This is a genomic window from Gillisella vitis, from assembly GCF_021559775.1.
In the GTDB taxonomy this organism is placed as follows: Bacteria; Pseudomonadota; Alphaproteobacteria; order Rhizobiales; family Rhizobiaceae; genus Allorhizobium; species Allorhizobium ampelinum.
This window is the reverse complement of sequence record NZ_CP056047.1, coordinates 2804252-2861922: the sequence shown is the minus strand read 5'-3', so window position 1 is coordinate 2861922 and position 57671 is coordinate 2804252. Positions and strand designations below refer to the sequence as shown.

Sequence of the window (57671 nt, the reverse complement as noted above, 5' to 3'; positions counted from 1 at the left end):
CCAAAGGGCTTGGTTTTGGCAGCGTCGATTACCTCCCAGACATCGATGCCCATGGCGTCATAGACCAGCTTCAATTCATTGACCAAGGCGATATTGACAGCGCGGAAGATGTTTTCGGTCAGCTTGACGGCTTCCGCCGTCGCGGTGGAAGAGACCGGCACCACGGTTTTGACCACGGCGCCATAAAAGGCCGCCATCAAGGCCGAAGCGTCGGGGCCATCGCCGGCGATGACCTTCGGGATGGTCGAGGTTTCAAACTCGCGGTTACCCGGATCTTCTCGTTCAGGGGAAAAACCGAGGAAGAAATGCTCTCCGGCCCGCAATTCCGAATGTTCGAGGATCGGCTTTACTACTTCTTGCGTGGTGCCGGGATAGGTGGTGGATTCCAGCACGATCAGCTGACCGGGCCTCAGCGACTTGGCAATCTGGCGGCAGGTGTTTTCCACATAGGATAGATCTGGATCGCGGTTCTTGGTCAGTGGCGTTGGTACGCAGATGGCGATCACGTCATAATCGGCCAGTGCCAGGAAATCCGAGGTGGCGGAAAAACGGCCCGCCGCGCATTCTTCGCGCAGAATATGCTCCGGCACGGCCTCGATATAGCTTGTCCCGGCCTCGATGGCATCGATCTTGGCGGCGTCGATATCAAAGCCCATCACTGTGAATCCGGCCTTGGCAATACTGATGGCCAATGGCAGGCCGACATAGCCGAGTCCGATCACCGCTGCCTTGGCATGGCGGGACTGGATGGCGGACAGCAATTCGGCGGCAACGGGATGATGGGACATGGTGGGATAAAGCTCCGCAGGCGATTTCAATACCGGCTTCAGTTGCGGTTCGCATGATGGGATGTCAAGGGTGTGCGATGATCTTGTCGGGCAATGTTGATCGGCTGTGATGCGTGGCGAGAAATCTGCATCTGCCTCTTGCAACAGCCTGCGGACTGCGCACATGTCCCTGCATGACGATGAGGCTGCCCATGAAAATCGGCTTTTACGCGCCGTTGAAATCCCCCGATCATCCGATCCCCTCCGGCGACCGGCTGATGGCGCGCCTCCTGCTGCGCGCTTTGCGGATGGCGGGTCATGATGTCAGCGTGGCCTCCGATCTGCGCAGTTTCCACGCGACGCCGGAGACGGTTCTGCCGGATCTGGCCGAGGCGGCGCAGGAGGAGATTGAGCGGCTGGCCGGGCTTTATCAGCGCCAGGGCAAACCGGATCTGTGGTTTTGCTATCACCCGTATTACAAAGCACCGGACCTGATCGGCCCACCGCTCTGCCACCGGTTCGCGATCCCCTATGTCACCGCCGAGGCCTCCTATTCGCAGCGGCGCAATCTGGGCGTCTGGGCTGGTTTTCAGGATATGTTGCTGGATACGATCAGGACCGCCGCTGTCAATCTCTGCCTGACGGCGCGGGATATGCAGGGTTTGCAGGCCGTCGCTCCACAAGCCCGGCTGGCTAGGCTAACCCCTTTTATCGATGCGCAGGCCTTTCTTGTCCGCCCGCGGCAGCCAGAGCAACATCTGCTGGCAACCGTTGCAATGATGCGCCCCGGCGATAAGATCAGCAGCTATGGCGCGCTGGCCAAGGCGCTGGCACTGCTGCCCGATCTTGCCTGGCGGCTGAAGGTGGTGGGTGATGGACCTTGTGGGGCCGAGGTACGGGCGCTGTTTTCCGGCTTTCCGCCGGATCGAGTCGAATTCCTGGGCGAGCAACCGCCGCAAGTCGTCGCCGAGATCTTATCGACCGCATCGGTCTATGTCTGGCCGGGCCATGGCGAAGCCTATGGCCTTGCCTATCTGGAAGCCCAGGCGGCAGGCCTGCCGGTCGTGGCCGAGGCCGTGGCGGGCGTGCCGGAAGTGGTTGCGCCCGGTGTCACGGGATTTTTAACGCCGCCCGGCGACGCGTCTGCCTATGCGCAAGCCATCGCGACCCTGCTGACCGATGCGTCCCAACGCCAGACAATGGCGCAGGCGGCGCGCAAGATGGTCGAGCAGGATCGCTCGATTGAGGCGGCCAGCGCCCGGCTTTCCACTGTTCTGGAACAGTGTCTGGGCGATAACGCTAAACTGGAATCGGAAGGCGGGAATCATAATGTCTGAAATTCTCTTGAGACAGTGCCTCGATGATCTCGCCACCCAGGGAAAGGCGGTCAAATTCTGGCTACGGGATGACGATGCGGTTGAGCCGAGCGGTCCCTTGGAGACCCTGCTGGCGCTTGCCCGCCGCTTCCAGATACCGCTAACGCTGGCGGTCATTCCCGAGCCGACGGGTGTGACGCTGGCCGGATTGCTGCGGGCAGAATCCCTGGCCACCATTGCCGTGCATGGTTGGAACCACCAGAGCCATGCTGGTCCGGGCGAAAAGAAGCAGGAACTGGGTGGGCATCGCCCGGCAGCAATCGTCCTGGAGGAGCTGCGCCATGGATTGGCCAAGCTGCGCGGACTTTACGGTGAACAGTTGCTGCCGATGCTGGTGCCGCCCTGGAACCGGATCGACAAGGCTTTGCTGCCAGCGCTGCCCGGTCTCGGCTTTACTGCGCTGTCGGTGTTTGGCCGGGAGAAGCGAGGGGCGGTCTTGGCTCTCCTCAACACCCATGTGGATGTAATGGACTGGCGCGGGACGCGGGGTGGGCGTGATGCCGATATCCTGTTTGCGGAACTGGCTGCCTATCTCGCCCCAGAATCTGAGCCTTTACAGGCCATCGGCATCCTCACCCATCATCTGGTTCATGACCAAACGGTCTGGGATTTCCTGACGCGGCTGTTCGCCCTGACCGCCACCCATCCGGCCTGCCGCTGGGAAAGTGCGCGGACATTGCTTCAGCGGCAAGCATAAGCACCTACCAGGATTTCCAACCGATCAGTAATCCGCCATCCGTGGCCAGGGCCGCATCCCGCGCCGTCTCCACCTCGGCAAACGGCGCGCCGCGCTCCAGATTGGCGGCAATGAGGCTCGCGTCGGGAACGGTAAAGCTGGTGCCGCGAAACACCACGGTCATCAGCAGCGGCCCGGTGGACCACCAGGCGGGGGCATCCGGCAGCAGCGCCATGGCTTGCGGCATGGTCTCGATAATCCGCGCAAAGACCGGATGGCCGGGCGGGCTGGCGACCAAGGAATTGGTTAGCAGCAAGCTACCAAGGCCGGTCTGACGCGGCGTGTCCTCGGCAAGGGCGGCAAGCCCGGTCAGAGGCAGGCAATCGGCAAAGCCGATATCGTCGCGGGCCGGATACCAGTCGCAGTCGAGGTAAATCCCGCCGAATTGCTCAAGGATCAGATAGCGCGCCACATCCACGGCACCGGGATAGTCGCTACGCGCCAGCATGGCTTTAAAGCTTGGATGCTGGTCAAACCCCTGTGCTTCAAGGTCGGCCTCGCGCCACAGCCGATAGGCAAAGCCATGGCGGGCGCAGTGGTTGGCCCAGGCCTGGCAGGCGGGTGGTAGGGCGAGTGTTCCGAGCCAGATCTGGTGCAGCACTCTTGGGACTGGCACGCGGTTCAGCACCGCCATATCTCGCCGCTCATCGCTGCTGAAGCGCGAAAACGGCAAAAGCAGGTCCGGCGGTGGCGCAAGTGTATATTGCAGCCCGGTGACCCGCAGCCGGTCGCCCGCGATCTTGGCCAGCTTCAGATAGGCTGAATGCAGTTTGCGCGGCAAGCCAAGGGCGGTGTCCGGCCCCAATTCGGCCTGCGCCAGCAAGCCATGGTCGCCAGCCAGGCCATCCAGTATGGCTTTTGCCGCCTCAGGCTCCCGCTTACGGGCAAGCTCCAGGCTTTGGGCAATTATGGCGCGACTTTTCTGTCGGGGTGGAAGGTCATGACTCACGATTACAGGTCCATTTTATCAGTCTTCAGTCCTACCGATAAAAAACTGACATGTGCAAGCCGTAAAGCCATGTCCGGGTCGCGATTAAAGCATGTGTGTCAGCGATAGACATCAATGATTTGCTAAGATACGGTACCTACAAAGTCATAAGACGGGTTGGGAAAAGTGACGCATGGCAGAATGCGCAGATCTGCTTTATGTGGATAATATCAGTGTGTCTTTTCCCCTGTTGGGCGCAAGCATCCAGGCGGTCAAGTCTTTCAGCATGGTGCTGCGGCCCGGCAAGGTCACGGCGCTGGTCGGTGAATCCGGGTCGGGTAAATCCGTGCTTGGACGCTCGATCATGGGGATCGAGTCCAACCTGGCACAGATCAATGGCCGGGTTGTTTTTAATGATCCGCAAAAGGCAGCCCAGGTCGATCTGCTGTCCTTGCCCTATGATGGTCGTCAGATCCGCCAGATTCGCGGCAACCGGATCGGCATGATCTTCCAGGAGCCGATGACCTCGTTCTCGCCGGTCCATACCGTCGGCAATCAGATCGAGGAAGTGTTGCGGGTCCACACCACGCTTTCGCCGCGCGAACGCCAGGAGCGGCTGGAGGAAATGCTGGGTCTGGTCGGGTTCAACGACCCGGCCCGTGTGGCGACCATGTATCCGTTCGAACTGTCCGGCGGCATGCGCCAGCGGGCGATGATTGCCATGGCGCTGATCTGCAATCCGGCACTGCTGATTGCCGATGAACCAACCACGGCGCTTGATGTCACCATCCAGGCGCAGATCCTCAAGCTTTTGAAGGAATTGCAGGAAAAGCTTGGCATGGCGATCCTGCTGATCACCCATGATCTGGGTGTTGTCGCCAGTCTGGCTGATGAAGTCGTGGTGATCTATCGCGGCGAGGTGATGGAATCCGGCCCGGTTGAGGCAATTTTTAGCGCGCCGCAACATGCCTATACCAAGGGCCTGATGCAGGCCGTGCCGCATTTCGACATGGACCGCAACGAGCGCCTGAAGCCGCTTCGGGAAATCCGCGTCGATACCGGCCGGTTGATGGACAAATGTCGCGTGCCGTCCGGCGGCGATGGCGTGTTGCTCTCGGTGCGCAATATTTCCAAATCTTTCCAGTCCAAGGGCTCGAACGGGTTTTTCTCGCGCCCATCTTCGCCGACTTTGGCCGTCAACGATGTCTCCTTCGATATTTTTCGCGGTGAAACCTTAGGCTTGGTGGGCGAAAGCGGTTGCGGCAAGACCACGCTCAGCAAGATTTTGATGCGCGGCGTCACGGCTGATCACGGTACGGCTGTCTATCATGGTGCCGATGGCCCGCTGGATATGCTGAAGGCTGAAGGCTCAAAGCTGCAAGACCTGCGTACCCGCATCCAGATGGTGTTTCAGGACCCTGTCTCTTCGCTGTCGCCGCGCATGACGGTGCGCGGCATCATCAGTGAACCCTTGGAAATTCATGAGCGTGGCAACCGGGCCGCTCGGCTGGATCTGGTCAACCGGCTGATCCATGCGATTGGTCTCCCTGAGACGGCATTAGGCCGCTATCCGCATAGTTTTTCCGGTGGTCAGCGGCAGCGGATCGGCATTGCCCGGTCGCTGGCGCTGGGGCCGGATCTTGTGATCTGCGATGAGCCGGTCTCGGCACTGGATGTCTCGGTGCAGGCACAAATCCTCAACCTGATGAAGGATTTGAAGAGTGAGCTTGGCCTGACCTATCTGTTCATTTCCCACAATCTGGCCGTGGTGAATTACATGGCCGACCGGGTGGCGGTGATGTATGCGGGCCGTATTGTCGAGATTGCCCCTTGCGAGGTGATCATGCGCGATCCGGTCCATCCCTATACCAAGAAATTGCTGGCAGCGGTTCCGCTGCCCAACCTGGATCATCCGATGGATTTCAACCTGATCGGAGAACCGTCGCTGGCTGCCAAAAAGCGCTGGGCCAGGCATTTTCACGATGAAGGTGATCCGGCAACGCTTGCCCATGCCGATCTGGGTGGTGGCCATCTGGTTTTGGCCCGCCGTGAGGTGGATGCAAGGGAGTTGCGCTCGTGATCCCCCACCACCTTACCCGCCGTCGGGCGCTTGCGCTGATGTCAGCCGTCTTTCTACCGCGCTCGCTTCTGGCGGCGTCGCATCCAGGCGAACCGGAACTGCTGAAAGCCAAGGTCGAGGCGGGTCAACTGCCACCAATGGCTGAGCGCCTGCCGAAAGTGCCGCGTGTCGTGCCCCTTGAAGGGCCTGAGCGAGCGCCCGGACGCTATGGCGGGACGATCCGCATGTTGATCGGCGGCCAGCGCGATATCAGATATATGCCGATCAATTGTTACTGCCGGCTGATCGGCTATGATCTCGTCTTCAATTTCCAGCCGGATCTGCTGGAACGGTTCGAGGTAGTCGAGGAGCGGATCTTTACCTTCCACCTGCGCGACGGCCATCGCTGGTCGGACGGTTCGCCGTTTACGGCAGAGGATTTCCGCTATGTCTGGGAAGACATGTTCCATGACAAGAAGCTTCATAAGGGCGGAATTCCCACGGTCTTCCGGGTCAATGACAAGGAGCCGGTCTTCGAGGTGCTGGACGCGCTGACCGTTCGTTATACCTGGGAGGACCCTAATCCGGATTTCCTGGCCGAGCTTGCCGCCCCGACCGCAACGCGTCTGATGATGCCCGGCGCCTATCTCAAGCAGTTCCACCACAAATACCAGACCAAGGAAAAGCTGGAGGAGCTGGCCAAACGAAACGGCGTGCAGGACTGGGTGGCGCTGCATCAGAAAATGTCGCGCATCGTCCGCCCGGAAAATCCCGATCTGCCGACGCTGGATGCCTGGCTCCCCCGGACCGCGCCGCCATCGGGCCAGTTCATCTTCGAGCGCAATCCCTTCTATCACCGGGTGGACGAGAACGGCTTGCAACTGCCCTATATCGACAAGGTTGTGATGGGCGTTGGTTCCGGCGACCTGATTTCGGCCAAGACCGGCACGGGCGAAAGCGATCTGCAATTCACCAATCTGGATTTTGCCGATTACACCTTCCTCAAAAACGCCGAGAAACGCTATCCGATCAAGGTCGATCTGTGGAAGCGCACCCAAGGAGCGCGCATCGCGCTGATGCCGAACCTGAATTGCAAGGATCTGGTCTGGCGTCAGGTGCTGCTCGATGTCCGGGTGCGCCGGGCGCTGTCTCTGGCCATCAACCGCGAAGAAGTCAACAAAGCAGTGTTTTTCGGCCTGGCTCAGGCTTCCGCCAATGCCATCCTGCCCGAAAGTCCGCTGTTCAAGCCGGAATATCGCGATGCCTGGGCCGGGTTCGACCCCGATCAGGCCAATGCGCTGTTGGATGAGGCGGGCCTTGAGCGCCCTGACCGGCATGGCCTTCGCCTGTTGCCGGATGGGCGCGAGGCGGTGCTGATTGTCGAGAGCACCGGGGAAAGCTCCTTCGATTCCGACGTGCTGGAGCTGATTACCGATCACTTCCGCAAGATCGGCTTCCGGCTGTTCGTGCATATCTCACATCGCGAGCTGTTTCGCCGCCGCATCACCAATGGCGAGACGGTGATGGCCGTCTGGCAGGGATTGGACAATGGCGTGCCGACCGCCGATATGTCGCCACGCGAATTGGCGCCGACCAGTGACGATCAGCTACAATGGCCGCTCTGGGGCCTGCATACGCTGTCGGGCGGCGGCGATGGCCGGGCGCCGGAAATTGCCGAGGCGCGGGCCTTGCTCGACCTGTTTCGGGCCTGGCGGCAGTCCGATCTGCTGGAGGAGCGCACGGCGATCTGGCATGACATGCTGCGGCTCTATACCGATCAGGTCTTTACCATCGGCATCGTCAATTCCGCCTTGCAGCCGGTGGTGAAATCGCGAAAGCTCAGGAACCTGCCGGAAAAAGGCCTGTTTGGCTTCGTCCCGACCTCCCAACTCGGCGTCTATATGCCGGATACATTCTGGTATGATGAGGATGCGACATGATCCGCTATATTCTCTGGCGCATTGCCGTGATGATCCCGACGCTGATCATGATTTCCATGCTGGTCTTCACCATTATCGAGCTGCCGCCCGGCGATTACTTTGAAAGCTATGTCGAGGAAATGCGGGCTATCGGTGAAAAAGCCGATTTGCAGGAAATCGAGGATTTGAAGGCGCGCTACGGTTTCGATCAGCCTGCGCCGATCCGCTATTTCAACTGGGTGACTGGCTTCGTGCAGGGCGATTTCGGCTATTCCTTCGAATATCGCATGCCGGTGGCCGATGTGGTGGGAGACCGGGTCTGGCTGACCATCCTGGTTTCCACCGTCACCATCGCGGTCACCTGGCTGCTGGCCTTTCCGATCGGCATCTATTCCGCCACCCATCAGTATAGCTGGGGCGATTACGGGCTGACCCTGCTGGGCCTGATCGGCATCGCCGTGCCAAATTTCATCCTGGCGCTTGTCATGATGTATTTCGCCAATATCTGGTTCGGCATCTCTATCGGCCATCTGATGGACCAGCGCTTTCTGGGTCAGGCGATGAGCTGGGACAAGTTCAAATCCATCCTCGAGCATTTGTGGATTCCGGTGATCATCATCGGCACGGCTGGCACCGCCGGCATGGTGCGCCGTGTCAGGGCCAATCTGCTGGACGAGCTGCACAAGCAATATGTGATGACGGCGCGCGCCAAGGGGCTGCATCCGTTTCGGGTGCTGATCAAATATCCGCTGCGCATGTCGTTGAATTTCTTCATTTCCGATATCGGCTCCATCTTGCCGACAATCATTTCCGGGGCGGAAATCACCGCTGTCGTGCTGTCGCTGGAAACCACCGGCCCGATGCTGATCCGGGCGCTCCAGGACCAGGACATGTATCTGGCCGGATCGTTTCTGATGTTCCTGGCGGTGCTAACGGTCATCGGCGTGCTGATCTCGGACATCGCGTTGGCGCTGCTTGATCCGCGTATCCGTTTGCAGGGAGGGCGCAGCAAATGAGCGACACACACGCTGGCCCCTCCACTGGTGGCGCGATACCGCATTACGTCTCGCCTTTGCCTTTCGATCCCTATGCGGCGGAGGACGAGGTCACATCCCGACGCTCACCGGTCGATCAGGCCTCGCAATTTCGCCTGACCTGGTGGCGGTTCAAGCGGCACAAACTGGCCTATTATTCCGGCATGCTGCTGCTGGCGGCCTATCTGATGATTGTCATCATCGAATTCTTGGCTCCCTACAATGTCCATACCCGTAATGTCGATCAGATCTATGCGCCGCCGCAGGCCGTGCATCTGTTCGATGAAAACGGGTTTGTCGGGCCTTTCGTCTATGGGCGGACGATGTCGCTGGATATGGATACGCTGAAACGGGTTTATACCGAAGATCCGCAACAGGTGCAGAAGCTGCGGTTTTTCTGCCGGGGCGATAGCTATCGTTTCTGGGGTCTGGTGGACAGTGATCTGCATCTGGTCTGTCCGGCGCAAGGTGGCACTTTCTTCCTGCTCGGCACCGACCGGCTGGGCCGTGATGTGATGTCGCGTATTCTCTACGGCGCCCGGATTTCGCTGACCATCGGCCTTTTGGGCGTGATGACCAGTTTCGTGCTTGGTATCGTCATCGGCGGGCTGGCGGGCTATTGGGGCGGCTGGTTCGACATGGTCGTGCAGCGCGTTACCGAAGTGCTGCATTCCATTCCCAGCATTCCGCTGTGGCTGGCGCTGGCGGCGATCATGCCGCCGGACTGGAGCCCGCTGCTGGTCTATCTCGGTATCACCTTCATTCTCGGCCTGTTGGACTGGACGGGGCTGGCGCGGGCGGTGCGCTCCAAGCTGCTGGCGCTGCGCGAGGAAGATTACGTGCTGGCCGCCCAGATGATGGGATCGGGAAGCGCCCGTATCATCGGCCGTCATCTCATTCCCGGCTTCATGTCACATCTGATTGCCAGCGCGACGCTGACCATTCCCGGCATGATCCTGGGCGAAACAACCCTGAGTTTTCTAGGGCTTGGCCTTCGTCCACCAATTACCAGCTGGGGTGTGTTGCTGACAGAGGCGCGCTCGGTCAATGTGATTGCACTTTATCCTTGGCTGCTGTTCCCGGTCGTTCCCGTCATCGTGATCATTCTTGCCTTCAATTTTCTAGGGGATGGTCTTAGGGATGCCGCAGATCCATATAAGTGATCGCTATAAACAGGAACGGCGACCCTTATCCATTTCCATGGCTGTTGCTCAATCCGTCCGGATTGACGGTTCCATGCAGTGACACTTCTCGGAGAGACTGACCACATGTCGAGACGACTGGGGCAAGCCCGCATCCTCATGTACAGCCATGACACGTTCGGTCTCGGCCATTTGCGCCGCTGCCGCACCATTGCCCATTCGCTGGTGGAGGATTATCGCGGCCTGCAAGTGCTGATCATTTCCGGTGCGACGATTGCCGGTGCGTTCGATTATCGCGCCCGGGTCGATTTCGTCAAAATTCCCAGCGTCATCAAGCTGCGCAATGGCGAATATACCTCGATGGATCGCCATATCGATCTGCATGAGACGTTGAAAATGCGCCAGTCGATCATCCGCCATACGGCGGAAAGTTTCGAGCCTGATATGTTCATCATCGACAAGGAACCGCTTGGCCTGCGCGGCGAAGTGGAGGACACGCTGACCTATCTGAAAACCCGCGGCACGAAACTGGTGCTCGGCCTGCGCGACGTGATGGATGCGCCGCATCTTCTGGAAGCGGAATGGAAGCGCAATGATGTTCTGGCCAAGATCGCCCGGCTCTATGATGACGTCTGGGTCTATGGGCCGCCCGATTTCTACGATCCGCTGACCGGTATCGACGCGCCGCAGGCCTTGCGCTCCAAAATGCGTTTCGTCGGCTTCCTGCAACGCAATGCCCTGACGGGAACCCGGTCCGACCACTCGCCCCAGGAAGATTATCTGCTGGTGACCACCGGTGGCGGTGGCGATGGCGGCGATCTGGTGCGTGATGTGATTGCCGCCTATCAGGCCGATCCGACGCTGGATCAGCCGGCTTTGGTGGTGCTTGGGCCTTATATGCCCGCCGACTTGCGGCAGAAATTTATGGAGGCGGGATCGCGCCATCCCAAGCTGACGATGATCGAATTCGACAACCGCATGGAAGATCTGATCGCCGGTGCCAAGGCGGTGGTGGCGATGGGCGGCTATAATACCTATTGCGAAATTCTGTCCTTCGATAAACCGGCCCTGATTGTGCCGCGCACCGAGCCGCGCGAGGAACAGCTGATCCGTGCCACCCGCGCTTGCGAACTGGGTCTGGTCAGCATGGTCCTGCCCGACCAATCCAGCGATGCCATGGCGTTTGCCCAGGCGATCAAGGCCGTATTGAAGCGCGATCCGCCCTCGATCAGTGCGCCGGGCATGCATCTCGAGGGCTTGCCGACCATTTCCCGCATCGTTGCCGATTGTCTGGAGGAGCGCGGTGCCGGACGTCTCTCGGTGGTGCAAGGGTAGTATCGTGCCGAAGCCAACAAAGATCGTTGTTTTACTGAAAGGCTACCCGCGCCTGTCGGAAACCTTTATCGCCCAGGAATTGCTGGGCCTGGAGCAGGCTGGCTTTGCGCTGGAACTGGTGGCCATGCGCCGCCCGACTGACAAAAAGCGTCATCCCGTCCATGATGAGATCCAGGCGCCGGTGCATTACCTGCCGGAATATCTGCATGAAGAACCGGCGCGCGTGCTGAAAGCCCTGTGGGCCGTGCGGCGTCTGCCCGGTTTTCGCCCGGTTCTCACGCAGTTTTTCAAGGATTTAAGGCGCGATTTCTCCCGCAACCGGTTTCGCCGTCTGGGTCAGGCCATGGTGCTGGTGGCCGAATGGCCTGTAAAGGCGGATTGGCTGCATGCGCATTTCATCCACACGCCCGCCTCGGTCGCCTTTTATGCCAGCCTGCTTGGCAGCAGGGGGTTCAGCGTTTCGGCCCATGCCAAGGATATCTGGACATCGGAAAGTTGGGATCTGGCCGACAAGCTGGCCCATGCCGCCTGGGTGGTGACCTGCACGAAAGTCGGTTTCGACCGGTTGAGCGCTCTGGCCGATGGACGTGGCAGTGTCCACTTAAGCTACCACGGGCTCGATCTTGATCGGTTTCCGCATTTCGAGGGCGTGCGTCCGGCCCGCGACGGTTCTGCCTCCGCCGATCCGCTGCTGTTGCTGTCGGTGGGCCGGGCGGTGAAAAAAAAGGGCTATGATGTGCTGCTGAGCGCGCTCGCAGCGCTTCCCGCCGATCTCAACTGGCATTTTACCCATATCGGGGGCGGTGACGAACTGGTTCGGTTGCAGGCCTTGGCGGATCAGCTTGGCATTGCCAGTCGCATCACCTGGAAAGGCGCGATGGACCAGCGCGATGTGCTGACCCATTACCGTGACAGCGATCTTTTCGCACTTGCCTGCCGGATTACCGCCGATGGCGACCGCGATGGCCTGCCGAATGTGCTGGTGGAGGCTGCAAGCCAAGGGCTGATGCCGGTCAGCACCAAGGTCTCGGGGATATCCGAACTGTTTGTCGATGGCGAAAATGGACTGCTGGTGGAGCCTGATGATGCGCAGGCGCTGGCTTTGGCACTGGAGAAGTCCATGCGTGATCCGGCCTTGCGCGCCCGGCTCGGGTCCGCCGCCGAGGGCAAGGTGCGGCGTGATTTCGATTACCGCAACAGCATCCGTGACCTGACGGACTTGTTTTCTGGCCGTCAATAAGCGCTTGCATAGGGGCTGATTTCAGGAAATATGCCTTTGACGGCGCGTGATATGGCATTCTTTGCGTCTCGCCATTCTGTGAAAAGCAGAAACTCCCCAGGAGCAAACGTACATGACTCTTCGCCCGAAACGGGTATTCTTTTATGTGCAGCATTTGCTGGGTATTGGCCATCTGGCCCGCGCCAGCCGATTGGCCGAGGCCATGGCAGAATCTGGACTGTCGGTCACGCTGGTGACGGGCGGAACATCGGTCAAGGGCTTTCCGGGACCGGGGATCGAGCATGTGCAATTGCCCGCCGTTGTCTCAGCCACCGGCTTTGCCGGTCTGGTCGATAGTGAAGGCAAGCCGGTTGATGCGAGTTTCGAGACAAGCCGGTCGGCCCTGCTGTTGGCGGCTTTCGAGGCGGTGCGGCCTGATGTGGTCATCATCGAGGCTTTTCCGTTCGGTCGCCGGCAGGTGCGCTTCGAGCTTTTGCCGCTGCTGGACGCGATCAAGGCCACGCATCCCAAGCCGTTGCTGCTGAGTTCGGTGCGCGACATCTTGCAGGAAAACCGCAAGCCCGGCCGCGACAAGGAAACGGTCAAGCTGGTACAGGACCATTTCGATGGCGTTCTGGTGCATGGCGATCCGCAATTCGTCGAGCTGGAAGAGACGTTTCCGCTGGCAAAGACCATTCGCGACAAGCTGCATTATACCGGCCTGGTTGCTGCGCCTGAGCCGGATCCGGCAGAAGAGGTCTTCGACATCGTCATCTCGGCGGGAGGAGGGGCGGTCGGTGCCGCCTTGATCGAAGCGGCGCTGGATGCCCGCGATAATCTCGGCGGTGATCTCGGTGAACAGCTGCGCTGGTGCCTGATTACTGGACCCAATCTGCCTGAGGCCGATTACGAGCGCTTTACCCAGCGCGCGCCCGGCACTGTCGCACTCCATCGCTTTCGCCCGGATTTTCCGGCCTTGTTGCCCAAGGCCAAACTGTCGATTTCACAGGCGGGATATAACACCGTCTGCGATCTGTTGCGGGCCAGATGCCCGGCGCTGCTGGTGCCATTTGCGGCAGGCGGCGAAACCGAGCAGACGGTGCGGGCGGAAAAATTGGAGGCGCTGGGCCTGGCCGTGGTCATCGGCGAGGACGGCCTTGATGGTGAGGCCATGGCAAAGGCCATCACCAAGGCGCTGAAATTGAAGGTTCCTAAAAAACTGTCTGTTTCGCTGAACGGTGCCGCAGAAACGGCGCGGCTGGTCAAGGAGTTGGTGGAGCAACGGCAGGCGGGGTGAGGGGCTTTATGCCTCACATCTCTGATGGATGTGAGGTATTTGCACGCTCTTTAAGTCAAGCATGACTGCCCCGCTCATCACAGCCCAAGCTGGCGATAATGCTCCAAATACCAGTCCATGGTGGCCTTGACGCCGACATCCAGGGTGGTCGTCGGTTTCTGGCCGGTGAGCGCCACCAGAAGGTCGGGGCTGGCGAAGGTGCGAGGCACGTCGCCCTGCTGCATCGGCAGCATTTTGCGCTTGGTCGGGCGGCCCATGATGGTCTCGATGGTCTCGATGAAATCCATCAGCGCAATCGGCTGGCCACCGCCGATATTGATGACGCGGAATGGCGCGTTATGGGAGAGCGTATCCAGGTTTTCCGGGGTGCGTACCCGGTTTTCCTCGCCAGGGGGAATGGCTGACAGCGCGATTACACTGTCGATCAGGTCGTCGATATAGGTGAAATCGCGGCTCATCTTGCCTTCGCCATAGATCTCGATGGCTTCATCGGCCAGCATGGCCTTCATGAACTTGAACAGCGCCATGTCCGGGCGACCCCAGGGGCCATAGACGGTGAAGAACCGGAAGGCCGTGGTCGGCACTTTGTAGAGATGCGCGTAGCTATGGGCCATCAGCTCCATGCCCTTCTTGCTGGCGGCATAGAAGGTCATCGGCTCGTCGGCGCGGTCGGTTTCGCGGAACGGCACTTGCGGATTGGCACCGTAAATCGATGAGGTGGAGGCCAGCATCAAATGGCCGATTTGCAATTGCCTGGCGATTTCGACAATGTTCCAGGAGCCGATCAGGTTGGAATCCAGATAGGCTTTCGGGTTCTCAAGACTGTAGCGCACGCCTGCCTGGGCAGCGAGATGGATGATGACGTCGGGCTTGGCCTGATCCACGGCCTGCTCAAGCGCTGCGCGGTCCTCCAACATGCCGATCACGCCGGTGAAGCTTGGAAACTGGGCAAGAGCGGCGTTGCGGGCTTCTTTGAGTTTCAGATTGTAATAGGCGGTCATGCCGTCATAGCCGGTGACGGTATGGCCATCCTGAAGCAGGCGGCGGGCCAGATGAAAACCGATAAAGCCAGCAGTGCCGGTGATGAAGTAGCGCACGAGAGAACTCACTTTCCAGATGGACGAAGCCGCTGTGTTTAAGAAGCGGCTCCACCTTCAAGTCAAGCAAGTTCTGGTCAAAGCCTGGAAACAAGGCCTTAAAATGCGTGAACCGGCGGGTTTCCCCACCGGCTCGATTTGTTGAAAGCCTTGATTTTGTTCAGGCGGCTCTGGTTTGTGCCCGGTCTCTTGGATCGGCACCAAGCTTGAACTGATCGACCAGACCCATCAGCGTATCGGCTTCGTCGGCCAATTGGCGGGTGGCGGCATTGGTTTCCTCGACCATGGCGGCATTGCGCTGGGTCATCTGGTCCATGCCGTTGACGGCGGAATTGACCTCGCCCAAGGCTGTTGACTGGTCGCGGCTGGCCAGAGCAATCGCTTCGACGCGCTGCGAGACATTGACGATTTTCGTTGAGATCTCTGCCAAAACCTCACCGGTGCGCTGTACCAGCTTTGCACCGGCGGCGACTTCCGTGCTCGACGTGTTGATCAGCGCCTTGATATCCTTGGCGGCATTGGCCGAGCGTTGCGCCAGTTCGCGTACTTCCTGGGCAACAACCGCAAAGCCCTTGCCCGCTTCGCCAGCACGGGCGGCTTCGACGCCGGCGTTCAGGGCCAGAAGGTTGGTCTGGAAGGCGATTTCGTCGATGACGTCGATGATCTGGACAATCTGGCCGGAGGCATTTTCAATCCGGCCCATGGCATCGATGGCGCTGGCGACAACCTTGGAGGAGGTATCGGCAGCGGTTTTTGTCTCGGCAACGATGGTGTTGGCGGCTTGCGCCTGCTCGGTCGAGGATTTCACCGTGACGGTGATTTCATCGACGGCGGCGGCGGTCTGTTCCAACGATGCGGCCTGCTGTTCGGTGCGTTTGGCCAAGTCATCAGCGGCAGCGGTCATTTCGCCTGCATTGCGCTGGATCATATAGGTATTGGCGCGGATCTGGCGCATCGTGTCCTGAAGGTTTTGCAGCGACGTGTTAAAATCGACGCGCAATTGTTCCAGGCGGCCGGTAAAAGGCGTATCGATGGTGACGGAGATATCGCCGCTGGCCAGCCGCCCCAATCCACCTGCCAAAGCGTTAACGGCAAATTCGATCTGCCGGTCGACGGCCTGTTTTTCAGCGTCGTTACGGCGTCGTTCTTCCTCTGCTTCATTGCGCTCAGCCTCGCTGCGCTGCTCGATCTCGATTTTCGACAGTGCATTCTGCTTGAACACGCCGAGCGCGCGGGCCATTTCGCCAATTTCATCGACACGGGCTTCGCCGCTGATGCCGGTGTCCAGCTTGCCATCGGCCAGGCGACGCATAGCGGCGGTGATCTGGCCGATCGGTCCCTTGAAGGTGAGAACGAGGCCGATACCGGCAAACAGTGAAATCAGCAGGCCGAGGGTCATGGCGCCGATGGAAATCGAATTGGCGTCACGACGTTCTTCCCCGGCGCTGACTTTTTGCATTTCGGCAAAAGACGTCAACTGCTGCCAGATTCGGTCGAGATCGGTGCTGGCGGTCTGGAAATTGGTCTGACGATCCTGGCTGATCTTGACCAGTTCGGTGCTGGCCTTTTCCATCACGGCGATGGCGGGCGACAGCTTGGCTTCAAGCGGCGCATAGAGGCCAAACGAGCCGGATGTGCCCTTGAGTGCAGCGAGCGCTGTTTTTAACCCGGCGAATTCCCGACGCAGGCTGGTGAGATTTTGCTCTGTTGGCGCCAGCATGAAGCTGGCGGTGGTGATCTGGAACCTGTAGGCGGCATCGATCAGGCCGCGCCCGTCGGTCAAAAGCAGCTGCGCCTTTTCAAGCGGCACGTCCATTTCGCCGAAGCGGGCTGTGGCATCCTTCATTTTCTGTTGTGCGGCAAGGCCGAGATAGGCGGACAGCTGGGTAAAATTCCGCAACTTGGTTGCCATGGCTTCGGCCACTTCCGGCGATTTGTCGCCTGCTGTTACCATGTCGCCGAGATCCTTGATGATGGTCTCGATGGTCCGGGCAGCGGATTTGTTCTTTTCCGGCAGGGCAGCGGCCAGGGGTGGCTGGCGAGTCTTCATTTCGGCGAGATTGGCCGCGACGTAGTCGAATTTCTCTTCCGGGGTTGGAAGGCTGCCGAATTTGCGATTGATATCCGTCAGAAAACCGCTGGTCAGTGCAATTTTGTCGGCGTCGCGCAGCATTTGCTTGGCGGCGGTCTCGTCAGCCTGGATCGACAGGGTCACTTTCTTCATGGCCTCGGACAGATCATTCTGGGCTGCGACAATATTGGCGGTGCCCTGGTTCATATCCTTGATCAGGTTGGCTTCCGTTTCGTGCAGCGACCAAAGCGTGCCCATGTGGCTGACAACGCCATCGACGGCGGTCGAAGCCTTTTCCAACTCGCTTCGGCCATCGGCATTGGCATCGAGTTGATCCAGCGTGCGCTTGAGCACCCGCTGCTGTTCTTTCAGCTTCTCGGTGACCGCATTGCGGCTTTGCTCTGTGGCCTTGTCGAGAAATTCCGTCATCGCGATAGACACATCGCGAAAGCCGCTCAAGGATTGCAGCACGCTGTTGGAAATCTCCATTCGGCCTTGAAGCAGGCCGGAGGCATAGAGACCGGTGAAGCCGACCGCGCCGATGGTGACGACGAAGGGAAGGATGAAAATCAACACCTTGGTCTGAATGCGGAAACGCGACAGCAAGCGATCTATGAACATGGGTCCAGCTTCTCCAAAGCCATGTCGCCTGGCCGAATACGCGTCTTTGGCGCGTTTGGTTGAGCGATTGAGGCAGCAAATGCAAAGCGATTTCCGGATAAGGACGACATGTCTTGAGCGGCAAGTCTCTGCCATCGCTGTCCAGAAGCGTGTCAGACCTCTCACAGTCATTGTGCAGGCGCTGGCGGTCAACCGACATCATCGTCAATCAACGACATTAGGAGGTGTTTGTTAAGATCGACTTAAATTTGCCATTTCCCCCTTTTTATCGAGGGTATATGAGCTTGTAATATATAAGTTTAAATCAATGTTATTGAAGGAAAATGCCAACGCTGGCACTGCGGCCGCCGGCATCGATCACCGTTAGTGTGGAGTAACCATTGCCATCGGGTGTCCAGCGGGTGGTGCGGGTGCGGGCAAGATCCGGCAGGGCCTGTCCATTGGCCAGCCAGCGGAAGGGCGCGCGGCCCGCCTGAAGTTTCAGCACCAGCGGGAGCTGCGTGCCATCGGCGGTCCGGCCGAGTTCCACATGGGCGCCTTCCGGCGGATAGACAATCATCGGCGGTTTTTCGCGCGCATTGAGGGCGATCAAGCCGCTGGCGTCGCGTGAAAAGCGCCTGAGGCCGGGGGCCAGGTCGCTCTTGGCGATCCGCAAGGCGCCCTCCGGCGGCGGGGGCAGGGGGGCTTGCGGCAGTTTGGACCGGGCAAAAGCCTCAAACAAAACAGGGGCTGCGGTGCCATAACCGGTTAGACCGGGAATGGCACTGTTATCCGCCCTGCCGATCCACACTCCAATCACCGTGCGGCCATCATAACCGATCGACCAGCCATCGCGGTAGCCGTAGCTGGTGCCGGTCTTATAGGCGATTCGCCCGGTCAGCGCGCCAAGCGGCGGGGCGACGCCGGACAGGATATCGGTGACGTTCCAGGCCGCTGCCGGTTCCAGCAGGCGTCCGGGCTGAACATGAGCGCCACTGGGGATAGCGCAGTCGCGCAGCCGGATGGCGCTGCCTTGCCGGGCAAGGGCGGTATAAAGCCCGACGAGATCCTTCAGCGTCGTACCGGCACCGCCCAACGCGATGGCCAGTCCCGGCGCTTCCGCCTTGGGAAGATCGATCTTGATATCGGCTCGTTTCAGCCGGGCAAGCAATTGCGAGGGGCCGACGGCTTCCAGCAAGCGGACTGCCGGCACGTTCAGCGACAGTTGCAGGGCATCGCGAATGGTGACGTCGCCCTGATAATGCATGTCGAAATTTTTCGGCCTATAGCCCGCGAAATCGGCGGGACGATCCTCGATCACCGTATCCTGGGCAATCAGACCCTGTTCGAAAGCCAGGCCGTAGATCAACGGCTTCAGCGTCGAGCCCGGCGACCGCTTAATGCGCGTCATGTCGATCCAGCCGGAGCGGCTGGCATCGAGATAGGACGCGGAACCGACCCGGGCGAGGATCTCGCCGGTGCGGATGTCGGCGGCCAGGATTGCCACGGAAACTTTTGGCGGAAGTCTTTGGGCGGCTTGTCTCGCCACGGTTTCCAGGGCGGCCTGCACGTCTTTCCTGAGTGTGGTCGGATAGTTTAGGTTTTCTGGCCGCTTGCGTCGCTCGGCATCGCCGACATGGGCCGCGAGCATCGGCAATTCCAGCCTTGTCTGCGGGATCGGCACGGCGCTTGCCAATTGCCGGTCCTGGGTAGAAACAATGCCGGCTTTTTCCATGCGCGCCAGCACCCGGTCGCGGGCAGCAAGGGCGTTATCGGCAAAGCGGTCGGGCCGCCGCCGTTCCGGCAATTGTGGCAGGGCCACCAGCAGGGCTGCTTGCGCAGGCGTCAGATGTTTCGGCTCCTTGCCGAAATAGGCAAGCGAGGCGGCCCGCACCCCTTCGAGATTGCCGCCGTAGGGGGCATGGGTCAGGTAGAGATCGAGAATGGCGGCCTTGTCCAGCCGGTGCTCGATCTGGATGGCCCGCAGCGCTTGCTGGGCCTTGGCGAGGAAGGAGCGTGATTTTCGAGGTTCGATCAGCCTTGCCACCTGCATGGACAGCGTTGATGCACCTGACACGATCCGGCCATGGCGGATGAGCTGAAGGGCCGCCCGGCTAAGCGCCAGCCCATCGACGCCGGAATGCTGATAGAAACGCCGGTCCTCATAGGCAACCAGCATCCGCAGCAGCAAAGGGTCGACATCGGCGGCCACGGTTTTCAGCCGCCAGCGGCCTTCCTGCGTGGTGAAGGCCCGCAGCAATTGCCCATCGGCATCCAGAAGTTCAGCTGAATTCGGGCTGATCGCATCAAGCGGCGGCGGAAAGGCCGCATCCAGCCGGTTCAGCCCATGCCAAACCGCCCCGCCGACAAGCAGGCAGGCCAGCAGCACCAGACCGAATGTTGCACCGCGCCGGATCACTGTTCTGCCCTGACCTCCATGTGTCCCGTCGCGGTGCGGGCGTAGCGCTGCGGGCGATACATATCCTCAACGCTGGCGGCGGGGAGGTCGAACACACCAGGTGTCACGGCGCGCACCACATAGGCGAGAACCATGTCGCCACTGTTCTGACTGGCGCTGTCGAGGGCGGCGACAAAGCGGTCGTCGCGGAATTCCAGATGGGCGGCTTTGGTCTCGCCCAGCCAGTCGAAATTGGCGAGATCAGCACTGCCGACTAGGGCCGGATTGTCGATTTCCAGGCCAGCGGGGAGGAGGTCCGTCACCAGCAATTGGGTTGGCAGGCTCGGTTCTCCCATAGCAGTCTGGGCAACTTTCAGCACCACGACATAACGCTGGTTCTGCGCCGCCTCGCTGATATTCATCTTCTCGCCCGACAGTGTGTAATAGTTGCGCTCGATGGTGAAGCCTTCGCTGGCCGCAGGCAGCGGATATTTCGGCACGGCCACCGTGGTGACTGTTGCCGTCAGCGGATCGGCCCCGCTATTTTCCAGCGTCACCGGCTGATGCATCAGCTCCTCGCCCTCGATCCTCGCCCTATAGCCGCTGGTTTTCAGGCTGCCATTGACGGTCACGGCAAGGCCATCGTCGCTTTTGTCCAGCGCCCGGGCGGCCAGCAGCATCCAGCTTTCCTCCTGGGTGCTGGTATAGGACTTGCGCTTCCAGTCCTCGATCACCGACCTGCTGAGGGCCGGGATGATCGGCGGTACGGGCCGGGCCTCGGCGGCCAGCGCCAGGATGGCGGCACCATCGCGCAATTGCGAACCGTAATCTGACCGAGCCAGACTGACTGGCGTGATCGAGCCTTGCTGCGATTGCTCGCTTGCGGCCCGGAATATCGCCTCGGCCTTGACCGGATCGCCATAGAGCGACAGGGCCGCAGCCAGATGCGCCTTGGACAGTGGCGTCGGGAACCGGTCCAGCATCGTATCGGCGTAGTAGCGCAGGTCGCTGATCGCGGCGCGGCGATTGCGGGCCAGCACATAGAGCGCATAGGCTATTTCATTGCCCTGCGCTTCGACATCGGTGTCATAGGAGAGCTTGTTGGCCAGATTATCCAGCGCCTGCACCAGGGCGTTGTCGGGTACGTCGAAGCCCTTTTCGCGGGCGCGGGTCAGGAAATCACTGACATAGGCGTCCAGCCACAGATCTTCCGAACCGGGTGCCCAAAGGCCGAAACTGCCTTGCGCCGCCTGATAGGACAGCACCCGGTAGATGGCGTCCTGAATGCGCCGGTTGATATCGGCATCAGCGGGCAGACCGGCGACATTGGCGAGATCGTTGAGGTAGAGCAGCGGCAGCGCCCGGCTGGTGGTCTGCTCGGCGCAGCCATAGGGGTAGCGGTCAAGGCTGGTCAGCAGGGCGGCAATGTCGAAATTGGCGCCGCGTGACACCGAAAGGCTCAGCGACGCGCCTTGCAGCACGCTATCGGCCAGAAGATCGCCGTCCACGCTCAGGCTTTTGCCCGCCGCCAGCGGCAATTCGCGCCGCGTCGTCACTGGCAGTGCGGCTGGGCGCACCGGTAGATCCAGCGAACGGGTGAGCGACAGCCCAGTGTTCTTTGTCTCCCCGGTATTTGTCCCGGTGGTAGACGTTCCTGCACCATTGGTCTCTCCGGCAGAAGCCGTTCCGACAGAGGTAAGCGCCACGGAAACCGTGCCATCGCCGGGGGCAAGCCCCTTCAACCCGATCGACAGACTGGTGCGCGCGCCTGCCTTCAATGTGACCGGAATCTGCGCCTTGGCAGGGTCAATTTCCACCGATGGATTGCCCTTCAGCGACAAGAGGTAATCTCCGTCAGGCGCATCGGTGGCGGCCAGATCGAGCTGGAGCCGGGCCTGATCGCCGGGGGCGAGGAAGCGCGGCAGGGAGGCGGTGATGACGACGGGGTCGCGGACGATCACATCCGTTTGCGCATGGCCGATGCCGGTGCGGTTCCAGGCGACGGCCATCAGGCGCACGGTGCCGTTGAATTGCGGAATGTCAAACTCCACCTGCGCCTTGCCGGTATGGTCGAGATGAACAGGGCCGGAAAACAGCGCCACCAGTTTTTCCTTGGGCGGACTAGCCTGCAAGGCCATCATGCCGCCATCGCCGCCGGTGCGCAGCTTGCCCATGGCACCAAGCGATCCGTCGATCAACTGACCGTAGAGATCGCGCATTTCAATGCCCAGACGCCGCTGGCCAAAATACCAGCCATCCGGGTCAGGCGTCTCAAAGCGGGTGAGGTTGAGAATGCCGACATCCACAGCCGCCACCGTGACATAGGCATCATTGCCGCCACCGGTGACGCTGATTGGCACGGTCAGCTTGCGACGCGGCTCGATCTGCTGCGGCGGGCTGAGCTTGATGGCCAGCTTGCGGTTGGCCGGATCGACGCTGAGCCAGGTGACGCCGATGGCGCGCATCGGCGCGGGTTTCCTGACTTTCGCCCGGACGATAAAGGGTTGCGGTGATATAGGTACCCGCGCCGATATTGTCGGTGACGGGAATATCGATCTCACCACCGATGGCGGCAAGGCTGGCGGTCTGCGTCGCGATCAGGGTCTCGGAGCCGATGGTCACCAGAACCTCACCAGCATAGCGCGACGATACTTTCAGCTTGGCGGTTTCACCGATCTTGTAGACTGGTTTGTCGAGGCCGATTTCCAATGCGTCCGGGGTTTCGGTCGAGCCCGCCTCGACAAACCAGCCGGCATTGAATTCGATGCTGGAAGCCGCGCCATTCGGTGTTGGCGCATCGACTTCCAACCGGTAACGGCCCCAGCCCACCGGCATCGGCAGATCGGTTTTCTCCGCGCCGATATCGACCGTGCCGCTGGCGGCAAGCTTGGTGGTGGTGATCGGTTCGAAGCGCCAGGCGCTGCCGTCGCGATACCATTGGTAATCGCGCTCCAATTTCAACAATTTCCACTTTGCACCTGGAAGCGCCTGTGGCTTGCCATCAGCGTCGAGCGCGATCAGCTGGAAATGTCCGGTGCTGTTTTCGGAAAGTTCGCCGGAAAACTCCGGCTTGATGCCGATGGCGGGCTGGCCGGTCTCAACCGGCAGGGTCAATTGCCGCTCCACTGCCCGGCCGCCGCCTTCCTTCAGGCGCACGGACAATTGCGCCTGCAACAGCTGCGTGGTGGCGGGCAGATCATCAACCTGAAGATCGACGCTGCCATGGCCCTTGTCGTCCAGCGGCTGGAGGGCGTCCAGCGTCAGGTTGCTATTGTCTCCGGCCTCTTCATCGGCAAGGCCGAAGACGAAGCCGGGCAGATCGTCGCGGCTGCGGGTCGGCTTGATGACCATGTCGCCTTCCAGCGCAAGCCCAGCAGCCGGTGCGCCGTAGAGATAGCGGCCATCGACACCAACCGACAGCGGCATGCCGGGTTTCAGCACGTCCGCTGCCGGTTTCAGGTCGAATTCGATCCGGTCGGGCAGGAAATCATCGACCAGAAAGGTTTTTTCGGCAATGGCCGGTTTTTTCGGATCGACATGGATGCCAAGCGTCCAGGTGCCGCGCATCACCGAGGTATCCAGCGCCAGATCCACAACATGGCCGCCAAGTCCGGCGCCGGTGCTGACCATACGGCGATATTCCACGCCGTCGGGGCGTGTGAAAATGAAGGTCAGCGGCAGGCCGTCGATGGCTTCCGCGCCGATGTCGCGGGCCAGGGCTGCCACATGCACCATGTCGCCGGGGCGGTAGATGCCGCGTTCCGTCCAGGCGAAAATATCGATAGCGCCCGGTGCGGTGCGCCCGGTGACGCCCCGGTCCGACAGGTCGAAACCGGCCTTGGTCATGTCGAGGAACACGAAATCCTTGCCCGGTTGCTCGCCGGTCAGAACGGCAGGCGCTAGCGCCGCACCAGAGCGCATCAATCCGGCGGAAAAGGTGGCCCGGCCCTGTTCATCGGTGGTGGCAGTGCCGAGGATTTCGTTGTTGCGGGCCAGCAGCTTCAGCTCGACACCGGCGATTGGCTTGGCGGAGTTCAGCGAGCGGGCAAACACGTTCAACCCGTCAGTACCGGCAAAGGTGGAAAGGCCAATATCGGACACCAGGAACCATTGGGTGGCGCGGTCTTCCCATTCATCACTTTTCCCGGCAGCGGCGGCGGCTGTCAGCACATAGATGCCGGGCTTGCGTTCTGGCAGAGCCTCGTCCACCGGAAAACTGGTGGTGACCTCACGGTTCAGGCTGCTTTCAATGTCGATGGCACCTTGCCAGACCAGTTCGCCATTGTCCTTTTCGATCCGGTCAGCCCCGTAGCCACTGAGCTGCGAGAGAAATTGCGAATTGCTCATCAGCGGCGCAATCGCCCGCTCGCCGATCCGGTAAAGTTTCAGATTGGCCCGCTCGGTATTGACAGAGACCAGCGGAATGCCGCGCCGGGCTGCGGATGGCAGCACGAAATGGTCACCGGTAAAGCGCACGGTCGGGCTGCGGTCGCGGATATAGACGTCGATATCGGTCTTTGCCGCCAGCGGCTCATCGACGGAGGAGGGCAGGCCTTCCCGCAGTCCAATCGTATAGCGCTGGCCATAGTCCAGACCCTCGACGCAAAGCTGGCTGTCCTTGGCTTCCAGCACTTTTGGCGGCTTGCCATTGACGGTGACAAAGGCGGTATAATCCGTGCCGCGATTGATCAACGGGTCGGAAAATTGCACGCAGGCGCGAGGGCTGGCGGCATCGGCATCAACACTGTTGCCGGTGATGCGAAAACCCTTGGTGGCTTTCAGCGCCAGATAGGCGGCGCGAACGGACTTATCGGCGACAAGCTCAAGGCTCGCCTTATAGGCGTTCAGCGCCCCACGAAAATTCTCGTTTTTCTCCAGCGCCTTGGCCAGCACAGCCAGTGCATCGGCTCGCTCCTTGGCGCTGCGGGTCAGGTCATAGCCGAGAAGGGCAGCGTAAAGCCCCTGATTAGCAGTTGCGCGATCATCCTTGATGGTGTTGGCGGCACGAGCGGCGCTGATCCACAGGCTGGCATCCTCAGGGGAAAGCTGGGCGGCGGCCAGAAACCCGGCCAGGGCGTCCGCGCCTTTGCCCGCCGACAGGCTGGCATGGGCGCGACCGATCAATCCGTTCAGGCCAAGTTCGGGCTGTTCCGCCGTCTGTGCCAGCCGCGCTTTGAACGCGTTGGCTTGCGCGCGCAGACCATCGGAGATGAAGCCGAGCTTTGCGGGCGCGCCGATATCCGGCTCAGTGGCACTGGTGACAATCTTACCGGCAACAGCACCCGCAAAGGGGCTGATCTGGTTGAAATCCGATTTCAGGAAGCACCAGCGCGCCTTGAGATTATAGGTGAAAGCGCGGCAGGATTTGTCATCGATACAGCTTGCCTGGCATTGGTCCAGCGTGACGTTTTGCGCGGTGCGCAGGTCAAAGCCGCTGTAATCGCCATCCTGGGTCAGGGCGATGCTGCGGTTGGTTTCGGCAGCCATCGCTGATTGTATGGAGGCTGGCAGCATGAGACCCAGGAAGGCAAGCACCGTCCCGGCGAATATCCGTTGCAGACCCATGACAATTGCCCCTCTTTCCGTCGATCAACCGGCGCGCCGCGACGAGCCGCCCACGTCTCGTCCATTTCCTTATTCCAAGGCAAGACAATGCTCAAACATTCTCGTCTTGAAACCAGTGCGACGGCCCCACATCCATCCAAGACTTGAGAGTGTCGCGCATGGAATGCGCCTTGCCATTTTCCGTGGCAGGTCCTTTTACTCTTCCGATTTAACCATTTGGTGTCAATGAGGTTTTTTGTCGATCACCACATCGACCCGCAGATCGCGGCCTGCCCGCCAGCCATTCCAGGCCGCGCCAAGGCCGAGCGCGACAAACAGCAGCGCGGCCCAGGCGAAACTGCCTGTGAAGCCACGGATCAGCCCGACCAGCAGCGGGCCAATGGCGGCCAGGCAATAGCCGACGCATTGCGCCATGCCGGAGAGATGGGCGGCAATCTGCGGGCTGCCAGAGCGCAGCACGATGGCGGTCATGGCCAGTGCAATCAGGCCGCCCTGACCGATGCCTTGCAGAACGGCCCAGATCCACAGGCTGGAAAGCGGTGCAAACAACAGGCCGATCAGTGCGATGACCGCGAGAATGGCTACAGTGGCATTGACGAGGCTTTGGTTCCTGCCCCGAACGGCAAGCTGCGGCGCGACAATACAGGCCGCCGCCTGCACCATGACCGAGACCGAGACGACCGCGCCTGCCGTTACCCCATCCAGCCCGCGTTCCCGCAGGATCGGCACCAGCCAACCGAACACACAATAGGCCAGCGCCGATTGTAACCCGGTATAAAGCGTCACGTTCCAGGCCAGCCGGTCGCGCCACAGGCCTTTAACCTCGGCCTTGAACCCTGGCCTTGCAGCATGGGCGGAAAAGGCCTGCGGTAGAAACAGCAGGAACACCACGGCAGCCGGAAGCGCCCAGGCGGCTAGGCCGATAGCCAGCGAGCCGCCGCTGGCCGCCTCGATCGGCAGGGTTAGCCCGGCAGCCGCCGCCGCGCCGCCACAGAGCGCCATGGTGTAAAAGCCGGTCATCAACGCGGCCCGATCAGGGAAATCGCGCTTCACCAGACCCGGCAGCAGCACATTTCCGACCGCAATGCAGGCACCGGCAAGCGCTGTGCCGAAAAACAGGGCGGGAAGGCTGGAAAAGCCGCGCAAGGCGGTGCCGATGGCCAGAAACGCCATGACGGCCAACAGGGTCTTTTCCGCGCCGTAGCGGTCGCCAAGTCTGGGCGCCAGGGGTGAGAAGACCCCAAGGCAAACCACCGGCAAGGTGGTGAGCAGGCTGGCACCCAGCACGGAGAGACCCAATTGATCGCGTATTTCCGGCAGCAGTGTCGAGGCGCTGGAAAACAACGGGCGCAGGTTGAAGGCAATCAACACGAGGCTGATGCCCAGAACGATGCGCGACAGAGGCGACCGGCCTGATGCCTGCGGCGGGAGAGGGGCGTCTTCGGCCTGCGCATCAATCAGCAATTCGTCGCCAAGATCAAGCTTGGGATGGGCATTCGTCATCGGTTAAGGCTTTCAGTGGAGGCAATGTCATCGAGAAAGATAAGCACCGGCTGCATGAAGGCGCGCACCGCACTGTCTGCTTGGCCTGGATCGCCGCTGGCAATGGCATCGACAATGGCGCGGTGGGCGTCAAGGTCCGGTTCCGGCAGCAGGCCGCCGGTGGTCGCCTCAATGGTCTGGGTAATCGAGCGGGTGAAAAACTCGTAAAGCTCCAGCATGGCGGCGTTTTCCGATGCGGCGATCACCGCCCGGTGAAAGGCCAGATCGCGAGCGATAAAAGCGTTACGGTCGGGATCAGCACCGGAATGGCCACGCTGATCCAGCAGGGCGTGTAATTGCCTGATGGTGGCCGGTCTCGCCCTGATGGCGGCCAGCCTTGCCCCCTCGACATCCAGTGCCAGCCGGGCCTCCAGCCGGTCGCGCAGGCTGGTGCGGCGGGCAAGGTCCAGCGGTTCGGGGGTGATGCGGTCTTTGATCACATAGGTGCCGGAGCCCTGGCGGGTTTCCAGTAGGCCCTGCGCCACCAGCACCCGTACAGCTTCGCGGATCGTCCCGCGGCTGACATGCAGCGCTTCAGACAGGCTTTGCTCATTGGGCAATTTTTCGCCGATCCGCCACGTCCCACGGCCTAGGGCGGTTCGAATGCGTTCGGCGGCCCCATCGGCCAGATTGGTTTTTTGCACGGGTCTCATTTGATAATTGATAAAGTCATCCGATGACTTTATCAATTGTTGTCGCGTACTTATTTCAGCGGATCTGTATGGGCGGTTCGCTCCGCGCATGATAGGGACGGCTAATTCGCTCATTCTTTATCAAGGCCTACAGTCGTGATCCGTTCGCTCCTCGCCAATTTTCAAACCTCTCGTGCCACCGGTCCGGCCATCATGCTGGCGGGGATGCTGATGTTTGCGCTAAACGATGCCATGGCCAAGGCGCTTGTCGCCCATTACGGTCTAGGGCAGGTCGTGGTGCTGCGCAGCGTCGCGGCGCTGCTGATCCTGCTGCCTTTTATCGTTCGCGGCGGGCTTTCTCCGATCCTCAGCGTTGAGCGGCCCTGGATGCAGCTGGCGCGGGTGACGTGTTCGACGGTGGAAATCATCGGCTTCTACTACGCCGTCAGCTATCTGCCGCTCGCCGATGTGATGACCTATTGGTTGGCCGCGCCGATCTACGTGGCTGCCTGCGCGCCGTTTCTGCTGGGAGAAAAGCTTGGCTGGCGGCGTATCACCGCCATCGTGGTGGGTTTTATCGGTGTGATCATCACGCTGGAACCATCGCGGGCGATGTTTTCGGTACCGGCGCTGATTTCCATTATCGGCAGTGCTGCCTTTGCTTTCATGATGCTGTCAGGCCGTTCGCTACGGGCTACGCCGGATAAGCTGCTGGTGCTGTTCCAGGTGACGGCGGCGCTGGTTGGAGGACTGTTTTTCGCGCCCTTCGACTGGGTCGAGATCGGCTCCCTCACCGATATCGTCATGCTGGGCCTGCTCGGCATCGTTGCCATGGCGGCACATATGCTGGTCAACCGGGCGCTGAAAATATCCGATGCCGCAGCGGTGGCACCCTTGCAATATACGCTTTTGCTCTGGGCAGTGCTGTTCGGCTGGCTGTTTTTCGGGGATGTACCCCGCACCGGCATGGTGATCGGCGCAGCCCTGATTATCGGCTCCGGCTTGTTCATCTTCTTCCGTGAGCGACATTTGAACAAGACCGACTGCGTGCTGCCGGCGGTGCCGGAATAGAGGTTATTGTTTGGGCTCTGGCCGGCTGACGACGAAAGCTGCTGAGCAGATAAGGATGACCCCAGTACCAACCCGCACGAAAAGCGGCGCTGAGGAAAAGAACCACATCACAACAAAACTCAGGCCCATTGCCAGGACAGCGGCGATTTTAGCACGTGTCGAGATTGCGCCCTGGCGGCGCCAGTCCAGCAGCGGTTGGCCGAAACGCGGATGATCGAGTAGCCATTGCTCAAAGCGCGGCGAGGAGCGGGCAAACAGGGCTGCGGCGAGGATGATGAACGGTGTGGTTGGTAGCACCGGCAGGAAAATGCCGACAATGCCGAGCGCGACGAAAAACCAGCCCAAGCCCAGCAATATCAGCCGCATGTGTATTCCCTCAAACCAGATCCTATCCATGATACAGGATTTTTTGGGTATGTACTCCATGGGCGGATAGATCGATCTCTCTATCTGCCAGCGCATGGTGACGTCAACGCTGGCAGACAGCGGATAAAACCCTATGCCTTATGGGCAGCAACGGCGGCATCATAGGCAGCGACCAGCGTTGCGGCGCGCTCCTTGACCACATCGGCCTTGTCGCCGGGCTTGTAGAGGCTGGTACCGATGCCGAAGGCACGAACGCCCGCCTTCAGATAGTCGCCGAAATTGTTTTCGCCAACGCCGCCGACGGCACCGATTGGGAAATTGGCGGGCAAAATGGCCTTGATGGCATTGATGCCGCTTGGTCCCAGCACGCTGGCGGGGAAGAATTTGATCGCCGAGGCACCGGCCTTGATGGCGGCCAGCGCTTCTGTCGGGGTAAAGGCGCCGGGCATCGACACCATGCCCAGCCGGGCGGCCTGGCCAATGACTGCCGGGTCGGTGTTCGGTGTCACCAGAAGGTTGCCGCCAACACTATGCAATTGTTCGACCGAACCGGCATCCAGTACGGTTCCCGCGCCGATCAGCACACCATCAGGCGCACGCTTGCGGGCTTTTTCGATGGAAATGAACGGATCGGGCGAATTCAGCGGTACTTCGATGGCCTCGAAGCCCTGTTCCAGAAGCACATCGACAACGCTTTCGATGTCCTCGGGACCGATGCCGCGCAGGATGGCGACCAGTTCGCGCTTCAACTGCGGCCATGGGGTATGGGTGGTGGTCATGATCTGGTCCTAACGTCAGTTTTGAAGAATGGCCTTGGCGGCGGCAAACAGACCGTCGCGCACCAGGGCGCTGCCGTCAAGAATGCTGGCACTGCCGTCCGCCAGGGTGATCGCCTTGGCATAGAGCGCCGAGAGCGCTTTCGAGCCGACGATATGCACGGTCTTGCCGGAACGGACCCACTCGCGCATGCCCGCGATTTCCGCGCCGATCAGCAGGCCGGAGAGCCGGCTGGCCGCCTCGTTGGCTCCAGGCGATGAAAGCAGACCGGCGGCACGGATCGAAAACAGGCTGGTGGTCAGGGTGAAATTTTCGCCCAGTGCTTCGCTGACTGCATCGGCAAACACCGTCTGGTCGGTTTCTGCCGGGGCTTGCTGGATCGACAAGCGCAGGATCGATTGTTTGGCAATCAGGTCAAACAATTCGCCGGTCATGACGGTGCGAAATCGCTGCACCACGCCGTTTTCCAAATAAACCCATTTGCAATGGGTGCCGGGCATGCAGATCACGCCCGAAGCCATGCCGCCCGCCACAACGCCAGCGAGTTGGGTTTCTTCGCCACGCATCACATCGAAAGGGCCAGTCTTGATCTGGCAGAGGCCGGGCAGAATATAAACCGGGCGCGATGCTTTCGGGCTGACGCTATGGTGATGAAGACCGGACAGCGAAGCGGGGGTTTCGACATAGGGCGCTTCCAGCCAACCGGCGCGAGCGCCCGCCATGCCGGCGATCACCACCGGAAGATCCAGAGGCGCTGACAGCGCCTCCAGATGTTCTTCCAACACGGCTGCAAACCGGTTGTCCGCCGCGCAGGCCGACATGCCGTCGGCAGACTGGCGCTCGCCGAGCACATTGCCCGCGCCATCCACCAGCCAGAGGCGGAAATTGCTGGTGCCCCAATCGGCAAGCCCAACGAAGGGCTGGCCGATCTCTGCACCCGTTTCGGTTATGTCAGCCATGCTGTTCGTCCGCGCTTATTGCAGGTCTTCCGGCAGCAGGGCGACCGGAATGTTCTGATAGCTGACCGGACGCAGGAAGCGACGGATCGCCATCGTACCGACAGAGGTTGCGCCGAAATTGGTGGTGGCCGGATAAGGCCCGCCATGCACCATGGCATCGCAAACCTCGACACCAGTCGGGAAACCGTTGGCCAGCACGCGGCCAGACTTGCGTTCCAGGATTGGCAGCAGCTTGCGCGCGATCTGCGCGTCGGCGTCGTCCATTTGCAGTGTCGTGGTCAACTGGCCGACCAGGCTTTCTGCAATGCCAACCATTTCATCTTCGTCCTTGACAGTGACGAACACACCGAGCGGACCGAAGACTTCCTCGCTCAACACATGGTTTGCCAGCCAGTTTTCACCTGTCGTGGCAAACAGATAGGGCTTGGCATTGCGCAGGTCGCAGGTGGAGGTCAGCACGGACTGGACGCCCGAGGTTTCCTCGATGCGCTTGGCACCTTCGCGGTAGGCATTGGCAATGCCATCGGTCAGCATGGTCTGGGCATTGGCGGCAGCCAGCGCGGTCTTGGCGGCTTCCAGGAAGGCGTCGGCCTCAGGGCCTGCCTTGATGATGGCGATGCCGGGATTGGTGCAGAACTGGCCAGCGCCCATGGTGAGCGAACCCGCCCAACCCTTGGCAATGGCCTCGCCACGGGCCGAGACGGCGGCGGGCAGCAGGAACATCGGATTGACCGATCCCAATTCGCCGAAGAATGGAATGGGCTCATCACGGCGCACGCAGAGATCAAACAGCGCGCGGCCACCGCGCAGCGAGCCGGTAAAGCCGACGGCGCGGGTCAACGGATGCAGGCAGATGGCTTCGCCGGTTTCGCGGTTGCCGCCCTGGACCAGCGAGAAGGTGCCGGGATGGACGCCGGTGCTCTTGATGGCGGCGTGGATCGCCTGGGCGACGATTTCCGCAGTACCCGGATGGGCTTCATGACCCTTGACGACAACAGGGCAACCGGCGGCCAGCGCCGAGGCGGTGTCGCCGCCAGCGGTGGAGAAAGCCAGCGGGAAATTCGACGCGCCGAACACGCCCACCGGGCCGATGGGCCGCTGCATCAGGCGAATGTCGGGACGGGGCAGGGGCTGGCGTTCCGGCAGGGCGGCATCATGGCGGCGGTCGAGATAATCGCCCTTTCGGATATGGTCGGCAAACAACCGCAGCTGACCGGTGGTGCGGCCACGCTCGCCGATCAGGCGGGCTTCCGGCAGGCCGGTTTCCTGGGTGCCGATCTTGGTGATTTCATCGCCGCGTGCATCGATTTCCTCGGCGATGGCTTCCAGAAACTTGGCGCGCTCTTCACGGGAGGAATAGCCATAGCTGGCAAAGGCCTGTTCGGCGGCTTTCATGGCGCGGTCGACCAGAGCGGCGGAGCCCAGGAAGAATGTATGGCTCTCGCCCGAAGCAGGGCTGGAGGTGAAGGTTCCCGTACCTTCAACCCATTCGCCGGCAATCAGGTGTTTTCCGGTGAGGTTCAGCGTCATGGAGCAGTCCTTTCAAAAGTGTCGTTCGGCAGGCGGACGGCAATTAACCGGTCGTGCTGCTATTTGCCCTGGATGCGCCGACGTCGGAACTTTGTCGCATCGTTTGCTTGGGCATTCGGCTTGGAGGGCGGAATCGACTGACGTCGATCCCGTCCGATAAAACTGGTCTTACTCGACGAAGGCTTCCACTTCATGACGCTCCGCCGTCAGAAAGGCGTCGGCAACCAGCCGAAGTGGCTGGAAATCGACGTCGCTTTTGCGGCTGCGCACCAGTTCGGCAAAACGCGTGTAGATGCGGGCATATTCCCGGTCGGGGCCTTCGACGGTCAGTGTCTCATTTATATAGAGTTCCGCGCCGCCTTTTGCGAGCCTCAGCGTGCCCTGATCCGTCTCGACGACGATATCCCAGGTCTGCGGACCTTCCTGGCGCCAGTCGAACTCGGCCTTGATCGGCGCACCGGCTGCGCTGCGCATCGCAAGGCTTGCGGCAATCGGCTGCTGGCGATTGGCGGGGAAGGACAAGGCGGCTTTTTCAACGATGGTCTGGCCTGGAATGATCGCGGTCAAGATCGACAGCGCGTTGATGCCCGGATCGAACACGCCGAAACCGCCAGCCTCCCAGATCCATGCCTGTCCGGGATGCCAGCGACGGACATCTTCCTTCCAGGTGATCTCAATCCGGGTGATGGTCTTGTCCAAGAGCCATTGGCGGGCCGGTTCAACGCCATTGGCAAAGCGGGAATGCCAGGTGGCAAACAGGGTGACGCCCGCGTCACGCGCCAATTCGGCCAGCGCCTGGGCTTCGCCGATGGTTGCCGCAGGCGGCTTTTCCATCAGCACGTCTAGGCCGCTGGCAATCGCCTTCTTGGCCATGGCGAAGCGGACATCGGGTGGGGTGCACAGCGCGATGGCGCGGATATCCTGGCGGGTCTCCAGAAACACGTCGAAATTTTCGAAATTCTCGGCGCTGTCGATCTTGCCATTGCGGCTGATGGCGGCGGCGATCACGAAGTCACTGCCGTTTTCGCAGGACGGAATATGCTGGTCGCGGGCAATCTTGCCGACGCCGGCCAGCGCCAGGGCAATCCTGGTTCCGGTGTTTTCAGAAGAGGTCATGACCTGTTCCCTGTCTCGTCATTGAATGGTGTCAAGCGCGCCTTTGGGGCGCGCTTGACGGGAGAGAGATGGATCAATGCGCGTCCTTGCCAACGGCGGCACCACGGCAGCCCTTGAGGAAGTCGAAGTCGGCGCCGGTATCGGCACCCTCCACGTGATCGTGGAACAGGCGGGCATAGCCGCTGGCTGGCGGCTCAACATTCGGACGCCAATTGGCCAGGCGGCGCTGCATTTCCTCGTCGGAAATATCCAGATGCACCCGGCGTGCCTCGACATCGATCTCGATGAAGTCGCCATTCTTGACGATGGCGAGTGGGCCGCCACGGGCGGCTTCCGGTGATGTGTGCAGCAGCACGGTACCGTATGCGGTGCCGGACATGCGGGCATCGGAAATGCGCACCATGTCGGTAATGCCCTTGCGCAGCACCTTGGGCGGCAGGCCCATATTGCCGACCTCGGCCATGCCTGGATAGCCACGCGGACCACAGTTCTTCATCACCATCACGCAGGTTTCGTCAATGTCGAGGGCCTCGTCATTGATCTTGGCCTTGTAATCGTCAATGTCTTCGAACACCACGGCGCGGCCGCGATGCTTCATCAGATGCGCGGAGGCCGCCGATGGCTTCAGCACGCAGCCCTTCGGGGCCAGGTTTCCACGCAGCACGGCGATGCCGCCCTGCTGGGTCAGCGCCTTGTCGAACGGACGGATGACGTCTTCGTTCCAGTTGCGGACATCCTTGACTTCGTCCCACAGCGTCTCGCCGGAAACGGTCAGCGCGTCCTTATGCAGCTTGCCGGCTTCCGCCAGCATCTTGATGACCACCGGCAGACCACCGGCATAGAAGAACTCTTCCATCAGATACTCGCCCGATGGCATCAGGTTGACGATGGTCGGGATATCGCGGCCACAGCGGTCCCAGTCATCCAGCGTCAGGTCGATGCCACAGCGACCGGCCATGGCCAGAAGATGCACGACCGCATTGGTGGAACCGCCGATGGCACCATTGATACGGATGGCGTTTTCAAAGGCTTCCTTGGTCATGATGTCGGATGGTTTCAGGTCGTCCTTGACCATTTGCACAATCCGGCGACCCGAAAGCTGCGCCATCACCCGGCGGCGGCTGTCCACGGCGGGAATGGCGGCATTGCCGGACAAGGCCATGCCGAGCGATTCCACCATAGACGCCATGGTCGAGGCTGTGCCCATGGTGTTGCAGGTGCCGCTGGAGCGTGACATCGAGGCTTCGGCCTCCATGAATTCTTCCTGGGTCATCTCGCCTGCCTTGACGGCTTCCGAGAATTTCCACAGATGCGTGCCGGAGCCGACGCGCTCGCCGCGGAAATAGCCGTTCAGCATCGGCCCGCCGGTAACGACGATGGAGGGAATGTCGGTGGAGGCGGCAGCCATCACCAGCGATGGTGTGGTCTTGTCGCAGCCGACCAGCAGCACGGCGCCATCAATCGGCTGGCCGCGCATGGCTTCCTCGACGGCCAGCGCCGCCAAGTTGCGATACATCATCGCGGTCGGACGGAAGGTGTTTTCAGACGCCGAGAACACCGGCACTTCGACCGGAAAACCACCGGCTTCCCAGATGCCGGCCTTCACCTTTTCGGCCAGCTCGCGCAGATGGCCGTTGCAGGGGGTGAGGTCCGACCAGGTGTTGAGAACACCGATGACCGGACGGCCATCGAACAGGTCATGCGGATACCCCTGGTTCTTCATCCAGCCGCGATGGTAGATCGTATCGCGTGAGTTGCCGCCGTACCATTCCTGCGACCTCAGTTTGCGAGGCCAAGCTTTTGGTGTAAAACCACTCATGGCGTTTCTATCCCGTGTTTCGTTCAGTTTTCGCGGCTAGAGTCTGTCAGGTTCAGATTGAACCAGACAGACTCTAGCTTCTCTTGTTTTCGTTTGTCTTTTCGGGAAAACCGGTTTCCACTTTTCCCTGACAAACTCTAGAGCACCGCTGTTTGATTCATTCAGGCAATGTCGATGCCGGATAGACCGGAATCAAAGCGTCTTGACGGCAAAGGGCGTTTCCGCCGCCACCACCAGCGGGTTTTGCAGCGGCAGGCCGAACTGGCTGGCGCTGACTTCGAACACGTCGCCGGGAACGGTCTTGAAGCCATCGGCAAAGGACAGCGTCGCAGTGCCGAACATATGCACATGCAGGTCGCCCGGCTGGCAGAACAACCCGTATTTGAAATGGTGATATTCCAGATTGGCGATGGTGTGGGACATGTTGTCCTCACCCGACAGGAAGGGCTTTTCCCAGACCGTCTTGCCATCCCGCAGGATCTTCGATGCGCCGGTGACGTTGGCCGGAAGATCGCCGATCAGCAGTTCCGGGCCGAAAGAGGCGGGGCGCAGCTTGGAATGGGCAAGATAGAGATAGTTGATCTTCTCGGTCACATGGTCGGAAAATTCGTTGGCGAGCGAAAAGCCGAGACGAACCGGTGTGCCGTCGTTATCGATAACATAAAAGCCCGCGATTTCCGGTTCTTCGCCGCCATCAAGCGCAAAGGACGGCGATTCCAACCCGTCGCCCGGCGCAATCGCATTGACGCCGGTGCCTTTGTAGAACCATTCCGGCTGAACGCCCCATTCACCAGCCTTTGGCTTGCCGCCTTCAAGGCCCATGCGGAACATTTTCATCGAATCGCTCATGCCTGCCGTGTCGGCATGCATATTGTCACGGGCCGATGCTGAACCGGTATGGGTAAGGCCAGTGCCGGTCAGGAACATATGGGCGGCATCGGGGTGACGCACCGGGCAATCCAGCTTGCCACTGGCAGCAAGGGCTGCGAGATCGACGGTATCGCCTGCGCCTTGTTTGGCGATCAGGTCGGCAATGGACGTCTTGGCCGCAATTGCTGCCTTGGCGAGATCGTAGGTGGAGGAAAATCCTGGCACGAGGCGCGCGGTTTCACCCTGCCGGCAGATCACTCCGCCAGCCTTCAACTGTGAAAGATACATTGTTCAGTGTCCTTGGAACATTTCATGGAGCGTTTCATATGGCAACGGAGGCGTTGAAACGGTCTCTGGTTTTACTCTCATGCAATCGGCAGGAACGCCGCTTCACATTATTCCCGGGATTGCTGCACGTCGTGGGGTTCGGGCCGGAAGCAGGTGCGTGCTTCCGGCCCAAAAGTGTCAGGCTGCTTTATTTTTGTTATAGACGTCGAAGAACACGGCGGCGAGCAGCACCAGGCCCTTGACCATCTGCTGGAAGTCGATGCCGAGACCGATGATCGACATGCCGTTGTTCATCACGCCCATGATGAAGGCACCGATGACAGCACCGGTGATCTTGCCGACGCCGCCTGAGGCCGATGCGCCGCCAATGAAGCAGGCTGCAATCACGTCAAGCTCGAAGCCGCTGCCAGCCTTCGGCGTTGCGGAATTGAGGCGCGCCGCGACGATCATGCCGGCGAGGCCCGCCAGAACGCCCATGTTGACGAAGGTCAGGAAGCTCAGCCGCTCGGTATTGATACCCGACAGCTTGGTGGCCTTTTCATTGCCGCCCATGGCGTAGATCCGGCGACCAATGGTGGTGCGGCGGGTGACGAAGGAATAGAGCATGATCAGCACGAGCATGACGACCAGAACGTTCGGCATGCCGCGATAGGTTGACAGCAGATAGCCGAGCAGCAAGACAGCGCCTGAGACGATCAGGTTCTGTGCTACGAAGAAGCCGAACGGCTCGACATCGATGCCGTGGGCGACATTGACCTGCCGACGACGCCAGGCGAGTACGAACAGAGCGACAGCACCGATCACGGTCAGGATAATCGATGTCGAATGGATTTCACCCATGTCGAACAGATCCGGCAGGAAGCCGGTGCTGATCAGCTGGAATTCCTTGGGGAAAGGACCGATGTTACGGCCACCGAGCACGAACAGGGTCAGGCCACGAAACACCAGCATCCCAGCCAGCGTGACAATGAAGGACGGAATGCGGTGATAGGCGACCCAATAGCCTTGCGCCGCACCGATCACACCGCCAATCACCAAACAGATCAAAACCGTTGGCAGGAAGCCAAGGCCCCATTGCACGGTCAGGATGGCGGCGATGGCGCCGATGAAGCCGACGATCGAGCCGACCGACAGATCGATATGTCCGGCAACGATCACCAGCAGCATGCCAAGCGCCATGATGATGATGAAGGAGTTCTGCAAAACCAGATTGGTCAGGTTGACCGGCTTGAAGAGAATGCCGCCCGTGTAGAACTGGAAAAACACCATGATGGCGACGAGCGCGATCAACATGCCATATTCGCGGATATTGGCGCGAATATAGGAGGCGACCGACACCACGTTCTGTTCTTCCGTGGAAGGGTTGACGGAACTCATTATTTCTTCTCCCCTGAGCGCATGATAGCGCGCATGATGCTTTCCTGGCTTGCCTCTTCTTTCGAGAGCTCGGCCACCATGCGTCCTTCATTCATGACGTAGATGCGATCGCAGGTGCCAAGCAGTTCGGGCATTTCCGATGAAATCATCAGAACGCCTTTTCCGTCGGCTGCAAGCTGGTTGATGATGCTGTAGATTTCGTATTTCGCGCCAACGTCGATACCACGGGTCGGTTCATCGAGAATGAGAACTTCCGGGTTGGAAAACAGCCATTTCGACAAAACCACCTTCTGCTGGTTGCCGCCCGATAGATTGACAGTTTCCTGGTAGATGCCGTGTGAGCGGATGCGCAGCTTCGAGCGATAATCGGTGGCGATCTTGATTTCCCTGATATCGTTGATGACGGTGGCCTTGGATACCCCGGGCAGATTGGCAAGCGTGGTATTGTGCAGGATCGTCTCGGCCAGAACCAGACCGAGATGCTTGCGGTCCTCGGTGACATAGGCGAGGCCCGCGTCGATGGCCTTGCGCACGGTCGAGACATCGACCGGCTTGCCGTCGATCAGAACATCGCCGCTGATCTTATGGCCATAGGATTTGCCAAACACGCTCATGGCGAATTCGGTTCGTCCAGCGCCCATCAGCCCGGCAATGCCGACGACTTCGCCGCGTTTCACTGACACATTGATGTCGTGCAGAACCTGACGTTCCCGGTGCTGATGGTGGAAGGCGTTCCAGTTTTTAACCTCAAGAACGGTTTCGCCAATCGGCACGTCGCGTGGCGGGTAGCGGTCTTCGAGATCGCGGCCGACCATGTTGCGGATGATGACGTCTTCGCTGACTTCTTCCTCATGACAGTTCAATGTCTTGACCGTCATGCCGTCGCGCAGCACGGTGATCTGGTCGGCCACCTTGCGCACTTCGTTCAGCTTATGGGTGATGATGATCGAGGTGATGCCCTGTTCGCGGAACTCGATCAGCAGATTGAGAAGCGCATCGCTGTCGGTTTCGTTGAGCGAGGCAGTCGGTTCATCGAGGATCAAAAGCTTGACGCTTTTTGACAAAGCCTTGGCAATTTCCGCCAGCTGCTGCTTGCCGACGCCGATATCCGTCACCAGCGTTGATGGCTGCTCCTTCAAGCCAACCTTGGCGAGGAGCTTCTTGGTGCGGCTGAAGGTTTCTTCCCAGCTGATGACGCCATTGCTGGCAATCTCATTGCCAAGGAAGATGTTTTCGGCAATCGACAGCTGCGGAACCAAAGCCAGTTCCTGGTGGATGATGATAATGCCGATTTCTTCGCTATTCTTGATCACCTTGAAATTGCGCACTTCGCCATCATAGACGATGTCGCCATCATAGGTTCCTGCGGGGTAAACGCCGGAGAGAACTTTCATCAGGGTGGATTTTCCGGCCCCGTTCTCTCCCACCAATGCATGGATTTCACCACGGCGAACCTTGAGGTTCACATTCTCAAGCGCTTTCACGCCCGGGAACGTCTTGGTGATGTTCCGCATTTCGAGGATGGTATTTTCCATAATATCGTTCCAGAGCCACGGCCGTCCAAATCCACAATAGGTCAAATCCACAGTAGAAATGCGCAGGCGGGCGACAATAAAAAGGAAGCCGGAACTTTTGCTTGAAAAGTTCCGGCCGCTTTTTGTTACTTCAGCTGGTCGGCCTTGTAGTAGCCGCCTTCAACCAGGACCTTTTCGTAGTTGGTCTTGGTCACAGCAACAGGCTTCAGCAGGTAAGCCGGAACCACCTTGACGCCGTTGTCGTAGGTCTTGGTGTCGTTGACTTCAGGCGTCTTGCCTTCCATCAGCGCGTTGACCATGGAAACGGTCACCTTGGCGAGATCGCGGGTGTCCTTGAAGATCGTCGAATACTGCTCACCGGCAATGATCGACTTGACCGAAGGCACTTCAGCATCCTGACCGGAGATGAATGGCAGCGGCTGGTCCTTGGAACCATAGCCAACGCCCTTCAGCGAGGAAATGATGCCGATGGAGATACCGTCATAAGGAGACAGAACGGCATTGACCTTGGCGTCGGTGTAATAGGCCGACAGCAGGTTATCCATACGGGCCTGGGCAACGGCACCATCCCAACGCAGCGTACCGACCTTGTCCATGCCGGTCTGGCCGGACTTCACGACGAGCTTGCCGCTGTCGATGTAAGGCTGGAGAACCGACATTGCGCCATTGTAGAAGAAGAAGGCGTTGTTGTCGTCAGGCGAGCCGCCGAACAGCTCGATGTTGAACGGACCTTTGCCGTCCTTGAGGCCGAGGCCGTCAACCAGCGTGCCAGCCTGCAAGACGCCGACCTGGAAGTTGTCGAAGGTTGCGTAGTAATCGACATTGGCGCTGTCGCGGATCAGGCGGTCATAGGCAATGACCTTGATGCCCGCGTCATGGGCCTGCTTCAGCACGTCGGACAGTGTCGTGCCGTCGATGGCGGCGACGACCAGAACCTTGGCGCCCTTGGTGACCATGTTCTCGATCTGCGAGAGCTGGTTCGGGATATCGTCGTCAGCATACTGAAGGTCGGTGGTGTAACCGGCTTCCTTGAGCTGCTTGACGATGTTGTTGCCGTCATCGATCCAGCGGGCCGAAGACTTTGTTGGCATGGCAATGCCAACCGTGCCCTTGTCGGCTGCAAACACAGACGACGACATGACGGCTGCGCCCAAAGCGATGGACGCAAAAAGTTTTACGAGTGTCTTCACGAGGAACCTCCCTTGGTTTCCATATAAATCCGCTACATGATCTGGCGCGTAATCCGTTTCCGGTCTGGCACGTCATGCAGAAGCGGCCCCAGCTCCTTCTGTTCGCCGCAAAGAATCTGGCAGGCTTTATAAGCACTACACGATCCATGGTGAACTCTTATCCGTCCCGATATGTCATTCAAATGATTTATTTGACATTCCCCATATCAATCTTGATATACGCTGTATGAATAATACACCGGCAAACCGGCTCCAGCCGAAGCATTTCACCTTGATCAAGGCGATTGGCGATCTTGGACAGTTGAGCCTTGCCGCAGGCCAGGTCTCGATGACCCAGCCTGCGGCATCGCGCATGCTGGCCGAAATTGAGCGGATCGTCGGCGCGGCGGTGTTTCTGCGCACGCCCAAGGGCATGGAGGCGACAGAAGTGGGGGCGGCGCTGGTGCGACGCTCGGAAATCCTGCTTCAGGAAATGCGCGAGGCGATGCGCGAGGTGGACGCGATCAAGCGCGGCGCATCCGGCACCGTCAGTGTCGGGGCGGTGACGGGTGGGGCGCTCGGCTATATCGTTCCAGCCATCAGCACCCTGAAGACAGAGGCCCGCACCGCCGATATCTACGTTGATGTGGCACCGAGCGGTACGCTGATCTCCAATCTCGTTTCGGGACAGTTCGATTTTGTGCTGGGGCGGATCCCTGTTGGTGTCGATGCCCGTCAATTCCATATTCGTCATGCCCGCACCGAGGAAGTGGACCTGATCGTCCACCAGAGCCATCCCCTGGCCAATGCGGCCGATCTACGCATGACCGACCTGCTGCACTTTCCCTGGGTGATGCAGGGGCCTGGCGCGCCGGTGCGCCAGGCCGTTGAAAACGCCTTCATCGATGCGGGAACCACGCTGCCGGTGGATGTCGTCAACACCACGTCGCTGCTGGTGATGATTGCGATGATTGCCGCGTCCAATGCGATCACGCCACTGTCGCGGGAGGTTTCCGACCTGCTCTGTCGCCAGACAACCGGGGCTGGGCTGTGCCGCCTGAAGATCCGCAGACCGATTATCGTCTTGCCCTACCATTTGATCAGTATGAAAAACCGCCATATGTCAACGCTCGCCGCCCGCCTTCAGGATCTCGTCCTTCAGGAATTCATCACGCGCTGAGGCCTGTGCTTTTCTGGTATCTGGTTGCCTGTGAGGAGGATCGTTTTGGAGCAGCTCTCACGTTTGCACGGGGTGGCGGTTGTACACAGACCGGCCAAGCACTGGTGGTTTTGCCAGTTTGTCGGCAAAGCCGTGTTTATCGATAGTCGAACGTACCGAAAGCGTTAACAAAGGCTTGTTTTGCAATCGCGACCTCCCTTAAATGCCGCAGGCATGAGGTCATCATGTCACGGGGACGGGGGCGCGCGGAGGCTATAAGCTGGTGCGGTTCCCTCGTATCGAGGGTCAGGAGGTTTCCATGAGTTTGACAATAGGCTCACCAAAAGAATTATATGCTGGCGAAGCGCGCGTTGCGATGACGCCCGACAGCGCACAACAATTGCAAAAACTGGGCTATGCCTGCCTGATCGAGACGGGTGCTGGCAAGGCGGCGGGTTTTTCCGACGATGCCTACCGCAAGGCTGGTGTCACGGTCGCCGATAGCGCAGACGCGCTGTACGCGCAGGCGGATGTGATTGCCAAGGTGCGTCCGCCAGAATCCTCTGAAGTGGAAAAGCTCGCGCCCGGCAAAACCCTGATCTCCTTCTTTTATCCCGCGCAAAATACGGCGCTGCTGGAAGAAGCCAAGGCCAAGGGCGCCAACGTCATCGCCATGGATATGGTGCCGCGCATCTCGCGCGCCCAGAAGATGGATGCGCTGTCCTCCATGGCCAATATCGCCGGTTATCGCGCCGTCATTGAGGCGGGCAATAATTTTGGCCGGTTCTTCACCGGCCAGGTCACGGCAGCGGGTAAGGTTCCGCCGGCCAAGGTGCTGATCATCGGTGCCGGTGTGGCTGGTCTTGCGGCCATCGGTACGGCAACGTCGCTCGGTGCAATCGTCTATGCGTTCGATGTTCGCCCTGAAGTGGCCGAGCAGATCGAGAGCATGGGCGCGCAATTCGTCTATCTCGAATTCGAAGCCAGCCAGGATGGGGCCGCGACCGGTGGTTATGCTGCACCGTCCTCGCCGGAATTCCGCGAAAAGCAATTGGCGAAGTTCCGCGAACTGGCCCCCGATATCGATATCGTCATCACCACAGCGCTGATCCCCGGTCGGGATGCACCAAAGCTGTGGCTGGCCGATATGGTGGCCTCCATGAAGCCCGGCTCTGTCATTATCGATCTGGCGGCTGAACGCGGCGGCAATTGCGATCTGACCGTGGCCGACCAGCGGGTGGTGTCCGACAATGGCGTTATTGTCATTGGCTATACCGATTTCCCCAGCCGGATGGCGGCGCAATCCTCGACGCTGTATTCCACCAACATCCGCCATATGATGACGGATCTGACACCGGCCAAGGATGGCAAGCTCGTCCATAACATGGAAGACGACGTTATCAGGGGCGCGACCGTGACCTTTGAAGGCGCGATCACCTATCCGCCACCGCCGCCCAAGGTGCAGGCGATTGCCGCCGCCAAGCCGAAGGAGAAGGTCAAGGAACTGACCCATGATGAAAAGCGGGCCAAGGAAGCTGCCGAGTTCAAGGCGCAGACTGCCAATCAGGTCAAGCTGCTGGCGATTGGCACGGCGGTGATGCTGTTGGTGGGTGCGTTTGCCCCTGTCAGCTTCATGAGCCATTTCATTGTGTTCGTTCTGGCCTGCTTCATTGGTTTCCAGGTGATCTGGGGTGTCAGCCATTCGCTGCACACGCCGCTGATGGCCCTGACCAATGCGATTTCCGGCATCGTCATTCTGGGCGCATTGCTCCAGATCGGCTCCGGCAATTGGCTGGTGGTGACACTGGCTGCACTGTCCGTGCTGATTGCGACGATCAATATCGTCGGCGGCTTCCTTGTGACACGGCGTATGCTCGCCATGTTCCAGAAGTCCTGAGGGGGAAGACGTTATTATGGCTATTGGTATTGTTTCTGCGGCCTATATTGCAGCCGCTGTGTTGTTTATCCTGTCGCTGGGTGGCCTGTCGGGCCAGGAAAGCGCCAAACGGGCCGTGTGGTACGGCATTGTCGGCATGGGCCTTGCGGTCATCGCCACGATTTTCGGCCCCGGCATTGGCCATTGGTTCATCATTGTACTGATGATCGCTGGTGGGTCTGTGCTTGGCTATTACGTGGCAAACCGCGTGCAGATGACGGAAATGCCACAGCTTGTGGCGGCATTGCATAGCTTTGTCGGTCTGGCCGCGGTATTTATCGGCTATAACACCCATCTGGAAGAAGCCCATGTTGCCCGGCTGGACGAGACGGCGCGGGCCGCACTCACCGGCTTTGCCGCTATTCTCGCCCATAAACTGCCTGTCGAACTGTCGATCATGAAGGTCGAGGTGTTCCTCGGCGTGTTCATCGGTGCCGTCACCTTCACTGGCTCGGTCATTGCTTTCGGCAAGCTGGCAGGCAAGATCGATGGCAAGGCCAAGCAATTGCCCGGCGGGCATATGCTCAACGCCGGTGCCGCCGCTCTGTCCTTCCTGCTGTTGATCGCCTATTTCTACGGCGCTGGTGCCTGGGCGCTGGTGCTGATGACGCTGCTGGCCTTCTTCATCGGCTATCACATGATCATGGGCATTGGCGGTGCCGATATGCCGGTGGTGGTATCGATGTTGAACAGCTATTCCGGCTGGGCAGCAGCGGCCATCGGCTTTACGCTCGGCAATGACCTGCTGATCGTGACCGGTGCGCTGGTTGGCTCGTCAGGCGCGATCCTGTCTTACATCATGTGCAAAGCGATGAACCGGTCCTTCATCTCGGTCATCCTCGGCGGCTTTGGCAGCACTACTGGTCCGGCTATGGAAATCGAGGGCGAACAGGTGGCTATCGATGCGGAAGGCGTGGCCAATGCGCTGAACGAGGCTGAAAGCGTGATCATCGTGCCGGGCTACGGCATGGCGGTGGCTCAAGCCCAGCAGGCGGTATCGGAACTCACCCGCAAGCTGCGTGACGCTGGCAAAAACGTGCGTTTTGCCATCCATCCGGTGGCAGGCCGTTTGCCCGGCCATATGAACGTGCTGCTGGCCGAAGCCAAGGTACCCTATGACATCGTCATGGAAATGGACGAAATCAACGACGATTTTCCAAGCACCGACGTCGTCATCGTCATCGGCTCCAACGACATCGTCAACCCGGCAGCCGAAGAAGACCCCAACAGCCCGATTGCCGGCATGCCTGTCTTGCAGGTGTGGAAAGCCAAGCAGGTATTCGTGTCCAAACGCGGCCAGGGCACCGGCTATTCCGGCATCGAGAACCCGCTGTTCTATAAGGAAAATACGCGGATGTTCTATGGTGATGCGAAGAAGTCGATCACTGAATTGCTGCCGATGATTAAATAGTGTGGATTTCGATCCATTATTCCTATGCATTTTATAGGGCTCTCTCCTTTAGGAGTGAGCCTTATTTTTATGAGACTGTTCTTACATTTTGATCTTCATCGTATGGTTTTGTTCGTGTGAAAAATTTAAACACCTCGATGAATTTCTTATTTTCTTTTTCGTTTCTAGAAAATCCTATAAATATAAAATTGATTTTTAAAAATCTATTTACGGCGACATCCAGTCTCCATGGATGGAATTTTATATTTTGTGCGTCTATTCGGACATACATGGCTGTCCGCCTTACCCATGTTCCTCCTGTTATTGTTTTTACGAATACATTGTTCCACGCTATCTTGTCATTGGAAATGCGACGATCCGTGAAACCCAATTCGTCTATTTGAATAAATGGGCCTTCACGGATGAAATCTACGTAAGCATTTGATATTGAATACATAATCATAGAGGCAGAAGAGTATATAAGTATTAAATTATAAATTATTGCGTAAAAATTAATATTTTTGCCCTTTAAAAATATTTGCATTTCAATTTTTGTTAAAGCAAAAAATATGTATAAAAAAATTAACGACAATAATAATTGAAATGGTGCGAGTAAAATACTCCATCCTGCATGTTTGAGAATTGCAGGTATTTGCACGTTTATTCGACGGTTGCCACCACTATTTTTGTCTGGATCGTATATGTAGATTGAGGATATGCCGGTTCCCGTATTTTCCATTTTCATCCTGCGGCTGAGTGATGACATACTGATGTTACATCACCGCCCCAACCTGCCAAGGCACAAATTCGTTATCCCCCAGCCCCAAAATCTCCGACTTGGTCTTCTGCCCCGAAGCCGAGGCCAGCACGAGATCGAGAATCTCCCGGCCTTTCTGCTCCAGCGAAATCCCGGCGCTGATGATGTCGCCGCAGTTGAGGTCCATGTCGTCGGGCATGTCCTCAAACAGCTTACTGTTGGTGGCGAGCTTGATGGTGGGGGTGGGCTTGGAGCCGAAGGCCGAGCCGCGGCCGGTGGTGAAGACCAGCATTTGCGCGCCGCCAGCGATCTGGCCGGTGGCGGAGACCGGGTCGTAGCCGGGGGTGTCCATGAAGACGAAGCCGGGGGTTTCGATCCGTTCTGCGTAGTTCAACACGTCGGTCAGTGGCGTGCTGCCGGCCTTGGCCGATGCGCCCAGCGATTTTTCCAGAATGGTGGTCAGCCCGCCCAGTTTGTTGCCGGGGCTGGGATTGTTGTCCATCGAGCCCCGGTTCATTTTTGTATAGTCTTCCCACCAGCGAATGCGGGCGATCAGCTTCTCGCCGATTTCGCTTGATGCGGCGCGGCGCAACAGCAATTGTTCGGCACCGTAGATCTCAGGGGTTTCCGAGAGAACCACCGTGCCGCCCAGGCCGACCAGCAGGTCGGAGGCGATGCCGAGCGCCGGATTGGCGGTGATGCCGGAAAACCCATCCGAGCCGCCGCATTGCAGCGCCAGTTTTAGCTCCGAGGCCGGGATCGGCTGGCGCTTGATGGCGTTGACCACCGGCAGGATGGATTTGATGTGGTCGATCAGATGCGCGATGGTCGCAGCGGTGCCGCCACTCTCCTGGATTGTCAGGCCGAAGAACCGGCTTTCGTCATTGCCACCATAAAGCATTTTCATCCGGGCGAGTTGCATGACCTCGCAACCCAGACCGACAAAAACCGCAGCGCCGACATTGGGATGGGTGGCATAGCCCCATAGCACCCGTTGCAGAATATCCGCCCCTTCGCCGCCTGCATCCATGCCGCAGCCGGTGCCATGCGCAAAGGCGGCGACCCCATCGATATCAGGATAATCGTCGAGAATGCCGGAGCGGTTGATGTCATCGGCAGCCCGCCGGATGACGGTGGCGGAACAGTTGACCGTAGCGCAGATGGCGATGAAATTGCGCGTTCCCGCCTGTCCATTCGCCCGGCGATAGCCCATGAATCTCTCAGGCTTAACAGTGGGAATGGCGGCTAGCGCCTTTTGGTAATCGGCACCCACCTCATAATGTTGGTCGTGAGCGCCGAAGGAACAGTTGTCGGTATGCACATGCTCACCCGCCCGGATCGGGCGGCTGGCATAGCCAATCACCTGCCCGAACTTGATGATATTGCCTCCCTCCGCCATATCCTGCCGGGCAATCTTGTGGCCACGCGCCACCGGATGATCAAGGCTCACGCCAAATCCAAGCGGCTGCGTGCCTGCCGGGGCGGGATTGGTCAGGATGGCAACGGTGTCATCCGGGTGCAGCAGCACTATCCCTGTCCCTTCAGCCATAATGCACATGTCCGTGAGAGAGGGCGCGAATGACCCCGCGCAGTTCCGCCAGTCCGCGCAGACGCCCGACCAGCGGATAGCCGGGATGGGTGCCACGGCTGACATCGTCAAGCAATTCGTGGCCATGGTCCGGGCGGAAGGGAATGTCGAAATCGGCGCGACCGTCTGCCTTGCGGCGGCGCTCTTCGGCAATCAGCACGGCGATCAGCGTCACCATGTCGGTATCGCCATCGAGATGCGCGGCCTCCTGGAAGGACCCATCCGGCTCCTTAGCCACATTGCGCAGATGGGCGAAATGGATGCGCTCGGCAAAGCGTGCGGCAATGGCCGGAACATCGTTTTTCGGATTGGCACCCAGCGAGCCCGCGCACAGCGTCAAGCCGTTGGCAATGGCCGGTTGCTGTTCCATGATCCAGGCAATGTCGTCTTCGCAGGAGACGATGCGCGGCAGGCCGAGAATATCGCGCGGCGGATCGTCGGGATGCACGCAAAACCGCATGCCAAGCTCTTCTGCCGTCGGAATGACTTCGGCGAGGAAGCGGGCATAGTTGGCGCGGATCTCATCGCGGCTGATGCCGTGATAGCGCTTCAGCGCCTCGCGCAAGCCGCTGATATCGTAACGGTCGAAGGCACCGGGCAGACCGGACATTATGCTGTTCAACAGGTTTTGGCGCAAGCCTTCGCTGGAGGCGTCAAACCAGGCCTTGGCGGCCTCGCGCACCTCTGGCGAATAGTCATTTTCCGCCCCTTCGCGCTCCAGCATATGAATCTCGAAGGCGGCCATATGCGGCTCGGAAAATCGCAAGGCCGTGCCACCGCGCGCCACTGGCGCATCCAGCTGGGTGCGGGTCCAGTCGAGCAATGGCATGAAATTATAGCAGATCGTGTGGATACCGGCATCCGCCAGGTTCTTCATCGACTGGCGGTAATTGGCAAACAGCCGTTCAAGATCACCTTCGCCGCGCTTGATATCCTCATGGATCGGCAGGCTTTCCACCACATTCCAAGTCAGGCCTAAGCCGCTATTGGCGATCTCGTCGCGGCGGGCGGCAATGGCATCGCTGCCCCAGACTTCACCATAGGGTATTTCGTGCAGCGCGTTGACGATGCCGGAGGCCCCGGTCTGGGCGACCTCGGTCAGGGTAATGCGGTCAAACGGGCCGTACCAGCGCCAGCTCTCTTTCATCGGCTCAAATCCTCTATCGTCTGTCGTGCGCCCTTGGTCACAAGGCTTTGATAAGCTGTCGTCAGTGCATTGCGGAAGGTCGGGTTATCGGCCAGCGGTTCAGGGAAAATCTCGCGCACCGACAACAGCGCCGCGACCTTGTCGGCAGGCTCGGCAGCGCCATCACTCAGACTTTTCAAACGCGCGGCCAACGGGTCGCGCACGTCGATGGCGTCGCCCTTTTCATCGACGCCGCCAACATAGCGCATCCAGGCGGCAACGGCCAAAGCCAATCCCGTGATCGGCCGGTTGGCGGTGAGGTTCTCCGTCAGAGTACCGAGAATCCGCTGCGGCAGTTTTTGCGAGCCGTCCATGGCAATCTGCCAGGTGCGGTGGCGGATGGCGGGATTGGCGTAACGGTCAAACAACGCAGCTGTATAATCGTCAAGGCTCACGCCCGGCGGGGCTTTCAGGCCGGGGGTGATTTCCGTGTTCCACAGCATCTTGCAGAACCGGGCAAAGACCGGATCGGCCACCGTCTGGGCAATGGTTTCGTGACCGGCGAGATAGCCGAGATAGGCAAGCGACGAATGGGTGCCGTTCAGGCAGCGCAGCTTCATATGCTCGAACGGCGTGACATCCTCGACCAGCTCGACGCCGACGGCTCCGAGCTCCGGTCTTGCACCATCAACGAAATGGTCTTCTACTACCCATTGCCGGAAAGGCTCATGCATGACGGGGGAAAGATCCAGCACGCCGGTGATCTGCGCCAGCCGGTCGATATCCTCCGGCTTGGTGGCGGGTACAATCCGATCCACCATGGTCGAGGGAAAAGCGCCTTCACGGGCAATCCAGCCTTGAAGATCGGATGAGATCAGCCCGGCCAGTTCCAGCACAACGCCCTGCACCACCTTGCCGTTTTCCGGCAGGTTGTCGCAGCATAGCACCGTGAACGGACGCAGGCCCGCCGCATGGCGCTTTTCCAGCGCCCGCACCAGAAAGCCGAGGGCGGAGAGGGGGGCTTCGGGATGGGCCAGATCATGCTGGATGTCGGGATGGCCTTGGTTCAGTCTGCCCGTGGACGGTTCGTGGCAATAGCCTTTTTCCGTCACCGTCAGGCTGACGATCTTGACAGCCGGATCGCTCATCGCGTCGATGACGGCTCTCGGGTTTTCCCGTGCCACCAGCACATCGTTGATCACGCCGATCACATGCGGTGTTTCGCCGTTTGGCCCAAGCTCGACGGCGGTATAGGCGAAATCCTGGGGGGCGAGCGCATCGCGCTGGTCGGGCCGCATCAGGCTGACGCCGATAATGCCCCAATCCCCGCCGGATTTCTCCATGGCCTGTTCGATATAGATCGCCCCATGGGCGCGGTAGAACGCGCCAAGCCCGAGATGGACAATGCCCGTCTGCGGTCTGATGCTATCGGGGCGGCGCAGCCGTTGCGGATTGGCGGATATATCAGCGGGCAAGCCAGCCTCCATCAACATTGAGAATGGCACCATGGATATATTTGGCCGCCCGTGAGGAAAGAAACACCGCAGCCCCGCCAATGTCTTCGGCCTCGCCCCAGCGACCAGCCGGAATGCGCTCCAGGATTGCCTTGTTGCGGGCAGCGTCATTGCGCAGCGCCTCGGTATTGTTGGTTTCGATATAGCCGGGGGCAATGGCGTTGACATTGATGCCCTTGGCTGCCCATTCATTGGCGAGCAGCTTGGTCAGTCCGGCAACACCGCTTTTCGACGCCGTATAGGATGGCACGCGAATACCGCCCTGGAAGGACAGCATCGAGGCAATATTGACGATCTTGCCGCCTGCGTCGCGGGCAAACAAGGCTTTGGCAAAGGCCTGGCAGAGGAAGAATACCGCCTTCAGGTTGACATCCATCACCGCATCCCAATCGGCCTCGGTGAAATCCACCGCATCGGCGCGGCGGATGATGCCGGCATTGTTGACGAGAATATCGACCGGGCCGAGATCCTCGAAAATGCCGCACCCGGCCATCGGGTCGGACAGGTCGAGGGTGAGGCCGGACGCCTTGCCACCGGCATTGGTAATCTGCTCGACAGTTTCTGTCACCGGAGAGCGGCCCGCACAAATCACGCTGGCGCCAGCCCCGGCAAGCGACAGGGCAATGGCCTGGCCGATGCCGGTATTGGCGCCTGTCACCAGCGCCGTCTTGCCCTTGAGGGAAAACAGATCGCTCACTTCAGCGTCTCCATCGAGACCACTTCGACATCCTTGTAATCGACATTGTCACCGGCCATCGCCCAGATGAAAGTGTAATTGGCCGTACCCGCCCCCGAATGGATCGACCAGGGCGGCGAAATCGCGCCTTCCTCGTTTTTCAACACCAGATGCCGGGTCTCGTCCGGCTCGCCCATCATATGGAAAGCGCGCTGGCCTTCCGGCAGGTCGAAATACAGATAGGCTTCCATGCGCCGGTCATGGACATGGGCGGGCATGGTGTTCCAGACGGAGCCGGGGGCAAGCTTGGTCATGCCGACCACCAGCTGGCAGGCCTTCATCACGTCAGGATGCACGAACTGGTAGATGGTGCGCTCATTGGAGGTCGCCTTCGAGCCGAGCGTTACATTGGCGGCTTCCTCAATCTTGATGAGGCGCGACGGATAGGTGTGATGGGCCGGGGCCGAGAGAATGTAGAACCGGCCAGCGCCTGAAAAACTGATCTTGCCCGCGCCCATGCCGAGATAGAGCATGTCGCCCTTGCCCATTTCATAGGTTGCATCCGCCTCGACCGTGCCGGTGCCGCCGATATTGACGACGACAAGTTCGCGCCGGTCGAGAATGGAGGCGGTGCCGCATTCCTTCACATGGTCCAGCACCAGAGAAGCGCCTTCAGGCACCGCACCGCCGACGATCATCCGGTCGTAGTGGGTATAGATCAGCCGGATTTCGTCCGCCGCAAAAATACCGCCGACATGGAAATGCTTGCGCAGGGCCGTGGTGTCGAAGCTTTTGGCGGTCTGCGGGTCGATGGCGTGGCGGGTTTCAACACTCAGCATGGCTTTACTCCTCAAATATCAAAGAAAATCGTCACGCCGGGGCGTGAATGTGTCGATCAGCACACCGGGCTCCATGGCCCGGCAGCCGTGAAAGGCAAGGGAGGGAATAACGAAACTGTCGCCCGGACCGACCGTGAACGTCTCGTCGCCGATGGAAAATTCGAACCGGCCTGATTGAACATAGGTGGATTGCACATGCGGGTGATGGTGCCGCAGGCCCTCCGCACCCTTGGCGAAGGTGAATTTTACCACCATCAGTTCTGGGCTATCGGAGAGAACCTGGCGGGTCACCCCGTGGCCGGTTTCGACCACCGGAAAGGTCCTGACGAAGTCTGTATCCATCGCTGGCTTCTCCTCCATCGAGGCTGTCTGGTTCAGTCTGAAGCCACAGTACACGACGCAAAGGTCTTGCGGCTTTGCCGCCCCCTCATCCGGCTGCCGCCACCTTCTCCCCGGTGGGGAGAAGAGACTTGCAGCGGCGTCTAGCGCTTTCTCTGGTGCTGTAAAGAGCGAGTAAAGCCCTTTTTCAACATCAGAATAAGGCTGAGTGCTATCGCCTTGGCCTCTTCTCCCCAGCGGGGAGAAGTCCCCGGCAGGGGGATGAGGGGGGCGAAGCCCAAGAGTCCTTTGGGCGTGTACTGTGGTCTGAACCAGGCAATCTCTCGCTTTCCTTTGTTTTCGTTTGTCTTTTCGGGAAAATCGGTATCCGCTTTTCTCTGAAAAACGCTGGGACCCGCTGCTCCTCAGCTAGAGCCGATAGGCCTTTTTCGCCAGTCCGTAGGCGAGATCGCCTGCAAGCTCCTGGGCTTCGTCCTCCTCCAGTCGGCCCGTCAGCACCAGTTCGGCCAGATAGGCGCAATCCACCCGCCTTGCCACATCATGGCGGGCCGGGATGGAGCAGAAGGCGCGGGTGTCGTCGTTGAAGCCGACGGTATTGTAGAAACCGGCGGTCTCGGTCGTTGTCTCGCGGAAGCGGCGCATGCCATCAGGACTGTCGAAGAACCACCAGGCGGGGCCGAGCTTCAGTGCCGGATAGGCCCCCGCCAACGGTGCCAGTTCACGCGAATAGCTGGTTTCATCCAGCGTGAAGAGAATGACCGTCAGGTCCTTTTCCATGCCAACCGCGTCCAGCAGAGGTTTAAGCGCCCGGACGTAATCGGTGCGGGTCGGGATATCGAAGCCCTTGTCGCGGCCATGTTTTGCCATGATGCCGGCGGAATGGTTGCGGTAGGAACCGGGATGGATTTGCAGCACCAGCCCATCCTCCAGGCTCATCCGGGCCATTTCCGTCAGCATATGGCCACGGAAGGCATCTGCCTCATCGGGGGTGATCCGCCCGGTCAGCGCCTTGTCGAACAGCGCCTTGGCCTGATCCTGGGGCAGGTCCTCGGTGCGGGCCGTGGGATGGCCGTGGTCGGAACTGGTGGCGCCATAGGTTTTGAAGAAGGCACGGCGGTTGCGATGCGCCTCCAGATAGCCGCTCCAGTTGGTGGCATCGACGTCAGCCAATTGCCCAAACCGCTCGATATTGGTGGCAAAGCCTTCAAATTGCGGATCGACTACAGGGTCAGGCCGATAGGCGGTGACGACGCGGCCATTCCAGCCGGAGGCGCGGATCGTCTCATGCCATTTCAACTCGTCCAGCGGGCTTTCCGTGGTGGCGATCACTTCGATGTTGAAGCGTTCGAACAGGGCGCGGGGGCGAAATTCCGGTTTTGCCAGGCATTCGGCGATATGGTCATAGGTCTGGTCCGCCGTCTGTGCCGAAAGACGGGTCGTGAGGCCGAACACGTCTTCGAAGGCGTGGTCCAGCCACATGCGGCTAGGCGTGGCGCGAAACAGATGGAAATTTTCAGCAAACAGCCGCCAGATCTTGCGGCCATCGGTTTCCGTCATGCCGCCATCGACACGCGGCACGCCAAGCGCCGTGAGGTCGATGCCCTGGGAATAGAGCATGCGAAACACATAATGGTCCGGCACCACGAACAGCTGGGCCGGATCGGGAAAGGCCTCATTTTCCGCAAACCAGCGGGGGTCAGTGTGGCCATGCGGGCTGACGATGGGCAGGTCGCGGACCGTGTCATAAAGCGTGCGCGCCAGCGTGCGTGCTGTGGGGTCAAGGGGAAAAAGCCTGTCTGGATGAAGCAATGCCGTGGTCTCCGCGTGCGCCCCGTAATTCTAATAGAGCATAATATCGCAAGCCGATTTCGGTCCGGCGTATTATGGCTTAAAACAACTGCCGCCTCTTGCGTTGGCCATCGTCTTTTGATCGATGGCCTGGGCGGTGACAGTGGTGGCGAAACGCAATTGCATTCCGCTGCCAATCTAATATGTTAGTATGCAAATTGTGTCAATGCGGTCCCGGGGTATGATCCCGGATACTTGGCCCGGGTACTTGGCCCGGCTACTTTGGAGTGACGATGGCGGTGGTAATCGGAGGGTGGGATGATTGATACGGTCAATGTGCGCACGCTGGACGTTCAGCGGCAACCTTCGGTCACCGAGCAGGTCTTCGAGCTGTTATACCGGCAGGTGGTTGAACTGGAGCTGCCGCCGGGGGCAAAATTATCGGAAGTGGATGTTGCCAAGCAGATGGGCGTGTCTCGCCAACCGGTGCGCGACGCCTTCTATCGCCTGTCCCAGCAGGGCTTCCTGATGATCCGCCCACAACGGGCAACTGTCGTGACACATATTTCCGAACGTGGAGTGTTGCAGGCCCGCTTCATCCGCACAGCGCTGGAAATGGAAACCGTGCGAGCCGCCGCCGAGCGTTTGAGCGAAGAGCAGATCGCGGCGCTCGACGAATTGGTGCAGCGGCAGATCAAGGCCATGGAGGCTGGCGACAAGATGCTGTTTCATGAGTTGGATGACGAGTTTCACCGGCAGATCTGCAAGATGTCCGGCCACGAATTCGCCTGGGCGCTGATCCGCGACAGCAAGGCGCATATGGACCGAATCCGCTATCTCAGCCTTGCTTTTGGTGCGCAAAGCGCCATTGACGACCATATCGAGATTATGGCCGCGCTGAAGGCACGTGATGGCGACCGGGCCGCCGCCAACATGCGTGTTCACCTGTCACGTATCTTGTCGATCATCAGCCGGATCAGGGAAACCCAAGGCCAGTATTTCGCGACCGAATGAGGATGGCAGGATAATATGAGCAGCAAACGGATCTTGACCATCGGCGAATGCATGGTGGAAATGGCGCCCCGCGAAGACGGTGCTTATCATCGCAATTTTGCTGGCGATACATTCAACACTGCCTGGTATCTGCGCCGTCTTCTGGGCGCTGACGACGTGGTGGATTACTGCTCGGCTATCGGCGTCGATGGTATTTCGCAAGCCATGCTCACCTTCATGCAAGCGGCGGGAATAGGCACCGGGCATTTGCGCCGTCTGGAGGATGCGACGGTCGGGCTTTATATGATCGAGCTTGCCAATGGCGAGCGCAGTTTCAGCTATTGGCGCGGCCAATCCGCCGCCAAGCGTCTGGCAGACGACCGTGCGTTTCTTTTAGAGGCCGTACGAGACCGCGATCTCATCCTGTTTTCCGGGATTACCCTCGCAATCCTGTCCCCAGCGGGCCGTCAGCAATTGCTAGAGGTTCTGGCGCAGGCACGCGATGCTGGCAGCCTGATCGCTTTCGATCCTAATATGCGCGCCCGGCTTTGGCCGGATCGTGACAGCATGTGCAATGCGGTTTCGCAGGCGGCCAAGGTTGCCGACATCGTCCTGCCGTCCTTTGACGAGGATGGGCCGAATTTCAACGATGCCACACCTGACGCCACGATTATCCGATACCGAAAAGCAGGTGCGGCAACCGTGGTGGTCAAGAATGGCGCGGGCCGTGTGCATGCCTTTGACGCCACGCAAGGGCCAGTGACATTCGATCCCGTGCCGGTCGCCGATCTCGTCGATACGACAGCAGCTGGCGATAGTTTCAATGCCGGTTTCCTGTCGGCTCGCCTTTCGGATATCGCGATGGCTGAGGCATTGGCGCAAGGGGCTGCCGTTTCCGCTCAGGTGATCCGTAAGCGAGGCGCTTTGGTGGAGATCGAAAATATCCCCTGAAAACATCTCCTCAAAACACCCTTGGACGACGGACACGCGAAAAGCCGTGTCCGAAAACCAATGTCGCAAGAATGCTCGCTTCTTTGTGTTGCGATGCAAATTATTTTCGCTTGAACCCTTGCAGCTTTTGATTCTACTCTGCACCTAAAATAGGAGATTGGCGATATTTCCCTTTTTTGTCATAGGCTTGTGGCCCTTGTCAAAAAAGACTGGCCAGTCGCGATGCGTCAAAAGGTGAGTGTTCATGCAATTGGTTTTCGACGGGCATAATGATGTCCTCCTGCGTTTGTGGAGGGCTCATGCAGCGGGCGTCGATCCGGTGCGGCAATTCATCAATGGCACACGGGAAGGTCATATCGATGCGCCACGCGCCCGCCGGGGCGGGCTTGGTGGCGGTCTCTGCGCGATTTATATTCCCTCAGACGGTGAGTTCGTGCTGACCGAGCCGGATGACAAGGGCCATTACAATACCCCTGTTGATAAGCCCCTGGCGCGCGCATCGTCGCTGGACATCGCCTTGCAGATGACCGCGATTGCGCTGCGCGTCGAGCGGGCTGGCGGCTGGCGGCTGTGCCGCTCGACATCGGATATTCGCGCTGCCATGGCCGAGGGCGTCTTTGCCGCCGTGCTGCATATGGAAGGCTGTGAGGCCATCGATGCCGATCTGGCCGCTCTTGAGGTGTTTTACCAGGCAGGCCTGCGCACGCTCGGCCCGGTCTGGAGCCGCCCGAATATTTTCGGCCATGGTGTTCCCTTCGCCTTTCCAATGTCGCCGGATACCGGACCGGGCCTGACGACGCTTGGTTTTGAGCTTGTGAAAGCCTGCGATCGGCTGGGCATTGCCCTCGACCTTGCCCATATCACCGAAAAGGGCTTCTGGGACGTGGCGAAAACCTCCGACAAACCATTGATCGCCAGCCATTCCAATGCGCACGTGCTGACACCGGTGGCCCGCAACCTGACGGATCGGCAGATGGATGCGATCCGCGAGCGCAAGGGCATCGCTGGCCTCAACTACGCCGTGACCATGTTGCGCGCTGATGCCCGCGATTTTGCCGAGACCCCGCTGTCAGATATGGTGCGCCATATCGACTATATGGTGGAACGCATGGGTATCGATTGTGTCGGCCTCGGCTCCGATTTCGACGGTTGCACCGTGCCAGGTGAAATCGGCGATGCCAGTGGGAACCAGAGGTTGCTTGAAGCGTTGCAATCGGCTGGATACGGTGATGCAGATATTGCTAAGATTGCCCGTGAAAACTGGCTGCGCGTGCTGGGGACGACGTGGGGCGAGTAATTCCGGCATCTGTTGGCGATCATTGATTTACAAAAAGGGGACGGGACCATGACCATGACATTGACACGCCGCAGGCTGATGACGACAGCCAGTGCTGTTCTGGCATTGGGCGTTGCGGGGGGCGTTACGGGCGTGCCACGCGCTTTTGCCGCCACGCCGAAAGATACCCTGGTCGAGGCCTGGGCGTTTGACGATATCATTACCATGGACCCGGGCGAGGCTTTCGAAATCTCTGCCGCCGAAGTCACCGGCAATACCTATGATACGCTGGTAAAGCTGAATATTGCCGATACCTCGACCGTGGCTCCCGGCATTGCGGAAAGCTGGAGTGCGTCTGAAGACGGCCTGACCTATACGTTCAAGATCAAGTCTGGCATCAAATTCGCCTCCGGCAATCCGATCACTGCGGAAGATGTGGCCTATTCTTTTGAACGGGCCGTCAAGCTCAACAAGAACCCGGCCTTCATTCTTCAGCAATTCGGCCTGAGTGGTGACAATGTCGCGGAAAATGCCAAGGCAGTCGATGCCGCGACCTTCCAGTTCAAGGTGGACAAGCCTTATGCGACCAGCTTCGTGCTGAACTGCCTGACCGCAACCGTCGGTGCCATCGTTGACAAGAAACTGGTGCAGAGCCACGCGGCAGCCGTGACGGTTTCCAAGGATTATCCCTATGACACCGATTTCGGCAACGGCTGGTTGAAGACCAATTACGCTGGCTCCGGTC

42 protein-coding genes and 1 pseudogene (2 of these 43 running past the window's edge) are annotated in these 57671 nt (G+C 59.6%); 17 read left to right on the top strand and 26 right to left on the bottom strand.

Annotation, left to right across the window (positions count from 1 at the left end; genetic code table 11):
• Positions 1 to 788: the 5' portion of a nucleotide sugar dehydrogenase gene (locus AVCG78_RS13315; RefSeq protein WP_071204819.1), read on the bottom strand. Its footprint begins 565 nt before the window's first position; only the first 788 of its 1353 coding nucleotides appear in the window; it begins with the start codon at positions 786 to 788; the stop codon falls past the left edge of the window.
• A gap of 191 nt (positions 789 to 979) precedes the next feature.
• On the opposite strand from AVCG78_RS13315, the gene AVCG78_RS13310 reads away from it, so the two are divergent.
• The gene (locus AVCG78_RS13310; protein ID WP_071584936.1) at positions 980 to 2104 is read left to right on the top strand and encodes a glycosyltransferase family 4 protein; all 1125 of its coding nucleotides are present in this window, start codon (positions 980 to 982) and stop codon (positions 2102 to 2104) included.
• Entirely contained in the window at positions 2097 to 2840 is a 744-nt protein-coding gene (locus AVCG78_RS13305) for a polysaccharide deacetylase family protein (protein ID WP_071204807.1), read from the top strand. The genes AVCG78_RS13310 and AVCG78_RS13305 overlap by 8 nt, the downstream gene beginning before the upstream one ends.
• Positions 2841 to 2844: 4 nt before the next feature.
• Here the strand turns inward: AVCG78_RS13305 and AVCG78_RS13300 are convergent, their stop codons facing one another.
• Positions 2845 to 3828: a glycosyltransferase family 32 protein gene (locus AVCG78_RS13300; RefSeq protein WP_234665064.1), complete on the bottom strand. Its 984-nt coding sequence runs from the start codon at positions 3826 to 3828 to the stop codon at positions 2845 to 2847.
• Between the two features lie 172 nt (positions 3829 to 4000).
• On the opposite strand from AVCG78_RS13300, the gene AVCG78_RS13295 reads away from it, so the two are divergent.
• From AVCG78_RS13295 to AVCG78_RS13265, 7 genes are all read left to right on the top strand, one after another.
• On the top strand, positions 4001 to 5887 hold the full coding sequence (locus AVCG78_RS13295) for an ABC transporter ATP-binding protein (protein WP_156583091.1): 1887 nt from the start codon (positions 4001 to 4003) through the stop codon (positions 5885 to 5887).
• Positions 5888 to 5925: 38 nt separating this feature from the next.
• Entirely contained in the window at positions 5926 to 7806 is a 1881-nt protein-coding gene (locus AVCG78_RS13290) for an ABC transporter substrate-binding protein (RefSeq protein ID WP_156583098.1), read from the top strand.
• Complete coding sequence (locus AVCG78_RS13285; RefSeq protein WP_015917251.1) at positions 7803 to 8801, top strand: ABC transporter permease; 999 nt, start codon at positions 7803 to 7805, stop codon at positions 8799 to 8801. Before AVCG78_RS13290 ends, AVCG78_RS13285 begins: the two co-directional genes overlap by 4 nt.
• Entirely contained in the window at positions 8798 to 9982 is a 1185-nt protein-coding gene (locus AVCG78_RS13280) for an ABC transporter permease (protein ID WP_071204805.1), read from the top strand. The genes AVCG78_RS13285 and AVCG78_RS13280 overlap by 4 nt, the downstream gene beginning before the upstream one ends.
• Positions 9983 to 10087: 105 nt before the next feature.
• Positions 10088 to 11296, top strand: a complete 1209-nt coding sequence (locus AVCG78_RS13275; RefSeq protein WP_071584934.1) for a glycosyltransferase family protein — start codon at positions 10088 to 10090, stop codon at positions 11294 to 11296.
• A gap of 4 nt (positions 11297 to 11300) precedes the next feature.
• Positions 11301 to 12536 (top strand): glycosyltransferase family 4 protein, encoded by a 1236-nt coding sequence (locus AVCG78_RS13270; RefSeq protein ID WP_071204804.1) that lies wholly within the window; start codon positions 11301 to 11303, stop codon positions 12534 to 12536.
• Between the two features lie 112 nt (positions 12537 to 12648).
• On the top strand, positions 12649 to 13812 hold the full coding sequence (locus AVCG78_RS13265) for a glycosyltransferase family protein (RefSeq protein WP_071204803.1): 1164 nt from the start codon (positions 12649 to 12651) through the stop codon (positions 13810 to 13812).
• 77 nt (positions 13813 to 13889) lie between these two features.
• Here AVCG78_RS13265 and AVCG78_RS13260 read toward each other — a convergent pair whose 3' ends face one another.
• The 6 genes and pseudogenes from AVCG78_RS13260 to AVCG78_RS13235 form a co-directional block, all read right to left on the bottom strand.
• A complete protein-coding gene (locus AVCG78_RS13260) occupies positions 13890 to 14909 on the bottom strand; it encodes an NAD-dependent epimerase/dehydratase family protein (RefSeq protein WP_174089717.1) in 1020 nt (339 codons plus the stop codon).
• Positions 14910 to 15069: 160 nt separating this feature from the next.
• Positions 15070 to 17601, bottom strand: coding sequence for a methyl-accepting chemotaxis protein (locus AVCG78_RS13255; protein WP_071204801.1), 2532 nt, complete (start codon positions 17599 to 17601; stop codon positions 15070 to 15072).
• Between the two features lie 310 nt (positions 17602 to 17911).
• Positions 17912 to 19996 (bottom strand): penicillin-binding protein 1C, encoded by a 2085-nt coding sequence (gene pbpC, locus AVCG78_RS13250; protein WP_071204815.1) that lies wholly within the window; start codon positions 19994 to 19996, stop codon positions 17912 to 17914.
• Positions 19996 to 25543 (bottom strand): annotated as a pseudogene (locus AVCG78_RS13245) (MG2 domain-containing protein). The gene pbpC and the pseudogene AVCG78_RS13245 overlap by 1 nt, the downstream one beginning before the upstream one ends.
• A 222-nt stretch (positions 25544 to 25765) precedes the next feature.
• Positions 25766 to 27046 carry a CynX/NimT family MFS transporter gene (locus tag AVCG78_RS13240; protein ID WP_071584931.1) on the bottom strand — a complete coding sequence of 427 codons (1281 nt, stop codon included), beginning with the start codon at positions 27044 to 27046 and terminating at the stop codon, positions 25766 to 25768.
• Complete coding sequence (locus AVCG78_RS13235; protein ID WP_071204799.1) at positions 27043 to 27738, bottom strand: FadR/GntR family transcriptional regulator; 696 nt, start codon at positions 27736 to 27738, stop codon at positions 27043 to 27045. Before AVCG78_RS13235 ends, AVCG78_RS13240 begins: the two co-directional genes overlap by 4 nt.
• Positions 27739 to 27930: 192 nt before the next feature.
• On the opposite strand from AVCG78_RS13235, the gene AVCG78_RS13230 reads away from it, so the two are divergent.
• Entirely contained in the window at positions 27931 to 28788 is an 858-nt protein-coding gene (locus AVCG78_RS13230; protein WP_156582954.1) for a DMT family transporter, read from the top strand.
• A gap of 3 nt (positions 28789 to 28791) precedes the next feature.
• Here the strand turns inward: AVCG78_RS13230 and AVCG78_RS13225 are convergent, their stop codons facing one another.
• The 10 genes from AVCG78_RS13225 to chvE form a co-directional block, all read right to left on the bottom strand.
• Positions 28792 to 29154, bottom strand: a complete 363-nt coding sequence (locus AVCG78_RS13225; RefSeq protein ID WP_071204798.1) for a YbaN family protein — start codon at positions 29152 to 29154, stop codon at positions 28792 to 28794.
• A gap of 131 nt (positions 29155 to 29285) precedes the next feature.
• Positions 29286 to 29933, bottom strand: a complete 648-nt coding sequence (locus AVCG78_RS13220; protein ID WP_015917238.1) for a 2-dehydro-3-deoxy-6-phosphogalactonate aldolase — start codon at positions 29931 to 29933, stop codon at positions 29286 to 29288.
• A 15-nt stretch (positions 29934 to 29948) separates the two neighbouring features.
• A complete protein-coding gene (locus AVCG78_RS13215; protein WP_071204797.1) occupies positions 29949 to 30890 on the bottom strand; it encodes a 2-dehydro-3-deoxygalactonokinase in 942 nt (313 codons plus the stop codon).
• Positions 30891 to 30905: 15 nt separating this feature from the next.
• Positions 30906 to 32420, bottom strand: coding sequence for an aldehyde dehydrogenase (NADP(+)) (locus AVCG78_RS13210; RefSeq protein ID WP_071584929.1), 1515 nt, complete (start codon positions 32418 to 32420; stop codon positions 30906 to 30908).
• Between the two features lie 168 nt (positions 32421 to 32588).
• The gene (locus AVCG78_RS13205) at positions 32589 to 33536 is read right to left on the bottom strand and encodes a Gfo/Idh/MocA family protein (RefSeq protein WP_156582946.1); all 948 of its coding nucleotides are present in this window, start codon (positions 33534 to 33536) and stop codon (positions 32589 to 32591) included.
• 73 nt (positions 33537 to 33609) lie between these two features.
• Positions 33610 to 35355: an L-arabinonate dehydratase gene (araD, locus tag AVCG78_RS13200; RefSeq protein ID WP_156582944.1), complete on the bottom strand. Its 1746-nt coding sequence runs from the start codon at positions 35353 to 35355 to the stop codon at positions 33610 to 33612.
• A gap of 192 nt (positions 35356 to 35547) precedes the next feature.
• On the bottom strand, positions 35548 to 36513 hold the full coding sequence (gene araD1 / locus AVCG78_RS13195) for an AraD1 family protein (protein ID WP_071204793.1): 966 nt from the start codon (positions 36511 to 36513) through the stop codon (positions 35548 to 35550).
• Between the two features lie 177 nt (positions 36514 to 36690).
• Entirely contained in the window at positions 36691 to 37890 is a 1200-nt protein-coding gene (gene mmsB / locus AVCG78_RS13190; RefSeq protein WP_071204792.1) for a multiple monosaccharide ABC transporter permease, read from the bottom strand.
• Positions 37890 to 39425: a multiple monosaccharide ABC transporter ATP-binding protein gene (gene mmsA, locus AVCG78_RS13185; RefSeq protein ID WP_071204791.1), complete on the bottom strand. Its 1536-nt coding sequence runs from the start codon at positions 39423 to 39425 to the stop codon at positions 37890 to 37892. Before mmsA ends, mmsB begins: the two co-directional genes overlap by 1 nt.
• 125 nt (positions 39426 to 39550) lie before the next feature.
• The gene (gene chvE / locus AVCG78_RS13180) at positions 39551 to 40564 is read right to left on the bottom strand and encodes a multiple monosaccharide ABC transporter substrate-binding protein (RefSeq protein ID WP_156536035.1); all 1014 of its coding nucleotides are present in this window, start codon (positions 40562 to 40564) and stop codon (positions 39551 to 39553) included.
• A 277-nt stretch (positions 40565 to 40841) separates the two neighbouring features.
• On the opposite strand from chvE, the gene AVCG78_RS13175 reads away from it, so the two are divergent.
• The 3 genes from AVCG78_RS13175 (at position 40842) to AVCG78_RS13165 (ending at position 45100) form a co-directional block, all read left to right on the top strand.
• The gene (locus AVCG78_RS13175) at positions 40842 to 41774 is read left to right on the top strand and encodes a LysR family transcriptional regulator (RefSeq protein ID WP_071204790.1); all 933 of its coding nucleotides are present in this window, start codon (positions 40842 to 40844) and stop codon (positions 41772 to 41774) included.
• Between the two features lie 304 nt (positions 41775 to 42078).
• Positions 42079 to 43650, top strand: coding sequence for a Re/Si-specific NAD(P)(+) transhydrogenase subunit alpha (locus tag AVCG78_RS13170; protein ID WP_071204813.1), 1572 nt, complete (start codon positions 42079 to 42081; stop codon positions 43648 to 43650).
• Between the two features lie 16 nt (positions 43651 to 43666).
• On the top strand, positions 43667 to 45100 hold the full coding sequence (locus AVCG78_RS13165; RefSeq protein ID WP_015917227.1) for an NAD(P)(+) transhydrogenase (Re/Si-specific) subunit beta: 1434 nt from the start codon (positions 43667 to 43669) through the stop codon (positions 45098 to 45100).
• A gap of 67 nt (positions 45101 to 45167) precedes the next feature.
• Here the strand turns inward: AVCG78_RS13165 and AVCG78_RS13160 are convergent, their stop codons facing one another.
• The 8 genes from AVCG78_RS13160 to uxaC form a co-directional block, all read right to left on the bottom strand.
• Positions 45168 to 45818: a hypothetical protein gene (locus tag AVCG78_RS13160; protein WP_071584926.1), complete on the bottom strand. Its 651-nt coding sequence runs from the start codon at positions 45816 to 45818 to the stop codon at positions 45168 to 45170.
• Positions 45819 to 45852: 34 nt separating this feature from the next.
• Entirely contained in the window at positions 45853 to 47385 is a 1533-nt protein-coding gene (locus AVCG78_RS13155; protein ID WP_071584942.1) for a UxaA family hydrolase, read from the bottom strand.
• Positions 47378 to 48571, bottom strand: a complete 1194-nt coding sequence (gene uxuA / locus AVCG78_RS13150; RefSeq protein ID WP_071203902.1) for a mannonate dehydratase — start codon at positions 48569 to 48571, stop codon at positions 47378 to 47380. The genes AVCG78_RS13155 and uxuA overlap by 8 nt, the downstream gene beginning before the upstream one ends.
• Entirely contained in the window at positions 48568 to 50037 is a 1470-nt protein-coding gene (locus AVCG78_RS13145; protein WP_139191374.1) for a mannitol dehydrogenase family protein, read from the bottom strand. The genes uxuA and AVCG78_RS13145 overlap by 4 nt, the downstream gene beginning before the upstream one ends.
• Positions 50015 to 50761: a 2-dehydro-3-deoxy-D-gluconate 5-dehydrogenase KduD gene (gene kduD / locus AVCG78_RS13140; RefSeq protein WP_071203901.1), complete on the bottom strand. Its 747-nt coding sequence runs from the start codon at positions 50759 to 50761 to the stop codon at positions 50015 to 50017. Before kduD ends, AVCG78_RS13145 begins: the two co-directional genes overlap by 23 nt.
• Entirely contained in the window at positions 50758 to 51579 is an 822-nt protein-coding gene (gene kduI / locus AVCG78_RS13135; RefSeq protein ID WP_071203898.1) for a 5-dehydro-4-deoxy-D-glucuronate isomerase, read from the bottom strand. The genes kduD and kduI overlap by 4 nt, the downstream gene beginning before the upstream one ends.
• 18 nt (positions 51580 to 51597) lie before the next feature.
• Complete coding sequence (locus AVCG78_RS13130) at positions 51598 to 51921, bottom strand: cupin domain-containing protein (protein ID WP_041697109.1); 324 nt, start codon at positions 51919 to 51921, stop codon at positions 51598 to 51600.
• 405 nt (positions 51922 to 52326) lie between these two features.
• Complete coding sequence (gene uxaC / locus AVCG78_RS13125) at positions 52327 to 53727, bottom strand: glucuronate isomerase (protein WP_071203896.1); 1401 nt, start codon at positions 53725 to 53727, stop codon at positions 52327 to 52329.
• Between the two features lie 297 nt (positions 53728 to 54024).
• Between uxaC and AVCG78_RS13120 the strand changes: the two genes are divergently transcribed.
• The 4 genes from AVCG78_RS13120 to AVCG78_RS13105 all read left to right on the top strand — a co-directional run.
• A complete protein-coding gene (locus tag AVCG78_RS13120; RefSeq protein ID WP_015917219.1) occupies positions 54025 to 54720 on the top strand; it encodes a GntR family transcriptional regulator in 696 nt (231 codons plus the stop codon).
• 15 nt (positions 54721 to 54735) lie between these two features.
• Positions 54736 to 55650: a sugar kinase gene (locus AVCG78_RS13115; RefSeq protein ID WP_071203891.1), complete on the top strand. Its 915-nt coding sequence runs from the start codon at positions 54736 to 54738 to the stop codon at positions 55648 to 55650.
• 244 nt (positions 55651 to 55894) lie between these two features.
• Entirely contained in the window at positions 55895 to 56947 is a 1053-nt protein-coding gene (locus AVCG78_RS13110) for a dipeptidase (RefSeq protein ID WP_071203890.1), read from the top strand.
• 48 nt (positions 56948 to 56995) lie between these two features.
• Positions 56996 to 57671, top strand: the start of a protein-coding gene (locus tag AVCG78_RS13105; protein WP_071203889.1) for an ABC transporter substrate-binding protein. Its footprint extends 977 nt past the window's final position; only the first 676 of its 1653 coding nucleotides appear in the window; the start codon lies at positions 56996 to 56998; its stop codon lies beyond the right edge, outside the window.

Coding starts and splice junctions, on each gene's coding strand:
- AVCG78_RS13310 (WP_071584936.1), top strand. CDS start 980: ATGAAAATCGGCTTTTACGCGCCGTTGAAATCCCCCGATCATCCGATC.
- AVCG78_RS13305 (WP_071204807.1), top strand. CDS start 2,097: ATGTCTGAAATTCTCTTGAGACAGTGCCTCGATGATCTCGCCACCCAG.
- AVCG78_RS13295 (WP_156583091.1), top strand. CDS start 4,001: ATGGCAGAATGCGCAGATCTGCTTTATGTGGATAATATCAGTGTGTCT.
- AVCG78_RS13290 (WP_156583098.1), top strand. CDS start 5,926: ATGTCAGCCGTCTTTCTACCGCGCTCGCTTCTGGCGGCGTCGCATCCA.
- AVCG78_RS13285 (WP_015917251.1), top strand. CDS start 7,803: ATGATCCGCTATATTCTCTGGCGCATTGCCGTGATGATCCCGACGCTG.
- AVCG78_RS13280 (WP_071204805.1), top strand. CDS start 8,798: ATGAGCGACACACACGCTGGCCCCTCCACTGGTGGCGCGATACCGCAT.
- AVCG78_RS13275 (WP_071584934.1), top strand. CDS start 10,088: ATGTCGAGACGACTGGGGCAAGCCCGCATCCTCATGTACAGCCATGAC.
- AVCG78_RS13265 (WP_071204803.1), top strand. CDS start 12,649: ATGACTCTTCGCCCGAAACGGGTATTCTTTTATGTGCAGCATTTGCTG.
- AVCG78_RS13255 (WP_071204801.1), bottom strand. CDS start 17,601: ATGTTCATAGATCGCTTGCTGTCGCGTTTCCGCATTCAGACCAAGGTG.
- AVCG78_RS13240 (WP_071584931.1), bottom strand. CDS start 27,046: ATGACGAATGCCCATCCCAAGCTTGATCTTGGCGACGAATTGCTGATT.
- AVCG78_RS13235 (WP_071204799.1), bottom strand. CDS start 27,738: ATGAGACCCGTGCAAAAAACCAATCTGGCCGATGGGGCCGCCGAACGC.
- AVCG78_RS13230 (WP_156582954.1), top strand. CDS start 27,931: ATGCTGGCGGGGATGCTGATGTTTGCGCTAAACGATGCCATGGCCAAG.
- AVCG78_RS13225 (WP_071204798.1), bottom strand. CDS start 29,154: ATGCGGCTGATATTGCTGGGCTTGGGCTGGTTTTTCGTCGCGCTCGGC.
- AVCG78_RS13220 (WP_015917238.1), bottom strand. CDS start 29,933: ATGACCACCACCCATACCCCATGGCCGCAGTTGAAGCGCGAACTGGTC.
- AVCG78_RS13215 (WP_071204797.1), bottom strand. CDS start 30,890: ATGGCTGACATAACCGAAACGGGTGCAGAGATCGGCCAGCCCTTCGTT.
- AVCG78_RS13210 (WP_071584929.1), bottom strand. CDS start 32,420: ATGACGCTGAACCTCACCGGAAAACACCTGATTGCCGGCGAATGGGTT.
- AVCG78_RS13205 (WP_156582946.1), bottom strand. CDS start 33,536: ATGACCTCTTCTGAAAACACCGGAACCAGGATTGCCCTGGCGCTGGCC.
- araD (WP_156582944.1), bottom strand. CDS start 35,355: ATGAGTGGTTTTACACCAAAAGCTTGGCCTCGCAAACTGAGGTCGCAG.
- araD1 (WP_071204793.1), bottom strand. CDS start 36,513: ATGTATCTTTCACAGTTGAAGGCTGGCGGAGTGATCTGCCGGCAGGGT.
- mmsB (WP_071204792.1), bottom strand. CDS start 37,890: ATGAGTTCCGTCAACCCTTCCACGGAAGAACAGAACGTGGTGTCGGTC.
- mmsA (WP_071204791.1), bottom strand. CDS start 39,425: ATGGAAAATACCATCCTCGAAATGCGGAACATCACCAAGACGTTCCCG.
- chvE (WP_156536035.1), bottom strand. CDS start 40,564: ATGTCGTCGTCTGTGTTTGCAGCCGACAAGGGCACGGTTGGCATTGCC.
- AVCG78_RS13175 (WP_071204790.1), top strand. CDS start 40,842: ATGAATAATACACCGGCAAACCGGCTCCAGCCGAAGCATTTCACCTTG.
- AVCG78_RS13165 (WP_015917227.1), top strand. CDS start 43,667: ATGGCTATTGGTATTGTTTCTGCGGCCTATATTGCAGCCGCTGTGTTG.
- AVCG78_RS13160 (WP_071584926.1), bottom strand. CDS start 45,818: ATGGAAAATACGGGAACCGGCATATCCTCAATCTACATATACGATCCA.
- AVCG78_RS13155 (WP_071584942.1), bottom strand. CDS start 47,385: ATGGCTGAAGGGACAGGGATAGTGCTGCTGCACCCGGATGACACCGTT.
- uxuA (WP_071203902.1), bottom strand. CDS start 48,571: ATGAAAGAGAGCTGGCGCTGGTACGGCCCGTTTGACCGCATTACCCTG.
- AVCG78_RS13145 (WP_139191374.1), bottom strand. CDS start 50,037: ATGGAGGCTGGCTTGCCCGCTGATATATCCGCCAATCCGCAACGGCTG.
- kduI (WP_071203898.1), bottom strand. CDS start 51,579: ATGCTGAGTGTTGAAACCCGCCACGCCATCGACCCGCAGACCGCCAAA.
- AVCG78_RS13130 (WP_041697109.1), bottom strand. CDS start 51,921: ATGGATACAGACTTCGTCAGGACCTTTCCGGTGGTCGAAACCGGCCAC.
- AVCG78_RS13120 (WP_015917219.1), top strand. CDS start 54,025: ATGATTGATACGGTCAATGTGCGCACGCTGGACGTTCAGCGGCAACCT.
- AVCG78_RS13115 (WP_071203891.1), top strand. CDS start 54,736: ATGAGCAGCAAACGGATCTTGACCATCGGCGAATGCATGGTGGAAATG.
- AVCG78_RS13110 (WP_071203890.1), top strand. CDS start 55,895: ATGCAATTGGTTTTCGACGGGCATAATGATGTCCTCCTGCGTTTGTGG.